General features: G+C 34.8%; 43 protein-coding genes (1 of these 43 running past the window's edge). 18 read left to right on the top strand and 25 right to left on the bottom strand.

Annotated features, from left to right (window positions below; genetic code table 11):
- The 3 genes from GN105_RS07955 to GN105_RS07945 all read right to left on the bottom strand — a co-directional run.
- Nucleotides 1-196, bottom strand: the 5' portion of a protein-coding gene (locus GN105_RS07955) for a DUF3098 domain-containing protein (RefSeq protein WP_155284884.1). 47 nt of this gene lie to the left of the window's left edge; the window shows 196 of its 243 coding nt (coding positions 1-196); it begins with the start codon at nt 194-196; its stop codon lies beyond the left edge, outside the window.
- 35 nt (nt 197-231) lie between these two features.
- Nucleotides 232-1,110 carry a cell division protein FtsX gene (locus GN105_RS07950; protein WP_155284883.1) on the bottom strand — a complete coding sequence of 293 codons (879 nt, stop codon included), beginning with the start codon at nt 1,108-1,110 and terminating at the stop codon, nt 232-234.
- 209 nt (nt 1,111-1,319) lie between these two features.
- Nucleotides 1,320-3,410, bottom strand: a complete 2,091-nt coding sequence (locus tag GN105_RS07945; protein ID WP_155284882.1) for a carboxy terminal-processing peptidase — start codon at nt 3,408-3,410, stop codon at nt 1,320-1,322.
- A gap of 378 nt (nt 3,411-3,788) precedes the next feature.
- Between GN105_RS07945 and gldA the strand changes: the two genes are divergently transcribed.
- On the top strand, nt 3,789-4,682 hold the full coding sequence (gene gldA / locus GN105_RS07940; RefSeq protein WP_155284881.1) for a gliding motility-associated ABC transporter ATP-binding subunit GldA: 894 nt from the start codon (nt 3,789-3,791) through the stop codon (nt 4,680-4,682).
- A gap of 5 nt (nt 4,683-4,687) precedes the next feature.
- Here gldA and GN105_RS07935 read toward each other — a convergent pair whose 3' ends face one another.
- The 4 genes from GN105_RS07935 to GN105_RS07920 all read right to left on the bottom strand — a co-directional run bounded on the left by GN105_RS07935 (nt 4,688) and on the right by GN105_RS07920 (nt 10,029).
- A complete protein-coding gene (locus GN105_RS07935; protein ID WP_155284880.1) occupies nt 4,688-5,200 on the bottom strand; it encodes a hypothetical protein in 513 nt (170 codons plus the stop codon).
- A 192-nt stretch (nt 5,201-5,392) separates the two neighbouring features.
- A complete protein-coding gene (locus GN105_RS07930; protein ID WP_155284879.1) occupies nt 5,393-6,604 on the bottom strand; it encodes a DUF4374 domain-containing protein in 1,212 nt (403 codons plus the stop codon).
- Between the two features lie 204 nt (nt 6,605-6,808).
- A complete protein-coding gene (locus GN105_RS07925; protein ID WP_155284878.1) occupies nt 6,809-7,639 on the bottom strand; it encodes a class I SAM-dependent methyltransferase in 831 nt (276 codons plus the stop codon).
- A gap of 56 nt (nt 7,640-7,695) precedes the next feature.
- Nucleotides 7,696-10,029: a TonB-dependent receptor gene (locus tag GN105_RS07920; RefSeq protein ID WP_155284877.1), complete on the bottom strand. Its 2,334-nt coding sequence runs from the start codon at nt 10,027-10,029 to the stop codon at nt 7,696-7,698.
- A 117-nt stretch (nt 10,030-10,146) separates the two neighbouring features.
- Here GN105_RS07920 and GN105_RS07915 point away from each other — a divergent pair, with 117 nt between their 5' ends.
- Nucleotides 10,147-11,127: a helix-turn-helix domain-containing protein gene (locus GN105_RS07915; RefSeq protein ID WP_155284876.1), complete on the top strand. Its 981-nt coding sequence runs from the start codon at nt 10,147-10,149 to the stop codon at nt 11,125-11,127.
- A gap of 57 nt (nt 11,128-11,184) precedes the next feature.
- Here GN105_RS07915 and pepT read toward each other — a convergent pair whose 3' ends face one another.
- Nucleotides 11,185-12,408, bottom strand: a complete 1,224-nt coding sequence (pepT, locus tag GN105_RS07910; RefSeq protein ID WP_155284875.1) for a peptidase T — start codon at nt 12,406-12,408, stop codon at nt 11,185-11,187.
- A 133-nt stretch (nt 12,409-12,541) separates the two neighbouring features.
- Between pepT and GN105_RS07905 the strand changes: the two genes are divergently transcribed.
- Nucleotides 12,542-14,017: a potassium/proton antiporter gene (locus GN105_RS07905; protein ID WP_155284874.1), complete on the top strand. Its 1,476-nt coding sequence runs from the start codon at nt 12,542-12,544 to the stop codon at nt 14,015-14,017.
- 19 nt (nt 14,018-14,036) lie between these two features.
- Here GN105_RS07905 and cls read toward each other — a convergent pair whose 3' ends face one another.
- Complete coding sequence (gene cls, locus GN105_RS07900) at nt 14,037-15,479, bottom strand: cardiolipin synthase (RefSeq protein ID WP_155284873.1); 1,443 nt, start codon at nt 15,477-15,479, stop codon at nt 14,037-14,039.
- A 229-nt stretch (nt 15,480-15,708) separates the two neighbouring features.
- Here cls and rpsO point away from each other — a divergent pair, with 229 nt between their 5' ends.
- Nucleotides 15,709-15,978, top strand: coding sequence for a 30S ribosomal protein S15 (gene rpsO, locus GN105_RS07895; protein ID WP_155284872.1), 270 nt, complete (start codon nt 15,709-15,711; stop codon nt 15,976-15,978).
- A gap of 159 nt (nt 15,979-16,137) precedes the next feature.
- Entirely contained in the window at nt 16,138-18,321 is a 2,184-nt protein-coding gene (locus GN105_RS07890; protein ID WP_155284871.1) for a polyribonucleotide nucleotidyltransferase, read from the top strand.
- A gap of 181 nt (nt 18,322-18,502) precedes the next feature.
- On the opposite strand, the gene GN105_RS07885 is transcribed toward GN105_RS07890, so the two are convergent.
- Both GN105_RS07885 and GN105_RS07880 read right to left on the bottom strand, forming a co-directional pair.
- Nucleotides 18,503-20,608 carry an elongation factor G gene (locus GN105_RS07885; RefSeq protein ID WP_155284870.1) on the bottom strand — a complete coding sequence of 702 codons (2,106 nt, stop codon included), beginning with the start codon at nt 20,606-20,608 and terminating at the stop codon, nt 18,503-18,505.
- Between the two features lie 220 nt (nt 20,609-20,828).
- Nucleotides 20,829-23,462 carry a sodium:solute symporter family protein gene (locus tag GN105_RS07880; RefSeq protein WP_155284869.1) on the bottom strand — a complete coding sequence of 878 codons (2,634 nt, stop codon included), beginning with the start codon at nt 23,460-23,462 and terminating at the stop codon, nt 20,829-20,831.
- A gap of 146 nt (nt 23,463-23,608) precedes the next feature.
- Between GN105_RS07880 and GN105_RS07875 the strand changes: the two genes are divergently transcribed.
- Nucleotides 23,609-24,202 carry a DUF3109 family protein gene (locus GN105_RS07875; protein WP_155284868.1) on the top strand — a complete coding sequence of 198 codons (594 nt, stop codon included), beginning with the start codon at nt 23,609-23,611 and terminating at the stop codon, nt 24,200-24,202.
- A 6-nt stretch (nt 24,203-24,208) separates the two neighbouring features.
- Here GN105_RS07875 and rimM read toward each other — a convergent pair whose 3' ends face one another.
- Both rimM and GN105_RS07865 read right to left on the bottom strand, forming a co-directional pair.
- Nucleotides 24,209-24,736, bottom strand: a complete 528-nt coding sequence (gene rimM / locus GN105_RS07870; RefSeq protein WP_155284867.1) for a ribosome maturation factor RimM — start codon at nt 24,734-24,736, stop codon at nt 24,209-24,211.
- 1 nt (nt 24,737) lies between these two features.
- Entirely contained in the window at nt 24,738-25,262 is a 525-nt protein-coding gene (locus GN105_RS07865) for a 30S ribosomal protein S16 (protein WP_155284866.1), read from the bottom strand.
- 344 nt (nt 25,263-25,606) lie between these two features.
- Here GN105_RS07865 and GN105_RS07860 point away from each other — a divergent pair, with 344 nt between their 5' ends.
- On the top strand, nt 25,607-26,947 hold the full coding sequence (locus GN105_RS07860; protein WP_155284865.1) for a cytochrome ubiquinol oxidase subunit I: 1,341 nt from the start codon (nt 25,607-25,609) through the stop codon (nt 26,945-26,947).
- A gap of 6 nt (nt 26,948-26,953) precedes the next feature.
- Nucleotides 26,954-28,030, top strand: coding sequence for a cytochrome d ubiquinol oxidase subunit II (gene cydB, locus GN105_RS07855; protein WP_155284864.1), 1,077 nt, complete (start codon nt 26,954-26,956; stop codon nt 28,028-28,030).
- An 81-nt stretch (nt 28,031-28,111) separates the two neighbouring features.
- On the opposite strand, the gene GN105_RS07850 is transcribed toward cydB, so the two are convergent.
- A complete protein-coding gene (locus GN105_RS07850) occupies nt 28,112-30,214 on the bottom strand; it encodes a M3 family metallopeptidase (protein WP_155284863.1) in 2,103 nt (700 codons plus the stop codon).
- Nucleotides 30,215-30,367: 153 nt separating this feature from the next.
- On the opposite strand from GN105_RS07850, the gene GN105_RS07845 reads away from it, so the two are divergent.
- Complete coding sequence (locus GN105_RS07845) at nt 30,368-31,648, top strand: replication-associated recombination protein A (protein WP_155284862.1); 1,281 nt, start codon at nt 30,368-30,370, stop codon at nt 31,646-31,648.
- Nucleotides 31,649-31,674: 26 nt separating this feature from the next.
- Here GN105_RS07845 and GN105_RS07840 read toward each other — a convergent pair whose 3' ends face one another.
- The 9 genes from GN105_RS07840 to GN105_RS07800 form a co-directional block, all read right to left on the bottom strand.
- On the bottom strand, nt 31,675-31,875 hold the full coding sequence (locus tag GN105_RS07840) for a hypothetical protein (protein ID WP_155284861.1): 201 nt from the start codon (nt 31,873-31,875) through the stop codon (nt 31,675-31,677).
- Between the two features lie 2 nt (nt 31,876-31,877).
- Nucleotides 31,878-32,654 (bottom strand): nucleoside triphosphate pyrophosphohydrolase, encoded by a 777-nt coding sequence (gene mazG, locus GN105_RS07835; protein ID WP_155284860.1) that lies wholly within the window; start codon nt 32,652-32,654, stop codon nt 31,878-31,880.
- Between the two features lie 147 nt (nt 32,655-32,801).
- Nucleotides 32,802-33,584, bottom strand: a complete 783-nt coding sequence (locus GN105_RS07830; protein WP_155284859.1) for a zinc ribbon domain-containing protein — start codon at nt 33,582-33,584, stop codon at nt 32,802-32,804.
- 2 nt (nt 33,585-33,586) lie between these two features.
- The gene (locus GN105_RS07825) at nt 33,587-34,684 is read right to left on the bottom strand and encodes a Nif3-like dinuclear metal center hexameric protein (protein WP_155284858.1); all 1,098 of its coding nucleotides are present in this window, start codon (nt 34,682-34,684) and stop codon (nt 33,587-33,589) included.
- A 170-nt stretch (nt 34,685-34,854) separates the two neighbouring features.
- Nucleotides 34,855-37,818, bottom strand: coding sequence for a protein translocase subunit SecDF (gene secDF / locus GN105_RS07820; protein WP_155284857.1), 2,964 nt, complete (start codon nt 37,816-37,818; stop codon nt 34,855-34,857).
- A 174-nt stretch (nt 37,819-37,992) separates the two neighbouring features.
- On the bottom strand, nt 37,993-39,675 hold the full coding sequence (gene gldG, locus GN105_RS07815) for a gliding motility-associated ABC transporter substrate-binding protein GldG (RefSeq protein WP_155284856.1): 1,683 nt from the start codon (nt 39,673-39,675) through the stop codon (nt 37,993-37,995).
- Nucleotides 39,672-40,391 carry a gliding motility-associated ABC transporter permease subunit GldF gene (gldF, locus tag GN105_RS07810; protein WP_155284855.1) on the bottom strand — a complete coding sequence of 240 codons (720 nt, stop codon included), beginning with the start codon at nt 40,389-40,391 and terminating at the stop codon, nt 39,672-39,674. Before gldF ends, gldG begins: the two co-directional genes overlap by 4 nt.
- Before the next feature lie 113 nt (nt 40,392-40,504).
- A complete protein-coding gene (gene bamH / locus GN105_RS07805) occupies nt 40,505-42,070 on the bottom strand; it encodes a BamH family beta-barrel-assembly machinery protein (RefSeq protein WP_155284854.1) in 1,566 nt (521 codons plus the stop codon).
- A 14-nt stretch (nt 42,071-42,084) separates the two neighbouring features.
- Entirely contained in the window at nt 42,085-42,894 is an 810-nt protein-coding gene (locus GN105_RS07800) for a glycogen/starch synthase (protein WP_155284853.1), read from the bottom strand.
- 104 nt (nt 42,895-42,998) lie between these two features.
- On the opposite strand from GN105_RS07800, the gene panC reads away from it, so the two are divergent.
- From panC to GN105_RS07755, 9 genes are all read left to right on the top strand, one after another.
- The gene (gene panC, locus GN105_RS07795; protein WP_155284852.1) at nt 42,999-43,844 is read left to right on the top strand and encodes a pantoate--beta-alanine ligase; all 846 of its coding nucleotides are present in this window, start codon (nt 42,999-43,001) and stop codon (nt 43,842-43,844) included.
- A 169-nt stretch (nt 43,845-44,013) separates the two neighbouring features.
- Nucleotides 44,014-45,012 (top strand): pyruvate dehydrogenase (acetyl-transferring) E1 component subunit alpha, encoded by a 999-nt coding sequence (gene pdhA / locus GN105_RS07790; protein ID WP_155284851.1) that lies wholly within the window; start codon nt 44,014-44,016, stop codon nt 45,010-45,012.
- 6 nt (nt 45,013-45,018) lie between these two features.
- Nucleotides 45,019-46,611 carry a pyruvate dehydrogenase complex dihydrolipoamide acetyltransferase gene (locus tag GN105_RS07785; protein WP_155284850.1) on the top strand — a complete coding sequence of 531 codons (1,593 nt, stop codon included), beginning with the start codon at nt 45,019-45,021 and terminating at the stop codon, nt 46,609-46,611.
- 141 nt (nt 46,612-46,752) lie between these two features.
- Nucleotides 46,753-47,439 carry a transporter gene (locus GN105_RS07780; protein WP_155284849.1) on the top strand — a complete coding sequence of 229 codons (687 nt, stop codon included), beginning with the start codon at nt 46,753-46,755 and terminating at the stop codon, nt 47,437-47,439.
- Nucleotides 47,440-47,505: 66 nt separating this feature from the next.
- Nucleotides 47,506-49,299: an AMP-dependent synthetase/ligase gene (locus GN105_RS07775; protein ID WP_155284848.1), complete on the top strand. Its 1,794-nt coding sequence runs from the start codon at nt 47,506-47,508 to the stop codon at nt 49,297-49,299.
- Between the two features lie 54 nt (nt 49,300-49,353).
- The gene (locus GN105_RS07770) at nt 49,354-50,034 is read left to right on the top strand and encodes a DNA alkylation repair protein (protein ID WP_227977350.1); all 681 of its coding nucleotides are present in this window, start codon (nt 49,354-49,356) and stop codon (nt 50,032-50,034) included.
- 105 nt (nt 50,035-50,139) lie between these two features.
- Nucleotides 50,140-51,918, top strand: coding sequence for an acyl-CoA dehydrogenase FadE (locus tag GN105_RS07765; RefSeq protein WP_155284846.1), 1,779 nt, complete (start codon nt 50,140-50,142; stop codon nt 51,916-51,918).
- 218 nt (nt 51,919-52,136) lie between these two features.
- Nucleotides 52,137-54,647, top strand: coding sequence for a type I DNA topoisomerase (gene topA, locus GN105_RS07760; protein WP_155284845.1), 2,511 nt, complete (start codon nt 52,137-52,139; stop codon nt 54,645-54,647).
- An 83-nt stretch (nt 54,648-54,730) separates the two neighbouring features.
- Nucleotides 54,731-55,351: a hypothetical protein gene (locus GN105_RS07755; protein WP_155284844.1), complete on the top strand. Its 621-nt coding sequence runs from the start codon at nt 54,731-54,733 to the stop codon at nt 55,349-55,351.
- 13 nt (nt 55,352-55,364) lie between these two features.
- On the opposite strand, the gene GN105_RS07750 is transcribed toward GN105_RS07755, so the two are convergent.
- Complete coding sequence (locus GN105_RS07750; RefSeq protein ID WP_155284843.1) at nt 55,365-56,066, bottom strand: class I SAM-dependent methyltransferase; 702 nt, start codon at nt 56,064-56,066, stop codon at nt 55,365-55,367.
- Nucleotides 56,067-56,620: 554 nt separating this feature from the next.
- Nucleotides 56,621-57,616, bottom strand: coding sequence for a TlpA disulfide reductase family protein (locus GN105_RS07745; RefSeq protein WP_155284842.1), 996 nt, complete (start codon nt 57,614-57,616; stop codon nt 56,621-56,623).
- Nucleotides 57,617-57,671: the final 55 nt, after the last annotated feature.

Here is a 57,671-nt window from a genome sequence, read left to right as displayed (position 1 = left end):
CGGCAAAACCCAACAGAACTAAAGTAGGAGCCAAATGAATGCGTCTGAAACTGAAGATAGAAGGGTCAAAAACATTCGGGTTGTCGCTTCCTCCTCCACTCATTAATATAAATCCTAATGTAATGATAGCTAATCCAATAAGCATAAAAATATAGTTCTTTCTTCCAAAAATTAATGTTGAATGATGTTTATTCATAATGTGAATATTGAAAAATTTAATATATTTTATTTTTAGTAATAAAGGTCGTTGGTATTTAAATTCAAGAATCGTTGGGCAGCAAAAAAAGTACTTATCCAAGTAATTAATATTCCTATGATGAAGATGACTGTGAAAACAATAATCATATCATCGGTGCTTGAAAAAATCTCAAATTCAGGAGATATTGAGCCAATATACGTCAAGCAACCATATAGAAGCGATACGGCGAGAACCGCACTTAAAATTCCTAAGCGAATATTTGTTAAAATGAACGGTCGGCGAATGAATCCACGAGTTGCACCGACAAGTTGCATTGTTTTGATAATGAATCGTTTAGAGTATATAGATAAACGAATAGAAGAATTTATCAACAGAATAGCTATAAAAGTAAATAAACCACTGAAAATAAGCAGTATAACTCCAATTCTGTTTACATTTTCGTGAATAAGCGTAATTAAAGACTTATCGTAAACTACTTCGGAAACGAAAGAATTTTGAGATAATTCTTTCTCAAGTTCCTTCATCTTTTCAGGTTCTGCAAACTCGGCTTTTAAACTCAAATCAATAGAATTTTGCAATGGATTATCACCGATGAAAGTAACAAAATCTTCTCCAACTTCTTCACTAAAAGTTTCTGCTGCAACCTCTTTTGGTATGAATTTCAGTGATTTAACATATTCTGCAATGGAAAGGGTTTTCTGTAATTGTTCAATATCGGCTTCTTTAGCATCATCTTTCAAAAAAATTGTCATTGAAACTTGCTCTTTGAAATAATTTGCTAATCGTTTTGAACTTAAAATCAAAAATCCTAAAATACCCAATAGAAATAATACCAAAGTGATACTTATTATCACTGAAAAATAAGAAGTTATTAATCTTCGTCTGTTGAATTTTTCAATTGATTGTGCCAATTTTTAATACTTTTCAAAATAATTCCGTAAAGGTATAAAAAAGTTAGGGAAATACAATAAAAAATTAAATAAATCAATAATTAAATATTATGAAATATTTAATTTTAAATTTCTTCACAACATAAATACTTAAAAAACAGACAATTTAGAAACGAAATCACAAGTTTCATTTCTAAATTGCCTGAAAAATTATAAATTTCTCTATTTAACTATTTCGCATTCAAATCTTTTAAAACATTTACAGCTTCATCAATGTAAACATCTTGTTGTAGCGTTTCGTGCCAACGATCACGACGTAATTTCAAATCTTCATTACCTTGTATTTTAGCTTCCTCAGAAGGAAGAGAAGCAAATTTCAACTTTGATTTGTAATCCGAAATGGCTTTAAATCGCTTGGCTTCTTCTTCATCTTTTTCAACAACTTTTTTGTATGCTTCGTGATTTAAAGGGAAAATATTTTTGTCCTGTTGTTGTTTTACCCATTTAGCATTTTCATCAATGAGCTTTAAATGTGTATTTTCACCAATTCTTTTATTGCTGTTTTCAATGGCTTTGTTAAAATTAGCTTGATTTTGCCAAGATTCAAACTGCACAGGATCAATTTTATCCCATTTCATTGCGTTTGTTAGGTCACGCTCTCCAATGTCGATATATTTATATTTATCCGGAACGATGATGTCACTTTTTACTCCTTCCAATTGAGTAGAGCCTCCATTAATACGATAGAATTTTTGGATAGTGTATTTCAAAGCACCCAAATCTCCGAATGAATTTTGACGAACATAATTGTTTAAATCCTCAAAACTTTGAACTGTTCCTTTTCCGAAAGTTTGTTTTCCTCCAATTACGATAGCTCTTTTATAATCTTGCATAGCGGCTGCCAAAATTTCAGAGGCAGAAGCTGATAATTCATTCACCAGAATAACCAACGAACCATCCCACTGTATGCGAGGGTCCGTATCTGACAAAACATCAATACGACCACGAGGCGATTTTACTTGAACAATAGGTCCTTTTTTGATAAACAAACCACCAAGTTCAACAACGGCTTTTAACGAACCACCACCATTATTTCGCAAATCAATGATTAAACCATCGATATTTTCTTTTTTAAGTTTTTCAATTTCTAAAGCAACATCTGATGCAGCATTTCTTTCTCTGTGATTTTTGAAATCGATGTAAAACTTAGGTAGATTGATGATACCGTATTTTTTGTCGCCATCTTCAATAATTGCGGCTTTGGCAAATGTTTCCTCCAATTCTACCATATCACGGATGATAGATACTACTTCAATAGTTCCGTCAACACGTTTTACGGTAAGTCGCACTTCGCTTCCTTTAGGCCCTTTTATGAGTTTAACGGCATTATCCAGACGCATACCCACCACATCTACAGGTTCTTCACTTCCCTGTGCTACTTTTAAGATGTAATCACCAACTTCCAAAAGTTTTCCTTTCCAAACCGGACCGCCGAGCATCACGCCCGTAATGCGGATACCATCTGCTTTTTTCTGTAATTGAGCACCAATTCCCTCAAATTTTCCTGACATATCTCGGTCAAAATTATCCTTGATGTCGGGAGCCATATAGTTGGTGTGAGGGTCGAAAGTTTCAGTCATTGAATTAACATAAATACTGAACCATTCTTCTTTTACCATATCATTGAAGAATGAAAACAGTTCGAGGAGTGTTTTTTCGGAAGTTTCGGTAGCTTCTTTTCGTAATTCTTCTTCTGATTTTACTTTATATTTGGCGTCTTTTTCCTTTTTGGTTTTTTCTTCTTTTTCTTTTGTTACATAGCTTGATAAAATTGAAAACGTAATGATTTTTTGCCAACGTTTTTGCAATTCGGCTTTGTTTTTTGCATACGGAATCTTTTCAAAATCAGTATTAATGGTTTCCTTTGATGAAAAATTAATAGGTTTTTTGAAAATATCTTTGGCAATTTCTTCCGCTTCTTTTATCCTTTGAATCAATCTGTTATAAGTAAGATTGAAGAATGTAAGGTCATCATTTTTCAAATCATCGTCCAAACGAGTTTCATATTTTTTGAATTCATTGATGTCAGATTGTAAAAAATAACGTTTTTGGCTGTCCAAATGCTCAATGTAGTTTTTATACATTTGTTTGGAAAAATCGTCATTGATTTCAATGGGACTGAAATGTTTGTTTGTAAGAATGTGTTGGATGATTTCCACCAAAAGTTTGTCTTTCTCCGGATCATCAAACTTTTTGCTCACAAAACTACACGAAGCAAAAGAGATAAATAATAGCGTAAGTGATATTGAAAGATTTCTCATTGTGTAAAAAATAGCTTAAAGATTGTACGTTAAAAATAACCCATATTTTTTGTAAAAATATACCAAACAGTAGAAGCAAAATGAGTGCCACACTTAATTAAAGAGGCAAACTTACATAAAAAAAATTAATTTCCTGCAGATATTAAGAAGGAAAATAGTATGAAATTAAGTTTTGATAACATTTAATAGTTTTTTAGCAAAATATATCAGAAGTGTAATTTTCAGGATATTCTTCCGAAGTATTTTGATAATTAAATGTTTATTGGTTTTTAAAATGAAATATTTTTCCTTTTTTGAAGAACAGAAGCAAGTTGTACTCTTTGCCAAAAGTTTGTTGTTTCATTCAAAATCTGTACTTTTGAACAAAAATTTTGAAATATGTCAGTTGAAGTAAGAGAATTAACACGACAGTACGGAAGTCAAATAGCTGTAAATCATATCAGTTTTAGCCTTAAAAAAGGTGAAATAACAGGTTTTTTAGGACCTAATGGAGCAGGGAAATCCACAACAATGAAGATGATTACAGGTTCGTTAATTCCTACCGAAGGAGAAATTCAAATCAATGGGATTAATATGCTGAAAAATCCCATTTTAGCTCAAAAAAAAATAGGATATCTGCCAGAACATAATCCATTGTACTTGGAGATGTATGTTCGTGAATATCTATCTTTTATGGCTGATTTATATGGGAAAATTCCTCGAAATAGAATAGAGGAAGTAATTGAAATTACCGGACTTACTCCTGAAAGCAATAAAAAAATAGAGCAACTTTCAAAAGGTTATCGCCAGCGTGTTGGGCTTGCTTCGGCATTAATTCACGACCCTGAAATTTTAATTTTAGATGAACCAACTACAGGACTTGACCCTAATCAACTTGTTGAAATTCGCAGTATTATAAAAGATTTGGGAAAAAATAAAATAGTCCTACTTTCATCTCACATTATGCAGGAAGTTCAAGCGATTTGCGATAGAGTTATCGTGTTGAACAAAGGAAGTATCGTTTTAGATAAAAGAATGTCAGAACTTCAAGGAAACGAACAAATTATTGAAGTTGCATTTGATTTCAGAGTGGAAGAACGCCTCTTAAAGCAAATCCCAAATGTAAAATCAGTTGTTAACGAATTTGAGTTTCTGTACAATATTTCATTTGATACGGAAAAAGATATGCGTCCTGCTGTTTTTGATTTTGCAAAAGAAAATGGACTTAAAATCCTGCAAATCAATCATAAGCATAAAACGTTAGAACAACTTTTCTCCGAATTGACAAAGTAGGAATTTTATTTTTTAGTTTGATATGTTCCGAAAATAAAGTTTGAATCCACTAACTTATTGCCTTCAGAATTCAATATTACTAAATCTGTGATGGTTATCAGATGGTCATAACGGAGCAATTCTTGTGTGGTTTCATTCAAAATAGGTTTGGTTATGATTGAAATTTTCCCTCCGGTTGCCTCAAACTGAGATGTAACGGAAGGCGATGAGGGAGGATAGCTTCCGCAAAAATAAGAAGTGTTCACTGCATCACTAAAAGTTCTATAATATAGCTTGTAATCGTTTGATATGATGCCAGATACTGTATTTTCGCTATTTTTTAAAACTCCTTTTGGTAATTCCAGAATTAAGGCTTGTTTTGAATTATATTTAAATAAGAATGTGGCAGTTGTATCACTTGTACAGGATAAGACGTCTGAATTCTCAAAAGAAATAGTTCCTACTTCTAAATCTCCGTCGTTACAGGCAATTAGGCACAATGCAAAAATAAAACTCAAAAATATTGCTTTTCCTTTCATTATTTTTATTTTTTTTGCAAAAGTAAAAAATAATCCGAACAGAGAAAGTTATTTTCTATTTTTCAGATTGAAAAAAAATAGATAATGAATTTTCTAACAAGTCTTTCTCTCAAGTAGATTCTGCTATTGATGTAATAAGAAAAGAGATTGTACTCAATTAGGCACAATCTCTTGATTTAAAATGATTAATACTTATTTTTCAAACCAGTAAAACATTTGCGGAAAACCTTCTACTTTTATGACAGGTTCACTACTTGTTTTTCCTGTTTTGGGGTCGTGTACATAAAAGCCTTTGGTAGTTTTGCCAGTACAGCCAAAAATTACTTTATCTTCATATTTACCTAAAGCTGTTGAATATCCGTTAGTTACAGGAAGTTCTTTAATTCGTTTAAACGTTTTGGCGTTCAAATCAATTTCTAACGGAATATAAGCAACATTCAATGGACTAACCACATTGGAAGAATATTCCTTAATATAAGCATATCCGTACGTTTTACCATTGAACTCAAAGTTTGCTGGGCGGAGATAACTAATTTTCCCAGACTCACCGGAAATTACTGTTTCATTAAACTTAATGATGTAATCGGGGTCAAAATCAGTTTCACCGGCTTTGATACGCAAAATCCCACCATCGAATCCTGGCACTTCCCCATAGGCTCCTATACAATGTATATAGATATTTTTATCGGCATCCATCAATATTTTATCTCCGGGATTGGTTGGAAATGAAAATTCGCTTTTAGTTTCTTTGATATGTTTTATTACCTCATCGGTCTGAATGTCAATAATTAACACCTCAACTACCTTTTCTTTCGGAAACCAAGTACCTGCCTTCCATTGCCCAAGTGTTACAAACAAGTGATTATCACGAACAATCATTCCCGAAGGCTCCGGATTGGGGTCGCCATACGTATTCAAATCAATTTCGCCTGTTTTTTCCATCGTGGTAGGATTGAAAATAAAAATTTTACCCAATCCTGTGAGTCCCACATACGCTTTTGTGTCATTGACAAAAGTAAGGTGTGTTGCTTGCGACATTCCAGGTACAGGTAACGCACCTACTTTTTTTAATTGTCCGTTTTCGCGAACCAATTTACCAATCTCTGACACGTCAGACCCAAAGAAATTGGGAAGCGTAAAAATCCAATTTTTATAAACAAACGGAGGAATGCTAACTCCGGCGGGGATTGCATTTTTGTTGTCAACAGTTCTGGGAGCAATCCCTTCAAGCAATTGTATGTAACCACTTCCCGATTGTCCATCTTGATTAACAATTGCCGTTTGAATCAAAACATCAGCAGCTTTCCCAACCGGAACAACCGGATTGTTATCATCTTTTTCTCCACAACTTACCATTAAAAGAGTAGCTGCAAAAGCCTTTAAAAACATTTTTGTATTCATCATATTTATGTATTTGTAATTAATATTCTTTTAAGATTCAAAAAATCAGTAGTTTATTTTGGAAGTGATGCAAAAGTATGATACCTTAAAAAAGAGGATATTTCTGTCAGGCTGAGCGAAGTCGAAGCCTTATTATTACATACAAGGCTTCGACTTCGCTCAGCCTGACAATCGAAACTATCATCATACTTTTCATAATACGACCGTTTATTTTATTTTTAAACGTACTACACGTTGATTCAAATTCTTATAGACGTAAGGTATTTTGTATAACAATCGCCAAAAGAAAGGAAGTCGTTTTCCGTAAAAATCACTCATATAGTATTCTTTTTCAATATGAATTTTCTTGTGCCATTTTTCCATATCGTGAGTATTGAGCAATGACCATTTGAATTCCGGAACGTTTTTCATTGTTTTGAGCGTCGCGTGTCTTTTTGCTCGACCGACACCTTTGTAAAACAACATATCAAAAACCACAGTAAGTTCCTGAAAATTAGTACAAAGATTTTCAAAAAACGAACGTATTTCTTTTTCTTCAAAATACATTAACACACCTTCCGCAATGACAAAAACTGGCTTATTGTGTGATTTTACTTTTTCAATCCATTGATTATCAAACAAAGACATTGATAAGAAAGTATTTTTTTCTGTTGGTTCAATGAATTTTTTTCGAACTGTGATAACTTCTTCTAAATCAAGGTCGTACCAATGAGTTATCGGAGGATTTCCAAGTCGTTGATAACGAGCATCTAAACCTGCTCCGAGTTGTATAATAACAGCGTCGGGAAATTTTTTGATAAATCTTTTTACTTCATTATCAATGAGTTTTGCTCTAACGCAAACCCCTAATTGCGATAAGTTTACCCGTTTGAATTTACTGAAATCATAATCAATTTTACCAACTATTTCTACCGCCTTTTCATCGTATAGAACAGGTTGAGAGTGTTTGGTCTCCGCTGCTTTTGCCCAAAGGGTAATGAGCATCGTTTCCGAAATATTGCCAAGTTGTACTACATTAATTTTTTGATAGTTAGACATTTTTTGTTCTTTTAATTATTCTATCTTTTTTTGATTTTTAGCTTTTTTTTGAGCTATCACATTCTATATCTGATTTTTACTCCAAAATTTCTGCCCGGAAGCGGACGGTTAAATTCTGAAATTACTTTTTGGTCGGTAAGATTATTTACCCTTGCCGAAAGCAAAATTTTTCCATTTTTAAAGCTCTGTTCCACACCAAAATGAAAAACCAAACTTCTCGGAATACGTCTTTCTTGATATTTACTTACCTCAAAATCATACCAATACTTTTCAATAAAAGAAGCATCAAGCATCAAACGCGTGTTTTGGTCTTTTCCTCCGAAAAGATTTTCTTTATGAAATTCCAATCCTGCATTGCTCAAAAAATATGGAATGTTTGGCATTCGTTTGTTTTTGGTTGCATTAGGAATTTGTGTATATGGCTCAAAATCACGTTTATCACGCAAATCCTGATAGGTTACATTGGCATATCCGTATAAGGAAGGAAAAATATCGGCTTTCACTTCGGCTTCTATTCCCAAAGACCGCATCTTTCCAAAATTCTCATAAAAGGATTGTAATACTCCTCCCGAAAAACGTATCATATCTGTTATGTAGGAATAAAATCCGTTGATTTCTACTTCTAATTTATTGTCGGAAAGCAAGTTTTTTTGATACAAAAAACCTAAATTCACGCTTGTGTTTCGCTCAGGTTTGAGGTTTGCCGCAGGAGCGATAAGAAAACCATCGCCAAGAAGTTCACTATCAATAGGTAAACGCACATCATACGCTAAGGAAGTCCTTGCCAATAGATTTTCTGTAAAATGATAACGTATGGCATCACTAATTCCGAAATTCCCTTTGGAAAACCCAATGTCTTTTATCCCACCAATACCCACAATTTTTACGGTTTGACCCTGAGTTTTGTAATAACAATATTTGGTAGTGAAGGAATTAAGCCATTTTTTATTTTTGCTACTCAAATCGTATGATAATCCTGCTATCCAGCTGAACATTCGGTTGTCAAAATTTACTTTATAACCAGAAATCTTTTCTTTAATCGGGTCAGAGGTGTGATTGCTGAACGTAGTAAACTGTGAATTGAAATTAACACTCTGATTTTCATTGATTATATATTCCAAATTCAATCTGTTAAGAAAAGAAGTACTTTTCGTTTTGGTATCAGAAGCGTGCAATCCGATTTCTCCCCCATAAGAAGAAACAGGCGGATAAGTGTTTCCTTCCCAATCATATCGTAGCGGAGAGGTGTCATTAAGATGAAGCCCAACGCCAACAAGCACCGTGTTCATATCAAAATCCAATCCGGAGATGAGAAAATCTTTCTTTTCCAATTTGTTGGTAACTCCGTTGACCTGAGTTTCACTAAAAGCCTTTTGTATATTGGTTTCAATGCCTTGTATTTGTTGGTCTGTCAGGATAGAAAACGCCTCAAAACCAACCTCATCGAACCACCATTTGGTGGCTTTTAGCCCTACTCCGTAGAGCAATTTGCGATGACGATCGTGATTGCGTTTCACACGGATACCTCTGTGGTGAGGCAAGTCCATTTCATAATCATTATCGGAATAAGTGTAATTGACCGAAGCACCAATTTCAATGCCCGATTTTTTAAAATTTAGCTTGCCCAACGATTGAATTTTATGGGTGTTGAATGAAGCCAATTCATAGCTAACATCATAAAAGACAGGAGGATATTCTTTCAAAATCAGGTTTACTGCTCCTCCCATCGCCGACCCTCCGAGTTTGGCAGGCACAATGCCTTTATAAATTTCAATACGTTCAATCATATCAATAGGTACATCGTGAAGCGACACATAATCAGAGGTTTGGTTCATAGGCATATTGTCTAAAAATATCCCAATTCGTTTACCTTCCAGCCCGCGTACGGAAATTCGTGAACCGCTTCCAACTCCACCCTGACTGCGAATGGTAATCCCTACCGTTTTCTTCAAAACATCGTCTAAACTGCTTGTAGTTCCTTGAAAATGAGATGAACTCAGTACTGAAACCGTCATCGCTCCATTTCTCAATTCACGCTCTTCCTTTTTCGAGGATTTTACAACAACCTCTTGCAGATTTTCGGTTTCAACATTTAAATATATTTTTATCTCTTTGTTATTTTTCGTGTTTATTTTTTTAGTAACAGATTGATATCCAACATATGAAATAGTGATTGTGTACTCTCCGTTTGGGATTTTTTTAAATATAAAATTTCCTTGCCCGTCCGAAACCGTACCTTTTTGAATTTCTTTAAGAAAAATATCGGCTAAGGCAAGCGGTTTTTGAGTAGTTGCATCAAATATTTTTCCTTGTAAATCAAAATATTGTGATTGAGCCTGTAATGCTATTGAAAATAAAACTGTTATAAAAATATAAAATATTTTTTGCATTGAACTAAATTTTTATTTGATTTTATTCTAAATAATTTAACTTTGCAAAGTTATGTTAAAGGACAAAAGCATTTGTTTAATATAACGGACTATTTTTTTAATATTAAGGGAATATTTATGAGGTTAAGCAACGATAATATACAGGAAATGCTCTTTGATAATGCAATTTCTCGGCAATTGGACAGTGAAGAAATTATTTTTTCAAATCAATTGCCCTTTGGCGAAATCTTTATACAATCAAAAAAGGTAGGAAATCACCAACTTATAAATTGGAAATCAAAATTTTCAGAAGAAATCAAAATTTCGGGAGAAATGGTTACTTCTTCCTTACGGATTTATTTTCTGAATCGAATCACAAAAGGAATGAATGTTGGATTTGAAAAAGGCTTCCGACAAAACGTAAAACAAGGTTCTGCTAATGTTTTGTTTTGTAATGAAAATCATCAAGGATTTACGCTTTTTGATAGAAACGGTGAAACTGAAATAGACACATTAGTTATTAGTAATGAGCATTTTAAACAATTGTCATTACAATACCCCGAAGTGTTTGAAAGTTTGTATGAGCGTTATCAACGGGAAAAAATATTTATGCTTTTCCCCGATTTTTCTCCTATTTCTTTTGAGGTAAATACTATTTTTCAGCAGATAGCAAACAGTTACTTAATGGGAACATCTGCAATGGCTTATACCGACCTTAAAGTACTGGAATTATTAGTGTTACTGCTAAAAATATCAGAACAAACAAAAAATGAAATCGGCAAATATTGTAAAACACTTTCGGATATTGATAAAATCCGAGAAGCTGCCAACATACTCATTTCCAATATAAATGAAACGCCTTCTCTTATTGAATTGGCTCATCAAGTGGGGCTGAATGAAAAGAAACTTAAATACGGTTTTAAGGAAGTGTTTGGCACTACCGTTTTTGGGTATTTGTATGATTATAAAATGCAGTTAGCCAAACAATTACTTTTAGATACAAACAAAACCATATCCGAAATTGCTCTCTTGTGCGGATATGACTATGTTTCACACTTTTCAACAGCCTTCAAACGCAAATGGGGAGTTAGTCCTATTTCTTGTAAACAAAGAAAATAAAATCTCTCTTAAAGAATTGTTTTACAAAATTTTAAGAGAGATTTAACTTCTAGAAAATTATTTTTTAGCTACAAGCTCTGCAATTTTTACGATGACTTGAGTGGCTTTTTCCAAACTTTGCACAGGAACGTACTCGAATTTTCCGTGGAAATTGTGTCCGCCGGCAAAAATATTCGGGCAAGGAAGCCCCATATAACTCAATTGTGAACCATCTGTTCCGCCACGTATTGGCTTGATAATCGGAGTGATACCCAATTCTTTCATTGCCTTTTCTGCTACTTCTACAATGTGGAAAACAGGCTCTATTTTTTCCCGCATATTAAAATACTGATCCTTAATTTCTGCTGAAACTGCATTTGGATATTCTTTATTTAATTCATTTACAATTTGTTGTACAGATTCTTTACGTTTTTCAAATAATTTTCGGTCGTGGTCACGGATAATTAACTGAACTACAGTATTTTCAATATCTCCTGAAACGTCAGTAATGTGGTAGAATCCTTCACGTCCGCTTGTACGTTGTGGAATTTCATTTTCTGGTAAGGAGCTAATAAACTGATTTGCAATCAACAATGAATTTATCATTTTATTTTTGGCATAACCAGGATGAACGCTTTTTCCTTTAAAATGTACTTTGGCACCCGCAGCATTGAAGCTTTCATATTCTAATTCACCAATTTGGCTTCCATCCATTGTATAAGCCCAATCTGCACCAAATTTTTTTACATCAAATTTATGTGCTCCACGACCTATTTCTTCATCAGGAGTAAAACCTACTCTGATTTTACCGTGCTTAATTTCAGGATGTTGTATCAAATACTCCATTGCTGTAACAATTTCAGCAATGCCGGCTTTGTCGTCAGCTCCCAAAAGTGTTGTTCCATCGGTTGTGATAATGGTTTGCCCTTTGTACAGAAGCAAATCTTCAAAATAAGAAGGAGAAAGTACTATATTTTTTTCTTTATTTAGAACAATGTCTCCTCCGTCGTAGTTTTCAACAAATTGCGGATTTACATTTTCTCCTGAAAAATCAGGTGATGTATCAAAATGAGCGATGAATCCGATGGTAGGTACTTCATAATCAACATTGGAAGGAAGCGTAGCCATTACATACGAATTTTCATCAATTGTAACATCTTCCAAACCAATGGATTTTAATTCTTCTACAAGAAAACGAGCCAAATTCCATTGTTTTTCGGTACTTGGAGTGGTTTGACTTTCGGGGTCAGACTGAGTATCTGTTTTTATGTACGTTATGAAACGTTCTACTAACTTTTGCATAATATTTTGAGTATTTTGATAATAAAATTAACGCCCAAAGATATAAAAAATATCAAATTTGGCATTCAAAAAATCAAAAAACAATTGAAGTTTCGTCGTTTTTTTCTATATTCGCACCAAATTGATACTTACAATGAATTTAACTTCAGAAAATATACTATTAATCGGGTCTCTGTTATTATTAGTCAGTTTAATTGCAGGTAAAACATCTTACAAATTTGGCGTTCCAACCCTGATTTTGTTCTTGGGAGTGGGAATGCTTGCCGGTTCTGACGGAATTTTGAAAATTCAGTTTAATGACCCCAAATTAGCTCAATTTATAGGTATTATTTCGTTGAACTTCATTTTGTTTTCCGGAGGTTTGGAAACTCGATGGAAATCAGTAAAACCTATTCTTTTTCAAGGAATTATGCTTTCAACTTTAGGTGTTTTGCTAACTGCCGTTAGTTTGGGGCTTTTTGTTTGGTATATTACTGATTTTACGCTATTTGAAAGTCTTTTATTGGGTTCGATTGTATCCTCAACTGATGCGGCTGCTGTGTTTTCCATATTGCGTTCCAAAAATTTGGATTTGAAGCACAATCTTCGTCCTACGTTGGAATTTGAAAGTGGAAGCAACGACCCAATGGCTTACGTGCTGACAACCACATTTTTAGGTTTAGTTCAAATTCCTGAACAATCTGTTTGGATGGTCATTCTCATATTTTTACGTCAGATTATTTTAGGTGGCGTTCTTGGTTTTGTTTTTGGTAAACTTAGTAAGTTGATTTTTAACGGAATACAATTAGGTTTTGAAGGTTTGTATCCGGTATTGGCAATTGCTTTGATGTTTATCACATTTTCAGGAACCGAAGCACTTGGTGGGAATGGATTTTTAGCAATTTATATATGTTCGGTTTTTCTTGGAAATCAGAATTTTATACACAAAGGAAGTGTTTTAAAAGTTTTTGACGGATTGGCTTGGCTAATGCAAATTGTTCTGTTCTTAACATTGGGACTTTTGGTTGTTCCAACGGAAATAATTCCTCTGGCAGGTTTGGGGCTTTTGATATCGGTATTTTTGATTTTGGTGGCTCGCCCGTTGAGCGTGTTTTTAAGCACTCTTCCTTTCAGGATGTGTTTTGCTCGACGTTCGTATATTTCTTGGGTAGGATTGCGAGGAGCCGTACCAATTGTATTTGCGACATATCCGCTTTTGGCAGAAATAGATAAAGCTCATATTATTTTTAACATCGTATTTTTCATTTCTGTAACTTCAGTTTTGATTCAAGGAACAACGCTTTCAGTGGTGGCGAAGTGGCTGAATATCGCTTCTGTTCAGCAAGACGTTGAAAATGATGAAAATCCTGCCGATGCAATTATTCGCGAGCATCCGAAAGCCGTAATGCAAGAAATTTTGATTCCTGCAGATAATCACGTTATTGGGAAGAAAATAGTAGATCTCGAATTTCCGAAAAATTCAATTATTGCAATGATAAAACGAGATGAAAAATACATAACGCCCAATGGTTCAACCAAAATAAATCCTAACGATATGCTTATTGTTATTTCTGATAATCAATTGGCTATGACCGAAGTATATGATATGTTAGAAATTGTGAGTGAATAAAATCCTACTGTGGCAATTACTACATAAAGGGGGAAGTTAGTCGTAATACTTTTTCAGCTAATTGCTTGTATTTTGGTCTTCTTTCCCATTTTTCTAATGTAAGTTTTTCAGCATCAACAAGGTCTTTGTAAAAAGTTTCACGTAATCGTAAAGCGGTTTCTTTGTGATAAATAAGTGCCGAAACTTCAAAATTAAGGTCAAAGCTGCGTGCATCTAAGTTGGCAGTTCCCACAGAAGCCCATTTGCCGTCAATCACAAAAGTTTTTGAATGTACAAAACCTTTTTTGTAGAGATAAATTTTAACGCCTGCTCTAAGTAATTCTTCAAGAAATGATTGAGAAGTGATGTTTACTAAAAACGAATCACCTTCTTTAGGAAGCAATAATTTAACTGATATTCCACTGAGCGAAGCAATGATAAGGGCTTCTTGCAGAGAAGTGTCAGGAACGTAATAAGGTGTAGTTAAAATAATTTCTTCCTTAGCCGAATATATAGCTTGAATGGTGGTGTAAAGAATAGTAGGTAAGTCAGAATCAGGACCGCTATAAGCGATTTGAGCATAGTAATCACTTGGTAAATCCAGAAAATCTGTTGGGAAATAAGCGGGTTGTATCGTTATATTTTCGTTGCTACAGAAATTCCAATCCGACAGGAAAACCATTTGCAATGAAAGGGACGTAATTCCTTTTATCATTAGGTGAGTATCACGCCAATACAATTCGTTATTTCCTGAATTGATGTACTTATCACTTACATTAATTCCTCCCACAAAAGAAGTTTTTCCGTCAATGACCACAATTTTTCGGTGATTACGATAGTTTATTCGGTTAGCAAAATAAATGAAATTGATTTTATGAAAAGGAAATACTTGTACTCCGTTTTCTTTCAGTTCTTTAACAATATTCTTGCGAATTCCCCGACTTCCAAAATCATCATAAATGAAACGAACCTCAACTCCTTCTCGAGCTTTTTCAATCAGCACTTCTTTTACTTGATTTCCGATGATGTCATTTTCATAGATATAATATTCAATATGTATGTGCGATTTTGCATTCCGCATTTCACGAAGTAATATAGGAAAAAGATTTTCTCCGTTATCTAAAACTTCTATTGAGCTGTTCGGAGCCACGAAAGTTTGCTCTGTTTGCGAAAGAAATCGGATAATTTCTGTATTTTCATTTAAAGAAGGGTGTTCTAAGTGAGTTTTTTTCAATATTTCGATTTTTGTTTCCAATTCATTGCGGAAAAATTGGTCTATTTCCAGCTTTTTGTTGTATATTTTATGTCTTCTGTAGTTAATTCCGAAAGAAAAATAGAAAATTATACCCAAAATAGGAATGAAAATAACCAAAAGTAGATACGCTAAAGTTTTACTTACGGAACGTGTGTCCCAAATAATGCGAAGACAAACAGCAATCAACAGAAGAATATATATGATTTGAACTACAACTAATGAATCCATTATTTTATATTTTTTTGAGATTTTTAAACTGGAAAAGACCGAGCTACAAAGTTACGAAATAAAACATATTTACCCAAAATGAATTTTAATTTTCTTATAATCAGTTTTTTAATTTAATTGAGAAAGAAAAATCAATCAAAAAAACTAAAATAAATTTGCAGATTAAATATTTTTCTATACATTTGCATCTTCAAAAACTAGTACATAATAATCATTAAATAATATTAAAATGTATTTAACAAAAGAAGTAAAAGCAGAAATTTTTAAAAAACACGGTGGTTCAGAAACTAACACCGGATCAGCTGAAGGACAAATAGCTTTATTTACTTTCAGAATCAACCACTTAACAGAACACTTAAAAAGAAACAGAAAAGATTTCAATACTGAGCGTTCGTTAGTAAAATTGGTAGGTAAACGCAGAAGTTTACTTGACTATTTAAAAACGAATGATATTGAAAGATATCGTGCAATTATCAAAGAATTGAATATCAGAAAATAATCAAAAAGGGGCTTTTTGCCTCTTTTTTTAGTTATTGTCAAAAATAAAAGTATTTCTTCTTAGGAAAATCAAAAACTAAAATAAGCCGTTGGTGTGAACCAACCATTGGAAAACCCAAACAACAACACAACGCCTAATGTTTAATTAAAAAATAACAAAATGATTCCAGAAGTTAAAAAAGAAATTATCAATTTAGGCGACGGAAGAACCATTTCCATTGAAACAGGAAAATTGGCTAAACAAGCTGATGGTTCAGTTGTTGTACGTATGGGAAATGCAATGTTGTTAGCGACAGTGGTTTCCGCAAGAGAAATTAACCCTGAAACAGATTTTTTGCCTTTAACGGTAGATTATCGTGAAAAATTTGCCGCCGCAGGGCGTTTTCCGGGCGGATTTTTTAAACGAGAAGCACGCCCCAGTGACCAAGAGGTATTGACGATGCGTTTGGTAGATCGCGTGTTACGTCCGCTTTTTCCGAAAGATTATCACGCTGAAACTCAGGTAATGATTCAATTAATGTCGCACGACGAAAACGTAATGCCCGACGCTTTAGCTGGGTTAGCGGCTTCGGCTTGTATCGCTGTGTCTGACATTCCGTTTGACGGACCTATTTCAGAGGTTCGTGTGGCACGCATTGACGGAAAATTCGTTATAAATCCTAATAAAGAGCAACTTGCACAATCCGATATGGATATTATGGTGGGAGCTTCAAAGGATTTCGTAGCAATGGTGGAAGGTGAAATGGATGAAGTTTCTGAAAAAGATATGGCGGAAGCTATCAAATTTGCACACGAAGCGATTAAAGTTCAAATTGATGCTCAAATCCGTTTGGCAGAAAAAGTAGGCAAAACCGAAAAACGCACCTACGAACCAGAACTTGAAAATGAAGAAGTTGAGCAAAAAGTGTATGGTCTGGCATACCCCAAATGCTATGCGATTGCCAAAGAAAATACGGCTAAACAAGAACGTGGCGAAAAATTTGCTGCCGTAAAAGAAGAGTGCTTGGCTCTATTTACCGAAGAAGCACAAGAAGAGTTTGCAATACTTATCGATAAATACTTCGGGAAAGCTCAAAAAGAGGCAGTTAGAAATCTTATTTTAGATGAAAATATCCGCTTGGACGGACGAAATACAACGCAAATTCGCCCAATTTGGTGCGAGATTGATTACTTGCCTTCGGCTCATGGTTCTTCAATATTTACACGAGGTGAAACTCAATCACTTACAACCGTAACTTTGGGAACTTCTCGTGAGGCAAACGTGATTGATTTGCCCACAGAACAAGGCGAGGAACGTTTCTATTTGCATTATAATTTTCCTCCGTTTTCAACCGGTGAGGCTCGTCCCCTTAGAGGAACTTCCCGAAGAGAAATCGGACACGGAAATTTGGCACAACGTGCTTTAAAGCGAATGATTCCAGCCGATTGCCCTTACACGGTTCGTGTAGTTTCTGAAATTTTAGAATCAAACGGTTCATCATCAATGGCAACGGTTTGTGCTGGTACACTGGCACTTATGGATGCGGGTGTACAGATGATTAAACCTGTTTCGGGAATTGCGATGGGGCTTATAACTGATGGCGAAAAATATGCTGTACTTTCCGACATCTTGGGAGACGAAGATCATTTGGGGGATATGGATTTCAAGGTAACAGGAACCAAAGATGGAATCACGGCTTGCCAAATGGATATCAAAATCAAAGGATTAACTTATGAAATTTTAGAAAAAGCCTTGGAGCAAGCTCGCGAAGGACGCCTGCATATCTTAGGAAAAATCACTGATACAATTGCCGAGCCGAAAGCCGAAGTGAAACCACACGCTCCGAAAATTATTACAATGGAAATTCCGAAAGATTACATTGGTGCGGTTATCGGTTCTGGTGGAAAAAATATCCAAGGTATTCAGCAAGAAACAGGAACAACCATTGTTATTGAGGAAGAAGGCGATTTGGGTATTATCGAGGTATTAGGAACAGACCCAGACGGAATGCAACGTGCTGTTGATGCTATCAGAGCTTGTATTTTTGAACCTGTTGAAGGTGAGATTTATAAAGTGAAAGTAACCAAACTATTGGATTTCGGTGCCGTAGTTGAGTTTGTACCTGGTAAGGATTCTTTATTACACATCTCTGAAATGGCTTGGGAGCGTACCGAAAAACCATCGGATTTAGTGAAAGAAGGCGATATTATCGAAGTGAAATACATCGGAATAGACCCTAAAACCCGTAAACAGAAGGTTTCACGCAAGGCTTTATTGGAGCGTCCGCCAAGAAGTGAAAAACCTAAACACGATAACAACAAACCGAGACATCAAAAATCGAATAAGAAAGAGAATAATCAATAAATAGGAAAGAGGCTAGTAGAGCCTCTTTTTTTTAATAAAAAAAAATTTTCGCAAAGGTATAAAAATGTGTAGAGAAGTTAAAAGATAAAAACTGAAATTTGATGTGAAAATATAAAAAACAAAGGCGAAACGCAATTATTCATTGAAAAACGTTTCGCCTTAAGTAAGATGTATAACTTTTTTATCCTTTCAGTAATTTTTCTTGTACTTCGTGGTTCATTACCTGATAGCCCCACAAATGTCTGCTAAATTTTGATTTTCCTTGTGTGATGGAACGTAATGAAGTTGAATATCCGTACATTTCGGCAATCGGGACTAAAGCTTTGATTTGTTGATATTGACGGATGTTGTCAATACCTGTGATAACTGCTCTTCGGCTTTGTAAATCGGTCATTACATCACCCATTGCACTGACATCACAAAGGACTTCTAACTCATAGATAGGTTCCATAATTTTTGGAGATGCGTTTTTGAAGGCTTCAGCAAAACCTGCGGAAGCTGCTAATTGAAACGCAATATCGTTGGAATCAACAGGGTGCATTTTTCCGTCGAAAATACTCACGCGTATGTTTTGGCAATATGAACCTGTGAGAGGTCCTTCTTCCATTTTGGTCATAATTCCTTTTTTTATGGCACTAATAAAACGCGTGTCAATGCTTCCACCAACAATGCACCACAAGAAATGCAGATGTCCGCCCCAAGGCAGTTCGATAAGTTCTTCTTTGCGGATGTTCAAATCAGTAGGCAAAGGAGCGTTTTCATCATAAGGTTCAATGCGTAAATGTACCTCGGCAAACTGTCCTGCTCCGCCCGATTGTTTTTTATGGCGATACTGAGCTTCAGCAGCTTTTGAAATGGTTTCACGATACGGAATTTTCGGACGAATAAGTTCCATATCAATATTATATAACGATTTGATGCGTTGTTTTACCACATCGAAGTGCATTTGACCTTGTCCGTGAATGATAGTTTGTTTCAGTTCGGGCGAATATTGCAAAGTGAAAGTTGGGTCTTCTTCCTGAATGATATGTAAGGCGTTAGTAAGTTTCTCAAAATCAGATTTTGAAGGAGGCACGACTGCCATACGGATTTTCATTTGAGGAAATTTAATTTTTTTGATTTGAATTTCGTGATGTCCTTCGCTATTCAAAGTGTTATTTGTATGTGAATTTTTGAGTTTTATGGTAACTCCCAAATCACCAGCGACTAACGCCTCTACAGATTCTCTGTTTTTTCCGTTTACAGTAAAAATTTTATTAATACGTTCATCTTCACCATTCATTTGATTTTTAAGAGTTTCACCACTTTTGAGCGTTCCGCTATATACTTTGAAATAACTGAGTTCTCCAATTTGTGGTTCGTTCAGTGTTTTGTAGATAAAAATACTCGTTGGAAGAGAGGTATCGGGAGCGATTGTTTGACCGTTTTGAAGTTCTTTATCAGGTTGTTGCAAAGGTGAAGGGCAAATATCACGAATGAAACCCATAATGCGTCCGGTTCCTTTATTCTCTTTTGCTGAAGCACAGAAAACGGGGAAGAAATTTTGTTTTCCCATTGCCAATTGCAAGCCTTTGGTAAGTTCTTCTTCGGTTAGTGTCCCTTGCTCAAAATAGCGTTCCATTAGTCCTTCTTCTTCCTCAGCGGCTATTTCAACAAGTTGATTGTGAATTTGTTTTGTCCGTTCGAGTACTTCTGCGGGAATAGGCTCTTTTTTAGGTTTTCCTCCGTTGGAATCAAAAGTGTACATTACCATACGCAATGCATCAACGATGTGATTAAAGCCATTTTCCAGTTTGTATGGGAACTGAATTTCAACCACTTTATTACCGAAAGTGTTCTTGATTTCTTGAAGTGATTTTTCGAAGTCTGCTTTTTCGTGGTCTAATTGATTGATAACGAAAAGAGTAGGGGTTTTGAATTCTTCAATATAATCTTTATGAAGTTCATTTTCAACCTCAATTCCTTCTTTGGCATTGATTACCATTACTGCGGTGTCGGCGACTTTTAATCCTGAGATAGCTTCTCCAATAAAATCATCAAAACCGGGAGTGTCAATGAAATTAATTTTTGTATTTCCCCAAAAAACGTGCATTAATGAACTGAAAATACTGTATTTCTTTTCTTTTTCCATTTCGTGAAAGTCAGAAATTGTATTTCCTTCTTCAATGCTTCCGATACGTGTGGTAGCTCCGGCTTCAAACAACATTGTTTCTACCAAAGATGTTTTTCCACTTCCTGCGTGCCCTAACAGGACAACATTCCGAATATTATTTGTGCTATAATCCATAATGAATAAATTTTTTTCATTGTGTTAAAAATACCCTATAAAGGTATAAAAAAGTAAAACATAAAGCAAAATAATTTTTATTTTTTTATTTTTTTGAAAAGATAGGAGAACTTTATTTTTATTGAAATAATTTTTTATGTGTTTTATTATTAGTCTGTTATAAAAAATAAATCAGACTGCCTGAAGAGATAGTCTGATTTTGTTTTGTTTCGATTTTTTACTATTTCTTTCTTGTTTTCCAAGTGATAGATTCAATTCCTTTTTGATTTGGGATAAATAAACTAAAGATAAACGCAATAATGATATTAGAAATCATTCCAATAAGTCCGTAAAGTAGAAACGAAAGTTCCGTGTGAGATTTTACCAAATAGAGGATAATCACGCCAGTAATCAGCCCAATGAAAGCTGCAATAGAACCTACACGAGGGAAAAATATTCCCAAAATGAACAAAGCTCCCAATCCGCTGGTTAATAATCCTAAAAAGGTATTGAATTGGTCCCAAAGTGAAGCTATGTTCCAAGTAGCCAGCACTATAGCCATTCCTGTTCCTAATAATCCAATGATAACTCCTGACCATCGGGCTACGGTCATTTGCTTTTTGAATGAAGTATTTTTGAATAGAGTTTTATAAAAATCGGAAGTAATTACTGCTGAAACCGAATTGATATTTGATGACAAAGTACTCATCGCTGCTGCAAAAATTGAAGCTATCAGCAGTCCTGATAATCCTGTAGGCATTTGTGAAACAATAAATTGAGGGAAAATAGAATCAATATTGGGATCGGTAATTGACATTTGTTCAGGATTTGATTTGTAAAACGCAAATAACCCGGTTCCAAGAAGGAAAAATAAAATACTTACGGGTACGCTCACTATTCCGTTTAGCCAGATGCTTTTAGCTGTTGCCTTTTCATTCACGGTGGACATATATCGTTGTACTACCGATTGGTCGCTGGTATATGAAATCAAAGTGTTTGCAAGTCCGCCGAAAACTACGACCCAAAAAACGGGTTGCGAAAAATCAAATCGAAAATCGAAAGTATTTAATTTGTTGAAAGTCATTGTTGTATTCCAAAATTCACTGATGCCTCCTTTAATTCCCGTAATCATTACTACCAAAGCGGCAATGGCTCCGCCAACCAAAATGAATCCTTGAATTACATCACCCCAAACCACAGCTTCCATTCCGCCACTTATTGAGTATATGATAGTTACAAAGCTCATTATCAAAATGGCGTAATAAATATTAAACCCAGTAACGATATTTAAAGCCAATGAAGGTAGAAAAAGTACGATTGCGATTCGGCTTATCATAAAGAAGGTAAAGAAAGTTGATGCAATCCAACGAATTGGGCGATTAAATCGAATTTCTAAATATTGGTAAGCTGTATCAAGTTTGAAGCGTAAGAAAAAAGGCAGAAAAAAGCGAATAATTATTGGAACAGCCAAAATGATAGTCATATTAAACATTAGCATACGCCAATCAGTAGCGTAAGTTTTAGCCGGAATGGAAATGAATGTAATGGCACTGAGCATTGTAGCAAAAATACTCACGCCCACCGCCCACCAAGGGATACGTCCGCCTCCTTTGAAATAGTCTTCGGTGTTTTTATTGTTTTTCATAAAGAAAAAACCAAGCCATAACATTCCTATAAAGTAAAGTCCTAATACAGCGTAATTTAGCCAACCAAACCCTTCTCCTTTTGAAATAGATAATTTAGTAATTAAAGATGAACGAATTCCTGGCTTTTGTTCTCCTCCTGCGATATAAATATCCTGATTTTGAGTGTTATAAAAAATGGAAGCCACAGCTATTGTATTGTCAGCTTTTCCTAAAGTGAACCATTCATCAGTGATTGTATTATAAACCAAGATTTCTTTTTCAAAACCTTGATGATTTTTCCAAAGTTCGTTACGAAGTTCCGTATCACCATCATTGATAGCTTTTTCTACTTTATTGAAAATAAGACCGGTATCTCCTCCGAAAAGCAAAATACTTGAAGCTCCTATTTTTGTAGCTGTTGAAACTGCCAGAGGTAAATTTCCTTTTGAATTTTGAATGTCTCTTTTAGCAATCCATTGATTTTTAGAAGGTTTGAATTGATAAACATTGCTATAAAAAGTAGTGATATCAGCATTGTTGCGACTTCTTCCTCCGAAAACAAAAACTGAAATCTCCTCTCCGTCTTGTTGTGCAACAGCGGTCGCTCCCGAAACGTTTTTTGGGTAATTGGGTAATTTTTGCCAACCTTTTTCAGGGTTGTTTACATCTAATTTAATAAATTGCTGAGAAGAATTTCCGTCAAAGGTTTGTCCTCCAGTAACATATACCTCGCTTTCTATAGAGGTTGCCGCTGCACTTTTTACGGCTATTGGTAATTCCGGAAAATTTGTAATTTTTATTTTTTTATTGTCGTAAGAAATTAAAAAAGTTTTCGATGAAACTCCGTTAGGAGTTTGCCCTCCAATACAAAGTAATCCTTCAGGAAGCGAAACATAAGTTCCTTCGGCTATGGCTTCAGGTAAGTCTTCGCCTTGGTAAACGACTGAAAACTTTCCGTCAGCTGATGTTTCAAATACAAAAACAGTTTTGGAAAATTCTTTTTTCCCTCCCTGCCAAGGTTTTTCTTCAGGAAAATATGAACCTCCTGCCAATATGAAAAACTGTTTGTGTTTTCCGAAGTAAGTTCCTGCCAGCCCTTCGTGAAATTGCTTTTCTTTCAAGGAATTACTATTCCAAACAACGGATTGTTGAAGTTGATTGATGCTTTTTTCTTGCTGTGCTTTTAAGGAAAAGATTACACTAAAGAAAAGAAGAATAAAAAAAACGGTTGGGTAATAATTTTTTCTCATAACAAAAATTTTGGTCTCACAAAGGTATATTTTTTTAATTCTAAAGGCAAGAAAAAGAGGTTATATTTGAGTAAAGAGCTGAAAATTTCATAGTAATGGAACTTTTTTATACTTTTGCACTCCAAATTATTTTTGTAAATTAGAAAATGATACAAATCGGTGAAACCATAATCTCTGAAGATATTATTGAGAATGATTTTGTTTGTAATCTAAATGCTTGTGCAGGAGCTTGTTGTATAGAAGGCGATGCAGGGGCACCTGTGGAGGAAGGTGAACTCAAAATATTGGAAAAAGTTTACGATAAAGTAGCTCCATATCTCACTAAAAAGGGAGTGCAATCAATTGAAAAACAAGGAGTTTATATAAAAGGTGAAGATGGAGAATGGGAAACGCCTCTCATTGATGGAGGAGAATGTGCTTACGTAATCCGAAATGAGAAGGGATGGGCTTTATGTGCCATAGAACAGGCTTATAATGATGGTAAAATTGACTGGAAGAAGCCAATTTCTTGCCATTTGTATCCGATTCGTTTACAGGAATATACCTCTTTTACGGCGGTAAATTACAACCGTTGGCAAATTTGTGATGATGCTTGCAGTTTGGGAAAAGAACTTCAAATTCCTGTGTATAAGTTTGTAAAAGAGGCTCTTATCCGAAAATTTGGGGAGGAATGGTACAAAGAACTGGAACTAATTGCAGAGCATTTAAAAGCAGAAACTAAAAAGACAAAAAGAAAATAAAAACCATTAATTAAGGTACAAATCAATTAAGCCTTCAGGAGTTTTTACAATTATTTTTTTGTTTTCTCTGTCTACTTTCTCAATAAATTCATCATTCATTGGAATGAGAATTTCTTTATCATTGTTTTCTACTTCAAACAAAGCCTGTGAGGTACTGTCATTTACACCAATAATTTTCCCGACATAACCGTATTCAATATCCTCCATCGTAAATCCGATAATTTCGTGATAATAGAATTTATTTCCGGTTAGTTTTGGAAGAAAGGAGAGCGGTAAGTAAAGTTTGTTTTTTAATAAAGCATCAGCATCTGATTCATTTTCAACGTCTTCAAACTTAATCCGCAATAGGTCAGATTTGTGTAAGGAACATTTTTCAACAAAAAAAGGAACCAGATTATTACCTAAGGCAATAAATACTGATTCCAAATTTTCGTACAATTCGGGGTCGTCAGAGTCTAATTTTACCAAAACTTCCCCTTTAAAACTGAATTTTGATACAATTGTTCCTACATAAAAACAATCTTTCAAAGTCATATTAAGCTTCAGTTTCGTTGTTTTCTTCGTTTGCTGCTACCTCTGCATCAGCAACTTCTTCTGTTGCCTCAACAGCTTTTGCTGCAGCTGCATTTTTGCGTTTTTCATTGACTTCTTTTTCAGCCGCCAATGCATTTGCTTTTGCAGAAGCTTTGTCTTTTGCTAATTTTTCCTCTTTTGAAGAAATTTTTCCAGCTTTTTCTTCTAACCAAGCATTGAATTTAGCTTCAGCTTGCTCCATAGTTAAAGCTCCTTTAGCAACACCACCCAAAAGGTGATATTTTAACAAAACACCTTTGTAAGAAAGAATTCTGCGAGCTGTTTCCGTAGGTTGAGCTCCGTTTTTTAACCATTTCACTGCTGCGTCAACGTTTAATTCAATTTGAGCAGGATTTGAAACAGGGTTGTAAGTTCCTATTTTTTCAAGGAATTTACCATCTCTTTTTGCACGAGAATCAGCTGCAACCACCCAGTAGAATGGTTTACCTTTTTTTCCGTGTCTTTGTAATCTGATTTTTACTGGCATAAGTATTTAATTTGTGAGGTTCACGACCTCGATTATTAATTCAGGGTGCAAATATATATCTATTTTTTGAAATAGAAGCAGAATTGAATGAAAATATTTCTATAAAGTATAGTTATTTGAAAATCAAAGTAAAAATACTTCCTTATTTCGTTGAATAGTAATATATTTGTATGAAGAGTATTTGTTTCATTTTGAATGTTATTAGCCATAGAATAAAAAATTTCAGAAAAATAGTATCTTCTAAGGTTCTGTATTAAAAGTTTATTTTTAGAAGAATATTATTTAGAATTATTAAATTTTAATTGTAACTTTGCACACATTTTAAAATTTAAATTTTCGTTTTTATGGAAGATATGATTTTGTACAATCGATTGCAGTTTGCTTTCACAATCACCTTTCATTATTTGTTTCCGCAATTAACAATGGGACTTTCATTGATGATTGTTTATTTCAAATGGAAGTTTCTCAAAACCAATGATGTATCTTATAATGATGCAGCGAAATTTTGGATGAAAATATTTGCGTTGAACTTTGCAATGGGAGTGGTTACAGGTATTCCGATGGAGTTTCAGTTTGGAACGAATTGGGCAAAATTCTCTGAGCTTACAGGTGGAATTATCGGGCAAACGCTGGCAATGGAAGGAATGTTTTCTTTCTTTTTGGAATCTTCTTTTTTAGGAATGTTCCTCTTTGGTGAGAAGTTGCTTGGGCATAGGCTTCATTTTCTCGCCGGATTTTTGGTCTTTTTAGGGTCTTGGGCAAGCGGATTTCTCATAATAGCAACACATTCGTGGATGCAACATCCGGTAGGCTACGAAATTCTTGCTAACGGAAAATTTGTATTGAACAATTTTTCTGCATTGTTTGACAATCCTTGGCTGTGGCCTTCATATTTGCACAATCAAGCAGGGTCGCTCGTTACCAGTTCTTTTTTCGTGACGGCAGTTGGGGCTTTTTATCTGCTGAATAACAAACATAGCGAATATGGAAAATTATTTGTTAAAAATGGAGTTATTTTCGGGGTTATTTCGGCTGTTTTGGTTGCTTTCCCTACAGGAGATTTAGCAGCTAAAAATGTTGCAAAATATCAACCGGTTACCTTTGCAGGGATGGAAGGTATTTTTGAAACCGAGAAAGCGGGTGCAGAAATTATCCTCATCGGGCAACCTGATATGCAAAACAAGAAAATTGATAATAAAATAGCTGTTCCTAATGTACTTAGCTTTTTAACGCATCATCGTTGGGATGCCGAAATAAAAGGTTTGAATGATTTTGACCCATCACTTCACCCAACAAATGTTCCCGGTTTATATTATGCTTATCACATTATGGTTGGATTGGGAACTATTTTTATTGGGATAATGGCTTTTGCTGCTTTTTTACTTTGGAAGAAACGACTTTTTCATACAAGGTGGTTGCTTTGGGCTTTGATGATGTTACTTCCATTTCCGTATATAGCCAACACGGCTGGTTGGTACACTGCTGAACTTGGCAGACAGCCTTGGCTTGTTTATAATTTAATGAGAACTACGGAAGGAGTTTCGCCTACGGTTTCCTCTGGAAATACCTTGTTTACATTCCTCGGATTTGTAGGACTTTACCTGCTTTTGGGCTTACTTTTTCTCCTTTTAGTGTTCAAGATTGTTAACAAAGGACCTGAAACAAAAATTCAGCTAAATAACTAAAAAAATATGGAATTATTCTGGTATATTGTTTTGATGTTTATGTTAGGAATGTATGTCATTCTTGACGGATATGATTTTGGAGCAGGAATTGTGCATTTATTCTTTGCTAAAACAGAGGAAGAAAAGACGGCAGTAACCAAATCAATCGGACCTTTTTGGGACGCTAATGAAGTTTGGCTGATAGCTGGCGGAGGAGTGTTGTTTTTTGCTTTTCCAACTTTATATGCCTCTTCGTTTAGTGGATTTTACTTGCCTTTGATGATGGTTTTATGGTTGCTGATTTTCAGGGCTGTGGGCTTAGAATTACGAGGGCAGTTTCATAATTCATTATGGGAAGGATTTTGGGATAAAGCCTTCGGGATTGCGAGCTTGTTGTTGGCACTTTTCTTTGGGGCGGCATTAGGAAACGTTGTTCGAGGAGTAAATTTGGGAATGGTTGAAAATGGAGTTTCTACTCAGGAGTCACATTATTTTTTCCTTGCTTTGTGGAACCCAACTTTTGATCCTCTTGCTCACCAACAAGGTGTAATTGATTGGTTTACATTGCTTATGGGGATTTTGGCTGTGGTAACTTTAACGATTCACGGAGCAAACTGGGTGATTTTAAAAACATCTTCATCGCTTAATGAACGCTTGAGAATTATCATTTTCCGGCTGAATTTTGTTTTGTTATTTTTGGTGATTATTTCAATAATGTCGTGGCAATATGTGCGTCCTGTACCTTTTCATAATTTTAAGGAACATTTGTGGTTATGGATTTTTCCGATAATAGCTGCAGTAGGATTATTAGGTCAGTTTCGCATTCGGATGTTTAAAAAAGATAGCACTGGTTTTATGTTTTCAACCTTGTTCATTTTTGGAAGTTTTGCAACTAGCGTAGCATCATTATTCCCGAATTTATTGCCTTCCACTAATGAAGTAAATCCTTCACTAACAATTTATAACACAGCGGCTAATGATTATGGATTGAGCGTGGGGCTGAATTGGTTTATTATTGCAGCCATATTGGTAGTTGCTTATTTTGTTATTCAATTCAGAGTTTTTAAAGGGAAACTAGACAACATAGATTACGGAGGACATTGATAATAAGTATTTTAAAAAGAAAACAGCCGATGAGTTTTAATGACCTATCGGCTGTTTTTCTGTAAAAAAAAATATTAATTTTTATTTTAATCCTCTGGCTTTGAGTAATGATTCAATAGAAGGTTCTTTTCCACGGAAGTCCAAATACATTTTTTCGTAATCCAATGTATTCCCACGAGAAAGAATCATATCTCTGAAACGTTGTCCGTTAGTGCGTGTCAAACCTCCATTTTCATTAAACCAAGCATACGCATCGTGACTAAGCATTTCTGTCCATTGATATGAATAGTATCCAGCCCCGTATCCTCCTCCAAAAATATGAGCAAAATATGAAGAACGATAACGTGGAGGAACTTCATCTAACAACAATCCTGTTTTTTTCAAAGCTTCTTTTTCGAAAGCGGTTACATCATCAATTTTAGTATCTGCTGAGATAGTATGCCATTGTAAATCTAAGTTTGCAGCAGCTAAAACTTCTGTAAATGAATATCCTTGGTTAAAAGTACTTGCATTTTTGATTTTTTGAACTAAAGATTGCGGAATGGCTTCTTTTGTTTGATAATGAAAAGCATAATTACTTAAAATATCAGGATGTAAAGCCCAATTTTCGTGGAATTGTGAAGGTAATTCAACAAAATCGCGAGCTACGGAGGTTCCTGAGAGCGAAGCATACTGCTGATTTGCAAAAAATCCGTGCAAAGCGTGACCGAATTCGTGATAAAGTGTCGTTAATTCATCAAATGAGAGTAGGGCAGGAGCTCCATTAGCAGGCTTTGGATAATTGCAAACGTTGTAAATTACAGGTTTTTTGCCTAATAGTTTGGATTGTTCAACAAAATTTCCCATCCAAGCTCCACCGCGTTTGCTTTCGCGAGCAAAGAAATCACCATAGAATAGCCCTAATTTAGTTCCATCTTCTTCAAATAGTTCATATACAACAACATCAGGATGATAAACAGGAATATCTTTTCGTTCTTTGAAAGTAATTCCGTATAGCTTTGTTGCAGCATAAAAAACTCCATTTTCTAAAGCGTTTTTCAACTCAAAATAAGGTTTAATTTCATTTTCATCTAAGTCATATTTTGCTTTACGAACTTGCTCTGCGTAAAAATTCCAGTCGTATGGGGCAAGTTTGAAATCACTACCCGTAGCTTTAATTTGAGCTTGAATTTCCTTAGTTTCGTTTTTTGCTCTCCCAACAGAAGCAGGAACTAAGTCCTTGAAAAACTGATAGATATTTTCAGGAGTTTTAACCATTGTTTGTTGCAGAGCCCATTCAGCATAATTTTTAAATCCTAACAAAGCGGCTTTTTTAGCACGAAGTAAAGCAATTTTTTTAATCACTTCATTGGTGTTGTGTTTTCCGCCGTCAGTTCTGTTCCACGCAGATTCAAAAATTTGTTTGCGAGTTTCTCTATTTTTCAAATCTACAAGTAAAGGTTGTTGTGTGGTGTTGAACGTAGGAACTTTCCATTTTCCTTCTGTTTCAAGTCCTTTCAAGGTTTCTTCACTTAATCCTTCAAGGACTTTTTTGTCCGTAAATACTTGGGAAGCAGCTAAATTTCCTTCCAATAATGTTTGGTTGAACTCAGTTTGTAAAGACGCTAATTCCGAGTTGTATTCTTTTAAAGTTTCTTTATCTGCCGAAGATAGATTTGCACCTGAAATTATGAAATTTTCATAATAATGTTCCAATAATTTTTTAGATTCGGCATCTAAACTTAAATTTTCACGTTTTTCGTAGAGATTTTTCACTCTCTCAAAAAGTTTGTCATTCAGATATATAGCATCAGAATGAGCGGCAAATTTAGGCGATAATTCCTTTTGAATATTTTTAATAGTGTCATTGGTTTGTGCAGAAGCCAAAGCTCCAAAAACTCGACTGGCTCGGCTAAATTCTTCTCCACTTTTTTCCAAAGCTACTATCGTATTTTCAAAGGTTGGTGCTTCTGTATTTTCAGCAATGGCTTTAATGCGTTCTGCTTGTAATTCCATTCCTTTTAACAATGCAGGGCGAAAATGTTCGTCTTTAATTTTTGAAAAATCGGGAGCAAAATACTCTAACTTGCTTTCAATTAATAATGGGTTTTCTTCCATAGTTTCATTTTTAACTGACTGATTTTGATTACAACTAACTAAGGAAAATACCAAAGCCGTTGAGGTTAAAAAATTAGAATGTTTCATAGATATAATCATTTATGATAAATTAGTTGCGAAAGATAGGAGTTTATTTTTGAAAAAACAAAAAGTGAAGCATCATAAAATTATCGCCTTCCGATGAGGTTGAAACATAATTGATGAAAAGTTTCATATCTTTGCGAAAATATATTTTTGAAAATGAACACACCTTTGGCAGAGCGTATGCGTCCGCAGAATTTAGCATCGTATGTGGGACAAGAACATTTGGTAGGTAAAAATGGCTCTTTACGGAAGCAAATTGAAAGTGGTTTGCTTCCTTCGCTTATATTTTGGGGACCTCCCGGCACTGGAAAAACAACCCTTGCTAATATTATAGCTCAGCAAAGTAATCGTTCTTTTTTTACGTTAAGTGCCATTAGTTCAGGTATTAAGGAAGTTCGTGAAGTTATAGAGCAATCAAAGCAAACTGGAGGTTTGTTTTCTGCTAAAAATCCGATTGTGTTTATTGATGAAATTCATCGATTTAATAAAACTCAGCAAGATTCGCTACTGCAAGCTGTTGAAAAAGGGTGGATTACACTCATTGGTGCGACTACCGAAAATCCAAGTTTTGAAGTAATTCCGGCTTTGCTTTCGCGTTGTCAAGTGTATGTTTTGAATGCTTTTGACCGAAATGATTTGGAAAAACTATTGAAAAACGCCATTGAGAAAGATTCTATTTTGAAATCCAAAAATATAAAACTTACTGAAACAGAAGCTCTTTTGCAACTTTCTGGAGGTGATGGAAGAAAATTACTCAACACATTTGAATTAATTGTAAATTCCTCTTCTGAAGATGAAATTATTGAAATAACAAATGCAAAAGTATTTCAGATTGTTCAAAAAAATACGGTTCTTTATGACAAAACTGGCGAACAACATTATGATATTGTTTCGGCGTTTATTAAATCCATTCGAGGAAGTGACCCCAACGGAGCGGTTTATTGGCTTGCCCGAATGATTGAAGGCGGTGAAGATGTGAAGTTTATCGCCAGACGTATGCTCATTTTAGCTTCAGAAGATATCGGAAATGCAAACCCTACGGCACTCATTTTGGCGAATAATACTTTTCAGGCTGTAACAACGATTGGCTATCCTGAGGCAAGGATAATTCTCAGTCAATGTGCTACTTACTTAGCTTCTTCGCCTAAAAGTAATGCGTCTTATATGGCAATAAATAAGGCACAACAAACAGTGAAACAGACAGGGGATTTATCCGTTCCGATTCATTTGCGTAATGCTCCCACCAAACTTATGAAAGAGCTGAATTATGGGAAGGATTACAAATATTCACACGATTACGAAAATAATTTCGCTTTTCAGGATTTTTTGCCGGAAGAATTGCAAGGAGAAAAATTCTATGAACCGGGGAATAATCAGCGAGAAAACGCAATGCGTGCTTACTTAAAAAATTTGTGGAAGGAAAGGTATGATTACTGATTTTCAGTATTTTACTTCTTGTCTATTTATTTTGAAATATCTGTAAGAGAAGCTAAAATTTCTCTGTACTCTTCAAAACGATGTTCGCGAACAGGACGGACGTAAGGCTCTGTATGAAAATAGAGTAACAGACACGGGCTTATGTCTTTGTATTTTTCAACAAATTCATATTTTACCAATTCACCATTTTTGATACGTTGTTTTATTTTATTGTGATATGGATACATTTTTAATCTTCTTTTTTGGCTTCTTGCCAGAAATTTTCCATTTCTTCTAAGGTCATATTTTTTAATGATTTGCCTTGCTCCTCTGCTTTTTTTTCTAAATACTGGAATCGTTTGATGAATTTTTTATTTGTTTTTTCCAAAGCGTCTTCAGGATTAATTTTCAGAAATCTCGCATAATTTATCAAACTAAAAAGCACATCACCGAATTCTTTTTCAATGTTTTCCTTGTTTTTGGAGGTTATTTCGTGGTGAAGTTCATCAATTTCTTCTTTTATTTTTTCAAAAACACCTTCTTTTGAATCCCAATCAAAGCCTACTCCGGCAGCTTTATCTTGTATGCGTGAGGCTTTTACCAACGCTGGCAAACTCTTGGGAACTCCTTCCAAAACGCTTTTTTTCCCTTCTTTGAGTTTGATTTTTTCCCAATTTCGTTTTACATCTTCCTCATTTTCAACTTTTACGTTTCCGTAAATATGTGGATGCCGTTCGATGAGTTTATCACAAACCGAATTAGATACATCAGCAATATCAAAATCATTCGTTTCGCTACCAATTTTTGCATAAAATACAATGTGAAGCAATAAATCGCCTAATTCTTTTTTAATTTCTTGTAAGTTATTATCTAAAATGGCATCGCCTAATTCGTAAGTTTCTTCAATGGTTAGATGGCGAAGTGACTGCAAGGTTTGCTTTTTGTCCCACGGACATTTTTCTCGTAAATCATCCATTATATTAAGCAGACGCTCAAAGGCTTGTAGTTGTTGTTCTCGGGAATTCATCAGAAATTTACAAGTTTTAAGATTTTTAAAATAAGTAGTCAGAAATTGTATTGTTCTTCAAAATTTGTTATATGAAAAATGGAAATTTGAAAATGCGAATTAGTGCTTAATTTTCAAATTTCCAAATCCAAATTATTTTGTTTTCTTTTATTTTATGCTGTTGAAAAGAGCTTCCATTTTTTCTCTTTCTTCCTCAGCAAGAGCCGAATCTACCAGAATGCGTCCGCTGTGTTCATCGGTAATGATTTTTTTACGAGCAGCTATTTCCATTTGCACTTGTGGCGGAATGGTAAAAAACGAACCTCCTGAAGCTCCACGCTCCACAGGAACAACTGCCAAGCGGTTTACCACACTTCCACGAATTCTGCGGTAGGCATTCAACAAACGCTCTTCAATTTGCTCGGCGTATTCCTCTGCCTTTTCTCTAAGGAAAGTTTCTTCTTTTTCAGTTTCTGCCAAGATAGAATCTAATTCTTCTTTTTTGTGTTTGAGGTGAGCCTCACGTTGCGTTTTTTTCTCTTCAACTTGTTTGATGGCTTCCTTTTTTTGTTCAACTTGAGCTTTTCCTTCTTTGATTCGTTTTTCAGCTAACTGAATTTCAAGTTCTTGGAACTCAATTTCTTTTGTAATGGAGTTATATTCTCGATTATTGCGTACATTTTTCTGTTGTGTGTTGTACTTTTTAATCAAGATTTTGGCTTCTTCTATAATATTTTTCTTTTCGGCAATTCCGGACTGTAAATGTTCCAATTCTTCTTTGAATTTGGATAAGCGGTTTTTAAGTCCTTCAACTTCATCTTCAAGGTCAGAAACCTCTAACGGAAGTTCGCCTCGCACGTTTTGCAATTCGTCAATTTGTGAGTCAATAAGTTGTAAATCATACAACATTCTCAACTTTTCTTCTACTGTAAATTCAGCTTTCTTTGTCATATCTACTGGTAATACTTGATAGGATTTGTGTTTATGTCCGATAAAACGACGGCAAAGTTAGGAAATTTTTTTGTAAGATAATCATATAAAAGCATTTTTGTGAATTGCTCGCTTTCAAAATGACCAATATCGGCAAGTAAAATCTGATTTTCGGCTTTAAAAAAATCGTGATATTTGAAATCTGCACTTACAAATGCATCGGCTTTAGCTGCTTTGGCAACGTCAATGGCAAAAGCTCCACTTCCTCCCAATACAGCAATTTTTTTGATTTCTTTCCCTATAAAAGCAGAATGTCGGATGCAATCGGTTTGCATTTTTGTTTTCAAATAGTTCAAGAAATCGTCTTCACTTATCGCATTTTCAAGTTCGCCAATCATTCCCATTCCTATATGTTGATGAGTATTTTCCAAAACATAAACTTCATAGGCGACCTCTTCATAAGGATGATTTTCTTTCAAGGCTTTTAATACTTTACTTTCAAGATGTTTAGGGAAAATAACATTAATTTGTGTTTCATTTTCAGTGTGTAACAGATTTTTCTCACCAATAGTTGGGTTGGAATTATCGTTGCCTTTAAATGTTCCGTATCCTTCCAAATTGAAGCTACAATCGCTATAATTGCCAATTTCTCCGGCTCCCGATTCAAACAAAACTTTTCGTAAGGATTCGGCATCTTTGTGAGGAACGTATGTTACAAGTTTGCGAATCGTGTGTTTTTGAGGAATTAAAATGGTTCTGTTTTTAAGTTCCAAAGTATCACATATTGCTGAATTGACTCCTAAAAACATATTATCTAAGGCTGTATGCATACTGTAAATAGCAATATCATTTTTGATAGCTTTCATAACAACACGTTCTACATAGTTTTTGCCTGTGAAGCTTTTCATTCCGCCGAAAATAATAGGGTGGAAGCTAACAATGAGATTACATTGTTTTTCAATAGCTTCATCAACAACTTGTTCAAGAGTGTCAAGTGTTACTAAAACTTTACTTACCTCCATTTCAGGATTACCAACAAGCAAACCTACATTATCAAAATCTTCCGCGTATGATAATGGACTTAATTGCTCTATCTTTTGTGTAATGTCTTTTACTTTCATAAAATAGAAATGAATTATTGGTGATTGGATTTTCTTTTAGACGTATTTGTATTTCCTTTTCTTTAATATAGAAGAAAAATTCATTTATTTCATTATGGATTGGGGTATGTTTTTGTAAAAAAAGCTACTCAAATTAACGAGTAGCTTTTTCCCTTTAAAAACAATTATTACTATGAGTGTGATTCTTCCTCTTTTTGAGATTTTCTGTCTAAAGTATCATAAAGCATTGGAGCGGCGATAAATATAGATGAGTATGTACCAACAACCACACCTACAATCATAGCGAACATAAAGCCTCTTAGCGTTTCTCCACCAAAAATAAAGATGGTTACCAGTACCGCCAATGTAGTAAGTGAAGTATTCAAAGTACGGCTTAAGGTATTGTTCAATGCTGTATTTATTTTTTCTTTAGTCCAGTTTGGTTCGTGCATATACTCACGAATTCGGTCATAAATAATTACAGTATCGTTCAAAGAATATCCTACAACTGTTAAAATCGCAGCGATGAATGCTTGGTCAATTTCCATATTGAAAGGCATAAAGCTGTAAGTCAAGGAGAAAATTCCCAATACTAAAATAACATCGTGAACTGAAGGTATCACAGTTCCCAAAGAGAATTGCCATCTTCTGAATCGAATTAAAATGTAGAAAGCAATCACTACCAAAGCTCCAAGTACAGACCAAACAGCATTACTTTTGATGTCTTCTGCAATTGTAGGACCTACTTTCATTGATTGGACAATTCCTAAGGTATCTTCTGCTGAAGCTCCTACAAAATCTTCATAAGAATATCCTTCTGGTAAGAATTTTTGTAATCCTTTGTAAAGTAATTCTTGGATTTCGTTATCTACAGCAGTGCTTTCTTCTTCCACTTTGTATTTAGTAGCAACTTTAATTTGGTTTGAAGCTCCAAAGGTTTTTACTTCAGCATTTCCGATGAGCGGCTGCAATTCTTTAGAAATTTCCGCAGGAACTACGGGATGCTCAAAACGAATCTGATATGTCCTACCTCCCACAAAATCAATGCCTTGGTTTAATCCTTTGGTGGCTAAAGAAACAATACTTATCAAAATAGCTACTGCAGAAATAATATAACCTACTTTGCGTTTTCCGATGAAATCAATATTAACGTTTTTCAGTATGTTTTTAGTAAGATTGGTTGAGAAAGTTAAATTGTGTTTCTTTTCAACGCTGTAATCTACCAATAAACGTGTTATGAAAATTGCTGTAAACAAGGTAGTTGCGATACCAATAAGCAAAGTAGTTGCGAATCCTTGAATAGGTCCACTACCAAAAGCCAATAAGATAAGTGCTGTTAATCCAGTTGTAATGTTGGCATCTAAGATTGATGAAAGGGCATTGCCAAAACCGTCGGAAACGGCTTGTGAAACACCTTTACCTCTGTCTAATTCCTCTTTAACACGCTCAAATATAAGTACATTAGCATCAATTGCCATACCAATAGTAAGCACAATCCCCGCAATACCCGGTAAGGTTAGTACCGCATTGATACTTGCCAACACACCAAATACAAGTAAAATGTTGAACAACAATGCAATATCAGCATAGATACCAGCTCTTCCATAATAGAAAATCATCCAAGCAAAAATGATAATTGCTGCAATCAAGAATGAATTCATACCACTGTCAATAGCTTCTTGCCCGAGTGATGGTCCAACTACTTCTGACTGAACAATATCAGCTCCTGCTGGTAATTTACCTGCTCTAAGCACGTTAGCTAAGTCAATGGCTTCATTTAAGGTAAAGGTTCCTGTAATTTCTGAACGTCCGCCAGAGATAGCTCCATTAGTTACGCCCGGTGCAGAGTACACGATATCGTCCAAAACAATAGCAATATTTCCTTGCTCTTTAAATGCTTTATCTGTAAGGCTTTCCCAAATTCTGGCTCCTTTTCCGTCCATTTGCATTGAAACGGCAGGCTGATTTCTTACGTCAAAAGATTGAGCCGCATCTGTAATTACGTTTCCAGTTAAGGCAGCTACATTATCACGATTACCTTTTAAAGCATACATTTCTACTAAATCTGAATCTTTTGAAGGTTTACCCCAAACGAATTTAGCAAATTGAAGATTAGCAGGTAATAGCCTTTTTGCATCTGCAGATTTTAAGTAATCATTAACCTTAGCTGTATCTTTCAAACTTACAGCGAAAAGCACAGGTGAGCCTTCGTAAGTAGGTACAGGTTTTAATAAATCAAACAAAGGATTAACCTGTTTGGCTTGCTCTGTTGAATCTTTTTTTATGTCTGTAAGAAGCGAATCAATTGTACTTGTAGTAGATTCATTAACAGCTTCTTGTGGTTTTATTGTTGATTTGAAGTGTTCGTTTACAGCACTTATGTAAGGAAGAACATCTGTATTTTTGAAAGTTTCCCAAAACTCTAACTGAGCTGTACTTTGCAAAAGCGATTTGATACGTGTAACATCCTTAGCCCCAGGTAATTCGATTAAGATACGACCTGAAGAACCTAAACGCTGAATGTTTGGTTGTGAAACACCGAATTTATCAATACGTTTACGTAACACTTCAAAAGCTGATGTTACAGACTCATCAACTTTTCTTTTGATGATAGGACGAACTTCACTATCAGACATTTGGAAGTTGATTTCTTCACTTAACGTTTTGTTAGCAAAAACGTCAGGTGAAGCTAATTTACCTCCATTTTTTTCGTACGATTCAAAGAACAAATCCAAGTATGTACGGTCTGTTTTTCGTAATAATTCATCGGCTTCTGCTAATGATTTGTTAAAAATGGGGTCTTTTGTATTATTAGCAAGACCTTTTAATATGTCTTTTACAGAGATTTGTAGTATTACGTTAATCCCCCCTTTCAAGTCCAAACCTCTGTTTAACTCTTTGTCTTTTACCTTTGCATAGGTGTATTTGGTAACTCCGATGTTATATACATCTTGCCCCAACATAGAGTCTAAGTACTGAGATTCAACTCTTTCTCGTTTCGAAACGTAATTACTCTCTGTGTTTGACACTTTCGCCTCGGCAAATGCCTTGGCTTTGTTCTCCACCCTATTTGCCACATACGTAAATGAAAGCTGAAAGATGCTTACAAGTCCGAATAAAAGTGCAAATAGTTTAATAAGTCCCTTGTTTTGCATTTTTTAAAATTAATTACTTATTCTTTTTTTCTTCAATCGGCAAATATATACAATTTAAGTAATATATAACACTTTATGTTTGTTAAATTTTTAAGTTTTTTTATACAGAAGATTTTTTGGAAATATTTTAAAAAATTAACACTCTAAATTTACCGATGATTTCAACTAAAAGAACTATTTCTTTAAGATGTTTACTTTTTTGTAGTAAATTCGAACGATTATAGTTACCAAAAGAAACAACAAAAGTGGATAAACAATATTTTTAATTTTCCAAGATTTCTGATTTTCAGCAACTTTTTCTCTATCCAAAAAGGCTAATTGCACCTTTTTATTTCTCAAAATTAGGAAATTTGTATCATCTAACAAGTAGTTAAGTGCATTTTGCAAGAATGCTTTGTTGTCATAAAATTGATTTGTCCACTTATCAAATCCTAATTCTAAAGGAATATTGTCGCCAATATCATTTTTAATAATATCACCATCGGAAACGACAATCATTTTAGTTGGTTTGCTTAGTTCTGTGTTGGTTTTCAGATCGATAGGACGAATTCTGTTTTTATAAACTGAAATAAATTCTCCTTCCAAAAGTACAGCCGCAGGAATATTGCCGGTTTTATAAGCATTTTTATCTAATTTGTTCACATCAATTTTGAGGCTGACTTCTCTTGGTGTGCCATCGGCTTTTGAAAAAGGAGAACTTGACAGCAGAACGGTTTTTTTAATTCCGTTTTTGAGCGTATCAATACTATTGGCAAATTGCAATCTTGTTGCGTCTAAGTGGCTGTTAATTAAGTGATTATTTTTTGATAAAACCATAGGGTTATATACCCACGGAATAGGCATATAACGGGTTTGGCTACCTTCTCCGGTTGCAATTACAATTTGTGATGAATACAAATCGTTGATAATCGTGTAATTAATCCGAAAGCCATATTGAAAAAACAAGTCTGTAAGGTTCAGATTTACAGGCATTGCCATTGTTGTTCCTGAGGGATTGTACAAATCGCTAATGTCAATTTTTACATTATCGATGAGCCACAGTACACGTCCGCCTTTCATTACAAATTGGTCAATAACTTGCTTTTGGGGGTCAGAAAAAGGTTCGGTAGGTTTGGCAACTATCAGTAAATCAAACTCATTGAGGTCTTTTAATGTTTTTTCTGCATTTGTACTTACAGAATCCAGAGTAAAAGGAGCAATGCGATAATATCCTTGAACAGATTTCAGAAAATCAGCCATATAGATATCCTCCAAAGTGCCATTGCTTTTTAACATTGCAATTTTTTTCTTCTTTTTTAAAGTTAGTTTGTGGAGGGCATCTGTTAAGCCATATTCTAATCGTTGTACCGAATTTTGAACACGTTCTTGGTCGTTTGCACCCAATTTGTTTACAAAAAGAGCTACTTTTTCCGATTTTTGTCCGTTATTTACAATTGCCCAAGGGAAAATGTATTCAACTGAGGATTTTCCTGCTTCGTTTTGAGATATTTGTAACGGATTTAACCCAAAATTAATTAATTCTTGCAGAGCTTTCTCCGTATTTTCTTCGCCTTCTAACGGATTTACGAAATTGAATTGAATATTATTGTTAAAAGCTGAATATTCTTCCAAAAGTTGCAAAGTTTCGGTTTGCAATTTTTTAAATTCTGTCGGGATATTTCCTTTTAAAAGAACGTCAATCACTACGGGTTCGTGGATTTTTAACAATATTTTTTGTGTTGTCTCAGAAAGTGTATAGCGTTTATCTTTTGTTAAATCCCAACGGGTATGCCATTTTCCGGCAAGAAAATTAACGAAAAGTAATACTAAAAAAGCAATAACAGCCCTCAATCCAATTTTATTTAAAAGAACTTTCATAATTTGTAACTTTTTAAAGATAAGGTTGTTATGTATAAGAAGAATGCGATGACGGAAAGAAAATAAATTATATTTCTGCTGTCAATCACGCCACGGCTGATAGTATCAAAATGCGACTGAAATCCAATTTTTGAAAGATTTTCAGGAAAAATTAATTCTACGATTTGGTCTAATCCAAAAAAGAAAAAAAAGCATAGGAAAGCCGCCAACACAAACGAAATAATTTGGTTGTTACTTACCGATGAAGCCCATAATCCTACTGAGGCAAAGGAAGCAATGAGCAGAAAAAGAGCGATATATGACCCAATTGTACCTGCAATATCTAAATTTCCGACAGGGTTGCCTAAAATCCACACCATATATATATATATCACAGAGGGAATAAGTATGATAAAAAGCAGAAATAGAATTCCGAAATATTTTCCAAGCACAATTTGCAAGGTACTCACGGGCTTTGTGAATAGAAGTGTAAGCATTCCGCTACGTTTTTCTTCAGAGATGGAACGCATTGTAAGGGCTGGAACTAAAAATACAAAAATCCACGATGAAATCTTAAAAAATGGAAGCAAATCAGCAAAATTACTGTTGAAAATGTTGTATTCCGTTTTCAGAATCCATAAAAATAATCCGTTTAGTATAATAAATAACCCAATGACGGTAAAACCGATAGGGGAAGTAAAAAAGTAACGTATCTCTTTTTTGAATAATGCGTACATTTTAAATCAATTTTTAAAAATGAAGGCTTTATATTGTGAATGAGGTTTGAAATTTAAAATTCTGTTTACAAAATCTCAAACTTCAAACCTCAAATTCAAATTTCTAAAATAAATTATTTCAATTTAGTATAGTTTATTTTTAGCTGTAATCGTTTATCCTTATCAATATTTGGACTGTTTCCGTAAATAACTGTACTCAAGGGAGTTGAGAGTGAATTCATAGGGATGAATTTCTTTTCGTTTGATGAGTTCAGATATTTTGCAGACGAATTATTTTTAACATTTGAAGCAATCGCAACGCCCAAAGGAACATTTTCAGCATTGTTTTTTACAACATTTAAAATATGGTTAGTAATGCGAAGCTGATAATAAACCCCTTTACCATCCTTCTTTTGTAGTTTTCCTAAATGAACTATTTGAGCATTATCAGGTAAAGGAGAACTTGTTGTCGGGTCGTGCATATAATCAACCAAAACAGCTCCTGTTTTCGCATTATAAATGAAGATTCGTTCCGGTTCTTTACTATAGCCAACTGACTGATCTACATATAGAAATAAACTTGCATCTGTAATCAGAACATCTTTTTTACGAATTTCTGCCAGTTGGGCATCTGTAAATAATTTAAACTCAGCTGTTCGTCCTTGTGAACCACTCAAAAATATTCGTGATACATCATTCGGATTTGAATCTGCATTGATATTTTCTTCTGAATTATTTAAAAGATTCACCGTAATTCCGTTCAGATTCATTTCATAACGGCTTGTGATTTTTTTATCTTTTTCGGAAGATGACTTGTAAGTGTAAACCAATTCTATCTTTGCTTTTGCTATATTTAAAAGCATCATTAAATCAGCTGAAAGATTATCGGCTGAAATCGCAATGCCTCTAAAATAACTTTTGAAAACATTCTGGTTGGCAAGTTCATCGCTTCCTTCTTTGTCTATTATTTTTTGTTGAAAGAAATCTGTTTTTAGGGCAATTCGTATTCCCGGTGCTAAAATTTCTTCATTGTTAGTAGCATCTTTATCATTAGTTGAGCCATCTAATTTGTTTCTCGTAATAGGTTTTCCACTGATGGTATAACTTTTATTTTCTTTTATTAAAGAAGTCCCTAAGTGATTATTAACATTCAAGTCCGAAAAATAAACTTGGTTATTCAAATTTTCGTCAATATCTCTTAAAAAGTAGTTTAGTTCTTTTACATCCATTTGAAAAGAAGCTTTTGAATCTCCGTAAATAGAGTCCAATACGTACTCGGCATCTTTGATATATGAAGTTTTATCTGAAAAGCTATTAGGATTAAAAAATGGAATGTACAAGTAGGCTTCAGTAACGGTTTCTTCTTCCTGTTGTTTATTTGTAACTTCAGTAAGTTGTGAATTAGCTCCGAAAGTAGGATTCTCTGAAGGTAAAATTACCTGAGCAATGATGCTTGCTTTTTTTGTTCCGAAAGGTTCTTGTGTGTAGCTTCCTAAAAGATAACCTCCTAATCTGCTAGCCTGAACAGCCTTTTCTTTTACATTATTTACAGAAACAGCAGCTGTGTAAACACCTGTATCGTAGTTTGGATTTCCTAATAAATCACTTTCTATTTCCTTAAATGAATCATCAGAACAAGCACAGAAAATCGTTGATAATCCTGCAATTGCTAATGTTTTAAAACATATTGTTTTATTCATATTTTATTTTCGTCTTATTTTTTTAAAATTTGCAAATAAAAATCTTTGTAAGATTCTTGAAAAGTTTCTTGGTCGGTATTGTAAAGTATTGGTTTTTTTAATCCTTTGAGGAAAGAACTGAAATCTTCAGACATTTCATCGCCCACAATAATTACTCCATCAGAATTTTTCGCAGCCACTTTCATTAAGTTGAAATAATTAGGCTCTTTCAAGGCATCTGAAGCTCTTGAACTGATACCGTCAAAGCTTACTTTATTAACTAAGGTGGCATCCAAATTACCATCAAAATCTTTATTAAACACAGAGGTAATAATTTTACTTTCGTGGAAAATGGGTTCATCTTTGTAATAAGTTCTTAAATACAAAGGCAATAAGGAAGCTAACCAACCGTGAATGTGAATAATATCAGGTAGCCAATTTAGTTTTTTAACCGTTTCTACTACACCTTTTGCGAAAAAAATACAACGTTCGTCATTATCAGAGAATAATTCCCCATTTTCGTCCGAAAAAGTGGCTTTCCTTTTGAAATATTCATCATTATCAATAAAATAAACTTGAATACGTTCTTTTGGTATGGAGGCAACCTTGATAATCAGAGGCACATCAATATCATTGATAACAATGTTCATCCCTGAGAGCCGAATTACTTCGTGAAGTTGGTGCCTTCTCTCATTGATATTTCCGAAGCGAGGCATAAAAATTCGTATCTGCCCACCATTGCTATTAACCATCCTTGGAGCTTCAAAAGACATTTTTGATATCTCATTTTCAGGGGAATAAGGCATTACTTCAGAAGATACAAAAAGCACTTTCTTATCTTTCATAAAGAGTAAATAGTTTTTTGTTAGCTTTGAAAGCTACAAAAGTACAAAAAAATATGCAGAAATCCATAAAAAATATATAAGTTTGCACGATAATTATTTAAAAGATGAAAATTTATACGCAGCAAAATGAGCTAAAAAACACAATTTCAACATATAAAAAAGCAGGTAAAAGTATTGGTTTTGTTCCTACAATGGGAGCATTACACGAAGGACATTTATCTCTGATTTCCAAATCTTTATCGGAGAATGATGTAACTGTGATGAGCATTTTTGTAAACCCAACACAATTTAACAATGCAGAGGATTTGAAGAAATATCCACGAACGCTTGAAGCAGATGTTGAGAAAATAAAAAAAATTAGTGAAAAAGTAATTGTTTACGCTCCTAATACGGAAGATATTTACGGCGAAAATGTAGTTTCTGAAAAATTTAATTTTGAAGGACTTGATAAGGTGATGGAAGGTGAATTTCGTCCGGGGCATTTTGATGGAGTGGGTACGGTTGTGAAGAAACTTTTTGAAATTGTAACTCCTGATAAAGCTTATTTTGGAGAAAAAGATTATCAGCAACTACTCATTATCAATAAGATGGTTACTCAAACACAGTTGCCCGTTCAGGTAATTGGTTGTCCGATTATTCGAGATGAAAAAGGTTTAGCCTTAAGTTCTAGAAATCAAAGGCTTAGTAAAGAAAAACAAACTGAAGCTGCTTACATCTATCAAGTGTTGCAAGAGGTTAAAAATCAGTTTAATACAAAAAATCCTACTGAAATTGGAAATTGGGTTAAAAAGCAATTTGAAACTAAGGAAGGTTTTGAATTAGAGTATTTTATAATAGCTGAAGCGGATACATTAATTGAAATTACAAAAAAAGAATCGGGCAAAAAATATAGGGCATTCATAGTTGTGTACGTAGATGGAGTTCGTTTGATAGATAATTTGGAAATTTAAACAAAGAGTCAAACAAGCTAAAAAAATATTTTTTTGTTATTTTATTTTGAAAAAAAGCAGATTTTTTGCACCTTTGCAAATATTTCTGATAATTCAATAGTTTTTTATGTAAATATTTGAATATTAAATATTTAAAAATAGATTATATCATACTAAAATATAAAGGCAAATGAAAAAAATTGATAAAGATGTGTACCTGAAGTGGTATGAGGATATGCTTTTTTGGAGAAAGTTTGAAGATAAACTTGCAGCAGTTTATATTCAACAAAAAGTGAGAGGATTTCTGCATTTGTACAATGGTCAGGAAGCCATCGTTGCAGGTTGTATGCACGCCATTGATCCTAAAAAAGATAAGATGATTACCTCTTACCGTAATCACGTTCACCCAATTGCTTTAGGTGTTGATCCTAAAAGAGTTATGGCTGAGTTATACGGAAAAGCTACGGGGACTTCACAAGGGTTGGGAGGGTCAATGCACATCTTCTCAAAAGAACATAATTTTTACGGCGGACACGGTATCGTTGGAGGGCAAATCCCGTTAGGAGCCGGTTTGGCTTTCGCTGATAAGTACTTTGACAGAAAGGCAGTTACATTAACTTTTATGGGAGATGGTGCTGTTCGTCAAGGGGCTTTCCACGAAACGCTCAACTTGGCAATGCTTTGGAAATTACCTGTGGTATTTATTATTGAAAATAACCATTATGCAATGGGAACTTCAGTGGAAAGAACTGCAAATCACGTAGATATCTGGAAACTTGGTTTAGGATACGAAATGCCTTGCGGACCTGTTGACGGAATGAATCCTGTAAAAGTTGCCGAAGCAGTTTATGAAGCAGCCGAAAGAGCAAGACGCGGTGATGGACCTACACTTTTGGACATCAGAACGTATCGTTATCGTGGGCACTCAATGTCTGACGCTCAGCACTATCGTACTAAAGAAGAAGTAGAAGAATACAAGAAAATTGACCCAATTACGCAGGTTCTTGACGTAATTAAGGCTAAGAAATACGCTACTGAAGCTGAAATTGAGGCTATTGACCAGCGAGTTAAAAAACTTGTTGCTGAGTGCGAAAAGTTTGCAGAGGAGTCTCCATTCCCAGCCAAAAACGTAATGTACGATACTGTTTACGAACAAGAAAATTATCCTTTTTTATCTCATAAATTATAATAAAAAATGGCAGAAATAATCAATATGCCACGATTGAGCGACACAATGGAAGAAGGAGTTGTTGCAAAGTGGCTAAAAAAAGTAGGTGATAAAGTAAGTGAAGGTGATATTTTAGCAGAAATCGAAACCGATAAAGCTACAATGGAATTTGAATCATTCTATTCAGGAACATTGTTGTATATCGGGCTTCAGGAAGGGGAAACAGCTCCTGTAGATTCTCTTTTGGCAATCGTTGGAAAAGAAGGAGAAGATATTTCAGCATTGATAAACGGAGGTTCCACTCCTCAGCCTGCCTCACAACCTGAGGAAACACCAAAAACTGAAACGCCTGCAGCAGAAGTAAGTATTCCATCAGGAGTAGAAGTGGTAACTATGCCACGTTTGAGCGATACAATGACTGAAGGAACAGTGGCTACTTGGCTGAAAAAAGTAGGTGATAAAGTAAGTGAAGGAGATATCTTGGCAGAGATTGAAACTGACAAAGCAACAATGGAGTTTGAGTCATTCTACTCAGGTACATTATTATATATAGGTATCAAAGAAGGTGAGTCGGCAGCAGTAGATTCTCTTTTGGCTATTGTAGGTCCTGCTGGAACTGATGTGAGTGCTATTGTTGCTTCCGGAGGAAAAGTTTCTGCTCCCGCACCTAAATCAGAAGAAAAACCAGAAGAGAAAAAAGCAGAAGTTTCCACTCCTGTATCTGCTTCTAATACAGTTAATAACGAACGTATTTTTGCTTCTCCGTTAGCCAAAAAAATCGCACAAGAAAAAGGTATTAATCTTGCACAAGTAAAAGGTTCTGGTGAAAACGGACGTATTACTAAAAAAGATGTGGAAGGATTTACGCCATCTGCGGTAACGCCATCAGTACAAAGTAGTACTTCTGCATCGGTGGATATGTTCGTTCCTGTAGGACAAGAAGCTGTGGAGGAAGTGAAAAATTCACAAATGCGTAAAACGATTGCCAAACGCCTTTCAGAATCGAAATTTACAGCTCCGCACTATTATTTGACCATTGAAATTGATATGGAGAATGCAATGGCTTCACGCGTGCAAATCAACAACATACCTGATACAAAAGTGTCTTTCAATGATATGGTTGTGAAAGCGTGTGCGATGGCACTTAAAAAACATCCACAAGTAAATACTTCTTGGAAAGGTGATGTTACGGTTTATAACAAACACGTACATATTGGTGTTGCAGTTGCTGTGGAAGATGGATTGGTAGTGCCAGTACTTAAGTTTGCTGACCAATTGAGTTTGACACAAATTGGCGGACAAGTAAAAGATTTAGCTGGAAAAGCAAGAAATAAGAAATTGACTCCGGCAGAAATGGAAGGAAGTACATTCACAGTTTCTAACTTAGGAATGTTTGGTATTGAATCATTTACGTCAATTATCAATCAACCTAATTCAGCCATTTTGTCAGTGGGTGCTATTGTAGAGAAACCTGTTGTTAAGGACGGACAAATTGTGGTAGGACATACAATGAAAGTTACTTTGGCGTGTGACCATCGTACAGTTGATGGAGCTACGGGAGCTCAGTTCCTGCAAACGCTTAAAACATACATTGAAAATCCTGTAACAATGTTAGCATAGAAATTTTAAAAGATTATTATAATTATTGAAAAATGCAAGTCTAAGAATTTAGATTTGCATTTTTTATTTGCTGATTATTAGGAAAAATGAATAAAAAAACATTCTTTTGCATAAGTTTTGGTGATAAATTAAATTCAAATTATGCAAAAAATATACTTATTATTTCTATTATTACTGACATCAACATTGTATTCTCAGCAAATTGACAATATAAACACAGATCGTCCAGACCAAAGTGAAGGGGTTTATACTCTCCCGAAAAATAAATTTCAGTTGGAAGATGGATTTACCTTTTCCAATGAAAATATTTCTAATAATTTGATGTTGCGTTATGGAATTTTCAACGGAACGGAAGTTCGATTGTCTTCTGATTTCGAGAAAAGTAAATCGGAAAATATTGAGGCAGATAATTTGGTTTTGAGTTTTAAACAACGTATTTTGGAGGAGAAGGATTATCTTCCTGCAATTACTTTGGTGGGCTATTTAACTTATAAAAATCCCATAAAAGGATGGCAAACAGATGTTTATTTGGCTTTTGAAAATAATATTTCCGATGAGTTTGTTCTTTGTTACAATGTAGGAACATCAAATTTTTTCAGAGAATTGAACGTTACAACTCAATTTGGATATTCGATTACAAAAGATGTGTACACTTTTTTAGAGTATTTTGCCATTTTTGGAAATCAACTTCCGTTGCATAATTTTGATACTGGTTTATTATATAGTATAACTTCTGATTTTCAGGTCGATATGGCTTTTGGTCGTTCTATTTTCAATGAAAATTCAAACTGGTTTGTAAGTATAGGGTTTGCATATCGATTTTTTTAATGCAAGCTATTCGTCATACGTAATTATTTTTTTCTTATCTTTGCTCCCTCAAATAGATTATTTGTAATGAACTTATTATCATATCATTATACTTCTGTTTTTCACAAAAACGTGGAAAAATTCGGGCATAAAAAAGCTTTGATGAGCAAAGTTGGGCAAAATTGGGAAGGAATCACTTGGAATGAGTTAGGTAAGGTTGCCGATTTGCTCTCAAAGTCATTATTGCATTTTGGCGTTCAAGCTCAGGAAACTATTGGGATTTTTTCTCAAAATATGCCTCAGTGGACGATTACGGATTTTGGTAGTTTGCAAGTTAGAGCGATACCTGTTCCTATTTATGCTACAAATACTTCAGAACAAGCTCTTTACGTGTTGAATCACGCAGAAGTAAAAATATTATTTGTAGGTGATACTGAGCAATATGAAAAAGCCTTACAGATAGCTGATAAATGTCCTTCTTTACAGAAGATAGTTGTGTTTAAGGAAGATGTTGAACTCAAAGAAGACAAATATTCAATTCGATGGGACGATTTTTTGGAGTTCGGAAAAACAGATATTTACAATGAAGAACTTCAGAAAAGAATTGAAGAAAAGAGATTAGATGACTTATTTACAATAATATACACTTCAGGCACCACAGGTGAGCCTAAGGGAGTAATGTTGGATTACGAGAATTTGGCTTATCAATTAATTGGACACGATATAAGACTTGAAATATCAGACAAGGATGAATCGCTGGCATTTTTGCCTTTGTCGCACGTTTTTGAAAGAGCCTGGACGTATTACTCATTGTATAAAGGTGCAACGGTTTATTATTTGGAAAATCCGAATAATATCAAAGGTGCATTGGAGGAAGTAAAACCAACTGTAATGTGTGCTGTTCCAAGGTTTTACGAAAAAATATTTGCAACAGTTCACGACCGAGTAGATAGCTCTTCTTTTGTGAAGAAAATGATATTTGCCTTTGCTGTAAGAACTGGAAGAAAAATCCTGAAAGTCAATCAAGAAGGTAAGAAAGTTTCGTGGTGGTTGAAAAAAGCACACAATATATCCGATAAGTTAGTATATTCAAAATTAAAACAATCATTGGGTGGACGTATTCGTTTTATGCCTTGTGGCGGAGCGAATTTAGAGCCAAGCATCGGGCGTTTTTTCCATTCGATAGGAGTGAATGTAAAATTAGGGTATGGAATGACTGAAACTCTTGCCACAGTATCTTGCTGGGATAACGTAGATTTTGAAATTCAGTCAGTTGGTTCAATAATGCCAAATGCAGAAGTTAAAATTGGTGCAGATAACGAGATTTTAGTTAAAGGAGGGATGGTAATGAAAGGATATTACAAAAATCCTGAAGAAACTAAAAAAGTATTCACAGAAGATGGCTTTTTGAAAACGGGTGATGCAGGGAATTTGGACTCACAAAATAACATATATATCACCGACAGAATCAAGGAGTTAATGAAAACTTCTAACGGAAAATATATCGCTCCGCAACACATCGAAGGAAAGGTAGGAAAATACAATCTGATAAATCAAATTGCAGTAATTGCAGATGGCAAAAAATTTGTTTCTGCTTTGATTGTACCTAATTTTGAGATGCTTACGCAGGCTCTTCAGGAGTTGAACATTAAGTGCAAATCAACAACAGAACTTTTGAAAAACAGCCAAGTAATCGATTACATTACAAAGCAATTACAGAAATTTCAAAACGATTTACCTGATTATGAGAAAATTAAAAAATTCACGTTGCTTCCCGATGCCTTTTCAATTGAAAGGAACGAAATCACGCCTACGCTAAAACTCAAACGTAAAGTGATTTACGCAAATTACAGTAAAGAAATCGAAGCAATGTACAAGTAAAAAATAAGGACGGAATTAATTCTGTCCTTTTTCTTTTTTATTGATATGGAAACAATTGAAAAACAAATCAGAAAAAAGCTATTCACGCTGAAAGATGAGGATTATAAAAAATTCACTTCTAAATTAATTCCTACAATTTCGCCAGATAAAATTATTGGAATTAGAATTCCGGCATTGAGAAAGTTTGCTAAAGATTTTTCTAAACAGAACGACAGCTTTTTGTATCTCAATTTACCTTCTCATTTTTATTTTGAAGAAAACAATCTACACGCTTTTCTTATAGAAAATCTGAGAGATTACAACCTTGCGATGGAATATACCGAGAAATTTCTTCCAAATATAGATAATTGGGCTACTTGTGACACATTTTCTCCGAAAATTTTCAAGAAATATCCACATCAAGTGTATGAAAAAATAAAAGAATGGCTGAAAAGTAATGAAGTTTATACGATTAGGTATGCAATCGGACTCCTTTTGTCCAATTTTCTTGATGAAAATTTTAAAAAAGAAATGCTTCGTTTGGTTGCAGATGTAAAAAGTGATGAATATTACGTGAATATGATGATAGCTTGGTATTTTGCTACGGCTATGGCAAAACAACCTGAAACAACACTTTTTATCATTGAGGAAAAATCGTTGAGCAAATTTGTACAAAACAAAGCTATTCAAAAAGCTAAAGAAAGTCGCAGAATAAGCGATGAAGTAAAAAAATACTTAGAAACGCTAAAAATCTGATTTGATATGTTAGCTGAATTGTAAAAAAACAGATGAAAAATTCCGATTTTCATATTTTATTATTATATTTGTGGCAATAGAGTCTAATTTTTAACTTAAAAATATATGGAAACAACTAGAGGAGGAGAGTTCTTAGTAAAAGAAACCCTATGTGAAAACATTTTTACTCCCGAAGATTTTTCAGAAGAACAAATCTTGATGAGAGATACAGTTAAAGAATTCATAGATAAAGAAATTTATCCGAATAAGCCTCGTTTTGAGCAGAAGGATTATGGTTATACCATAGAAATGATGCAGAAAATTGGCGAGATGGGTTTGTTAGGAATGGCTGTGCCTGAGGAATATGGCGGACTCGGTATGGGATTTGTTACCTCATCAATAGTTTGTGATTACATTTCGGGAGCGACAGGTTCATTTGCGACAGCTTTTGGGGCTCATACGGGTATCGGAACAATGCCGATTCTTCTTTACGGAACGGAACAGCAGAAGCAAAAATATCTTCCGAAATTGGCAACAGGTAAAGCCTTTGGGGCTTACTGCTTGACGGAGCCTGAAGCCGGTTCTGATGCTAATGCAGGGAAAACAAAAGCAGAGCTTTCTCCCGACGGAAAATATTATGTTCTCAATGGTCAAAAAATGTGGATTTCAAATGCCGGATTTGCTACAATATTTACAGTATTTGCACGTATAAATGACGATAAAAATATAACAGCATTTGTTGTAGAATATGACCCGTCCAACCCCAATGGAATAACTTTAGGAGAGGAAGAACATAAGTTAGGAATACACGCTTCATCTACCCGACAGATATTTTTTAATAACACGAAAGTACCGATTGAAAATATGCTTTCGGAGAGAAATAACGGATTCAAAATAGCATTGAATGTGTTAAATATCGGACGTGTGAAATTGTCTGTTGCTACTTTAGATGCTCAACGTCGCATACTTGAAAATTCATTAAATTACGCTAAAGAACGCATTCAGTTTGGAACAAAAATTATTGAATTTGGTGCCATTAAAGGGAAAATTGCAGAAATGGCAACCAATCTGTATGCGGGAGAGGCGGCTGTGTACAGAACTCTGAAAGAGATTGAAAACAGAATAGAAATCCGAAAATCACAAGGCAATCCTGAAAATGAAGCCGAACTTAAAAGTATTGAAGAATACGCCATTGAATGTTCCATTCTGAAAGTAATGCTTTCAGAATATGTTCAACAAAGTAGCGATGAGGGAATTCAAATTTTTGGAGGAATGGGATATTCTGCTGATTTGCCTATGGAAAGTGCTTGGCGAGATGCTCGTATTACACGTATTTATGAAGGAACAAACGAAATTAATCGAATGCTTTCAGTGGGAATGCTTATCAAAAAAGCAATGAAAGGACACGTGGATTTGCTCACTCCTGCAATGGCAGTTAAAGATGAGTTGATGGGAATTCCTTCCTTTGAAATTCCTGATTTTTCGGAAGTAATGTCAGAAGAAAAAGAATTAATTTCTCGTTTGAAAAAAGTTTTTCTGATGGTTTCAGGATTTGCCATTCAAAAGTACGGAACCGATTTGGAAAAACACCAACTGCTATTAATGGCAGCTTCTGATATTATGATGGAAATCTATATATCTGAATCGGCAATATTGCGAACAGAGAAAAACGTGAAGCGATTTGGTAAAGAAAATCAGAAGGTACAAATAGCGATGACCAAGCTTCGTTTATATCAATCCGTTGAAAAAATAATTACCCGAGCTAAGGATGGCATAATTTCTTTCAGCGATGGCGATGAACAAAGAATGTTACTGATGGGTTTGAAACGATTTACGAAATATCATAATTATCCGAAAGTCATCGATTTAAAAGAGTTTATTGCGGAAGAAATTAGCAAAAAATAAAAAATTGTTCTTGAAACATTGATGTTGAAAACTCTATTGAAGCTTATTTTTACGAGGCTTTGGTAGAGTTTTTCTTTTTGTTTTTTTAAAAAGACTTCTTCTTTTTTGATGATTATTGTGTTTTTATGACTTCTTTGAGCCAAAATTCTGATTTTAAGAATAATTTAATTTTCAAATATCAATTAAATTACTATTTTTGCCGACCAAAAGTTAGTAATATGGCTAAAAACGTAGTAATTGTAGAGTCGCCTGCGAAGGCAAAAACCATTGAAAAATTTTTAGGGAAAGATTTTAAAGTAGTATCAAGCTACGGGCATATCGTTGATTTACCTTCCAAAGAATTGGGTGTAGATATTGAAAATGATTTCAAGCCTAAGTATTTGGTGTCCAGTGATAAAAAAGCAGTTGTTAAAGAGCTGAAAACACTTACTCAAAAAGCCGAAACGGTTTGGTTAGCAAGTGATGAGGACCGCGAGGGAGAGGCTATTTCTTGGCACCTGTCCGAGACTTTAAAATTAAAACCTGAAAATACAAAACGGATTGTTTTTAACTCTATTACAAAATCTGCGATTGAAAAAGCCATTCAAAATCCGAGAGGAATTGATTACAATTTGGTAAATGCACAACAAGCACGCCGTGTGTTGGATAGGCTTGTGGGATATGAACTTTCACCGGTGCTTTGGAAAAAAGTTAAAAGCGGGCTTTCGGCAGGAAGAGTTCAATCGGTTTCTGTAAGGCTAATTGTTGAACGAGAACGCGAAATTCAAGATTTTAAAACTAATTTCTCCTACAAAATAACGGCAGAATTTGCTAATCCTGAAGGAAAAACATTTAAAGCAACCCTTCCGAAATCATTTGATACATTGGAAGAAGCCAAACAATTCTTGGAAAAAAATGTAGGAGCAAATTTCAAGATAGCTTCTTTGGAAACTAAACCTGCGAAGAAGTCGCCTGCACCTCCTTTTACCACTTCAACGTTGCAACAAGAGGCTTCTCGAAAACTCTACTTCTCGGTAAGTAAAACAATGATGATTGCACAGCGTTTGTACGAGTCAGGTTTTATAACATATATGCGTACCGACAGCACCAACCTTTCACAAGAGGCGATAAATACTGCAAAAAATGCCATCGTTAACATATACGGAAATCAATACAGTCAGGTTCGCAATTTTGCCACAAAAACTAAAGGAGCTCAGGAAGCACACGAAGCTATTCGTCCTACAGATATGATGCGTGCTACCATTTCCGGAGAAAGTGACCAAGTTCGTTTGTATGAGCTTATTTGGAAACGCACGATTGCCTCACAAATGGCTGACGCTCAGTTGGAACGAACTAACGTTAAAATTCAAGCTGATAAACATAATGAGCTTTTTACAGCCAGCGGAGAAATGATTCGCTTTGACGGATTTTTAAAAGTATATCTCGAAGGAAGTGACGATGAAGAGGAAGAACAAGAAGGAATGTTACCAACTCTGAAAAAGGGAGAATCTGTTAGCAATAACAACATTATTGCCACACAGAGGTTTACGCGTCCGCCGGCTCGCTACACTGAGGCTTCTTTAGTGAAGAAGTTGGAAGAATTAGGCATCGGGCGACCTTCAACGTATGCACCCACAATTTCAACAATCCAAAACAGAGGTTATGTAGAGCGTAGCTCATTTGAGGGAGAGGAACGAAAATACGGGCAACTCATACTTTCAGGAGAAACCATCAAACAAAAAACGCTTACGGAAAGAGTGGGGGCGGACAAAGGCAAATTAATCCCTACCGACATCGGAATTGTTGTAAATGATTTCTTGGTAGCTAATTTTGAGAGTATTATGGACTATAACTTTACTGCCAAAGTAGAGGGAAGTTTCGATAACATTGCAGAAGGCACCGAAAATTGGACAGAGATGTTACAACATTTCTATACTCATTTTCATCCTGTTGTGGAGAATGTAGAAAAAAATGCAGGAAGGGAAACAGGTGAGCGTGTGTTGGGAATCGACCCGAAATCAGGACGACCACTCAGCGTTCGCTTAGGACGCTTCGGAGCAATGGCTCAAATAGGAACAAATGAAGATGATGAAAAGCCACTCTTCGCAAGCCTTCACTCGGGAATGTCTATCGAAACGATTACTTTCGAGGAAGCTCTGAAACTCTTTGAACTCCCCAGAAAACTCGGTATCGTTGACGGAAAAGAGGTTGATGTAAATGTAGGAAGGTTCGGACCGTATGTGCGTTACGGAGATACTTTTATTTCTTTGGAAAAAGGAGAAGATGTCTTCAGCGTAACTATCGAACGAGCCAAAGAACTTATTTCACAAAAGAAAAAAGCCGATGCTCCTATCGCATTTTATCAGGATATGGAAGTTACCAAAGGAACGGGCAGATTCGGACCCTTTATAAAATGGAATAACATTTTCATCAACGTAAACAAAAAATATGACTTCGATAACCTTTCGCAACAAGATGTAGAAGAACTCATCGAGAATAAATTGCAAAAAGAATCGGAGAAAGTAGTAAAAGAATGGGAAGATGGCACCATCCGATTGGAAAAAGCACGTTGGGGACGCTATAATTTAATAAAAGGCAAAACCAAAATAGAATTGCCAAAGGAAACCGACGTTGAGGCATTCACTTTAGAACAAGCTACGGCCTTGATTGCCGAAAAAACTCCGAAAACAAAAACGGCTTCAAAAGGAACAAAAACCAAAAAGACAGCCACAAAAACAAAGAAAAAATAACAATTTTAAAACTTTGACAGGAATTAATTTTGTCAAAGTTTTTTTTATAAAATTACTTTAATAACTTTATCCTGACAAAAAATATGGAAAAGAAAGACGAAATTACATACACGGAGGCATTTTTTAGAAAAAACAGACATATAAAATGCCGTTTGATAGCGAAACTTACTCATTTCTGTTACCTTAACATTTGGAGAGACTTGGAGTATGAATTTCTTAACCTGAATTTTTCTTCGTATGAAGAAGCGGAGGAGTACGCCGATGACGTGAGTTTTTTCGTGGGAAAAGAACTTTCCGTCAGTCATATTCTTTCTTCGGCAGATGAAATCTCAAACAGAATTATCGATTACACACAACGGGCTAATGAAATTAAAAAAGAAATAGTCGCAAATTTTGATGTGCCTGAATTTACGGTGGAAGATTTTCACTTTCTGCTAACTTTTGAGCCGAGTTTGTACAGATTTTTACGAGTTTGGGGAATGAACATCGTGCAAATATATGAAGCTGTAGCTCAATACACTTTGGGCAACCTATCCAAACAAGAATGCGAGGATAAAATAAAAGAATTGCGTCAAAATGAGATGCGAGAAATGCCCAAACAATCGTTGAAAAACGCAATCGGATTACTGACGCAATTATTTTGGATGGTTTACGAGAGATACCTCAGGAAAAGAGAAATGGCAAAAGAAATGGACTGGGATTAAAAATAAACCAGCCTCAAAACATTCTTGCCAAGTAGTCGTAATGTTCTCCTTCGGCAACTAATTCGCATTCTAATCCTACCGAGTGTGCAACGTTCTGCAAAGTATTGTAATCCACGTAAAGCCACGCAAAAGGGGCTTCTTTTTCTTTTTTGTACTTAACTAAATAATCAACCTCGCCGTAATAATCAAAATGAAGCGGTACGTCGTACGTTCCATCTTCATTTTCATCGAACATATAAATAATGTCGGACGAATCGGTTAAAATTTGTCCGTTTGGGGCTAACAAACTTTTAATTTTAGTTAAAAAAGTTCCCATTTGCTTTAATCGTCCGCACATTCCCGCTCCATTCATTAGTAGCAAGATGGTATCAAATTTCCCCTCGAAGTCCATAACATTGGCAACCGAGACGTTCTTTAAACCTCTGAGTTTACAAGCCTCGACAGCCTTTGGCGAAATGTCAATGGAATGAACTTCCAAATTTCGTTCGTTTTGCAGATACAATCCGTGGCTACCGGCTCCGCAACCCACTTCCAAAACTTTTCCTCTGGCTAAACGCAATGCTTTCTGCTCTAATTTTGGCATATCTTTGAATGAACGAAATAAATAGGGCAGGGGCAAAATATCTTCTTCCGAAATAGTGGTTTCTGTTTTAATATCCTCAGTGTAATTGCCTTGCTGATAATCTAAGATGGCTTGTCCGAATAAATCTTTCATTTATAAATTATTTTTTAACGACTTTAAAATTAAAACGATGTATTTTAAAAATGTATGATTAGTTTTATATTGAATTTATTTTCAAAAATTTTTTATTTGACAGAATTATGCACGATATAGTTCTGAAAACTTTTTTTGAAGCTGGATTGTTTGTAATCTTGTCTGAAAAACTTTTTTTGAAACTGGATTGTCTGCAATCTTTCCTGAAAAACTTTTTTTGAAGCTGGATTGTTTGTAATCTTATCTGAAAAACTTTTTTTGAAGCTGGATTGTTTGTAATCTTGCCTGAAAAACTTTTTTTGAAGCTGGATTGTTTACAATCTTGTTTAAAAAACTTTTTTTGACGCCGGATTGTTTGCAATCTTGTCTGAAAAACTTTTTTTGATGCCGGATTGTTTGCAATCTTCTTCTAAAAAAGAATTGTGATTATTTATTTTTATTAATATTATGGAATATTTGCAAGAATATATTGAATACTTCCTTATTATTTCTCAAAAAAATGTTTTTAAAGGAATGTCGTACAAATTATTTCTTCAAAAAGAAAGAAAACGGATTTAATTGACCAGCTTTTCGATGTGTTCAATCATTTTTTGACTGTCGATGGTACGTGCAATGATGATTCCGTTTGTATCAATCAAGATGTAGGTAGGCAACCAACGCAATGTATATATTTGGGCTGCATCTGATTTCCAAGCGTTTTCAACAAAACCGTGTTCCCACGAAAGCCCGTCGGCGATGGCTTTTTTCCAGTTGTTTTTGTTGCGGTCGAGCGAGATACTAAGTACTGTAAAGTTTTTTGGCTTGTATGTTTTGTAAATGTCTTTCAATGAAGGAATTTCTTTGAGGCAGTCGGGGCACCAAGTTGCCCAAAAGTCGATGAGTATATTTTTTCCTTTTAAATCGGTTAGTTTAAAAGTTTTTCCGTCCGGATTTTCCATAATAATATCAGGAGCGGGTTGTCCCGGCTGAAGTTTTTCGAGCTTACTGATGGCTTTGTCAAGTTCTTCGATATATGTATTTTTAAACAATTCCGGAGCGATTTGTTTTCTGAGCGAAACGAGTTCGGGATAGTCGTACATATAAGCATTTCTCCCCAGAAAGTAGGCAATCACAGGTGAATTATTGTCTGTTTTGAGAATACTGTCCAAGTTTAAGGCTCTTTTTTCGTTTATGTCGTCGTATGTTTTAAAAAGTTGAGTGTTTTTGCTTCCTTTTATGCTTTCTATTGTCCAATCTTTATTCAAGTGTAGTGTTACGGAGGTGTTTTCCAGAAAGAAATTGGCTCTTTTTCCTTTGTTGTTCAGTCGTAAAGAGTGTAAAAGGGGTTGAGAAGTTTTTCCTTCAAATTTAAAATTTCCATTGTGTATATCAACGGAATCTATGGCTGTGTACTCTCTGTTTTTGAATTCCAACAGATAAACTTTTCCTTTTGTGCCTTTGGGAACGCTTCCTTTAACGGTGTAAGAATGTTCTTTTTTGGTTTTTTGCTCCTGACAAGAGTTTAGCGTAAGTAATAGCCCTAATGCGGATAAAAAATATATTTGTTTCATAAACAATGTTAGAATTTAGTTTCCAAAGGTAAGAATTTTTCTTTTGTTTTTCTTA

The organism is Capnocytophaga felis (genome assembly GCF_009684755.1).
GTDB lineage: Bacteria > Bacteroidota > Bacteroidia > Flavobacteriales > Flavobacteriaceae > Capnocytophaga > Capnocytophaga felis.
Note: the sequence above shows the minus strand (reverse complement) of the source record. Positions and strands in the feature narration are given on the sequence as shown.

Bases quoted from the DNA above. Each gene is read 5' to 3' on its own strand.
- GN105_RS07945 (WP_155284882.1), bottom strand. From the start codon at position 3,410: ATGAGAAATCTTTCAATATCACTTACGCTATTATTTATCTCTTTTGCT.
- GN105_RS07840 (WP_155284861.1), bottom strand. From the start codon at position 31,875: ATGTATCCATATCACAATAAAATAAAACAACGTATCAAAAATGGTGAA.
- GN105_RS07875 (WP_155284868.1), top strand. From the start codon at position 23,609: ATGATACAAATCGGTGAAACCATAATCTCTGAAGATATTATTGAGAAT.
- rimM (WP_155284867.1), bottom strand. From the start codon at position 24,736: ATGACTTTGAAAGATTGTTTTTATGTAGGAACAATTGTATCAAAATTC.
- GN105_RS07775 (WP_155284848.1), top strand. From the start codon at position 47,506: ATGAACTTATTATCATATCATTATACTTCTGTTTTTCACAAAAACGTG.
- cydB (WP_155284864.1), top strand. From the start codon at position 26,954: ATGGAATTATTCTGGTATATTGTTTTGATGTTTATGTTAGGAATGTAT.
- GN105_RS07905 (WP_155284874.1), top strand. From the start codon at position 12,542: ATGAATTTAACTTCAGAAAATATACTATTAATCGGGTCTCTGTTATTA.
- GN105_RS07890 (WP_155284871.1), top strand. From the start codon at position 16,138: ATGATTCCAGAAGTTAAAAAAGAAATTATCAATTTAGGCGACGGAAGA.
- GN105_RS07925 (WP_155284878.1), bottom strand. From the start codon at position 7,639: ATGTCTAACTATCAAAAAATTAATGTAGTACAACTTGGCAATATTTCG.
- GN105_RS07780 (WP_155284849.1), top strand. From the start codon at position 46,753: ATGCAAAAAATATACTTATTATTTCTATTATTACTGACATCAACATTG.
- GN105_RS07920 (WP_155284877.1), bottom strand. From the start codon at position 10,029: ATGCAAAAAATATTTTATATTTTTATAACAGTTTTATTTTCAATAGCA.
- GN105_RS07930 (WP_155284879.1), bottom strand. From the start codon at position 6,604: ATGATGAATACAAAAATGTTTTTAAAGGCTTTTGCAGCTACTCTTTTA.
- GN105_RS07750 (WP_155284843.1), bottom strand. From the start codon at position 56,066: ATGAAAGATTTATTCGGACAAGCCATCTTAGATTATCAGCAAGGCAAT.
- pepT (WP_155284875.1), bottom strand. From the start codon at position 12,408: ATGCAAAAGTTAGTAGAACGTTTCATAACGTACATAAAAACAGATACT.
- GN105_RS07935 (WP_155284880.1), bottom strand. From the start codon at position 5,200: ATGAAAGGAAAAGCAATATTTTTGAGTTTTATTTTTGCATTGTGCCTA.
- panC (WP_155284852.1), top strand. From the start codon at position 42,999: ATGAAAATTTATACGCAGCAAAATGAGCTAAAAAACACAATTTCAACA.
- cls (WP_155284873.1), bottom strand. From the start codon at position 15,479: ATGGATTCATTAGTTGTAGTTCAAATCATATATATTCTTCTGTTGATT.
- GN105_RS07830 (WP_155284859.1), bottom strand. From the start codon at position 33,584: ATGACAAAGAAAGCTGAATTTACAGTAGAAGAAAAGTTGAGAATGTTG.
- GN105_RS07865 (WP_155284866.1), bottom strand. From the start codon at position 25,262: ATGCCAGTAAAAATCAGATTACAAAGACACGGAAAAAAAGGTAAACCA.
- pdhA (WP_155284851.1), top strand. From the start codon at position 44,014: ATGAAAAAAATTGATAAAGATGTGTACCTGAAGTGGTATGAGGATATG.
- GN105_RS07825 (WP_155284858.1), bottom strand. From the start codon at position 34,684: ATGAAAGTAAAAGACATTACACAAAAGATAGAGCAATTAAGTCCATTA.
- topA (WP_155284845.1), top strand. From the start codon at position 52,137: ATGGCTAAAAACGTAGTAATTGTAGAGTCGCCTGCGAAGGCAAAAACC.
- GN105_RS07880 (WP_155284869.1), bottom strand. From the start codon at position 23,462: ATGAGAAAAAATTATTACCCAACCGTTTTTTTTATTCTTCTTTTCTTT.
- gldG (WP_155284856.1), bottom strand. From the start codon at position 39,675: ATGAAAGTTCTTTTAAATAAAATTGGATTGAGGGCTGTTATTGCTTTT.
- GN105_RS07915 (WP_155284876.1), top strand. From the start codon at position 10,147: ATGAGGTTAAGCAACGATAATATACAGGAAATGCTCTTTGATAATGCA.
- GN105_RS07845 (WP_155284862.1), top strand. From the start codon at position 30,368: ATGAACACACCTTTGGCAGAGCGTATGCGTCCGCAGAATTTAGCATCG.
- secDF (WP_155284857.1), bottom strand. From the start codon at position 37,818: ATGCAAAACAAGGGACTTATTAAACTATTTGCACTTTTATTCGGACTT.
- gldF (WP_155284855.1), bottom strand. From the start codon at position 40,391: ATGTACGCATTATTCAAAAAAGAGATACGTTACTTTTTTACTTCCCCT.
- GN105_RS07765 (WP_155284846.1), top strand. From the start codon at position 50,140: ATGGAAACAACTAGAGGAGGAGAGTTCTTAGTAAAAGAAACCCTATGT.
- GN105_RS07885 (WP_155284870.1), bottom strand. From the start codon at position 20,608: ATGGATTATAGCACAAATAATATTCGGAATGTTGTCCTGTTAGGGCAC.
- rpsO (WP_155284872.1), top strand. From the start codon at position 15,709: ATGTATTTAACAAAAGAAGTAAAAGCAGAAATTTTTAAAAAACACGGT.
- GN105_RS07745 (WP_155284842.1), bottom strand. From the start codon at position 57,616: ATGAAACAAATATATTTTTTATCCGCATTAGGGCTATTACTTACGCTA.
- GN105_RS07785 (WP_155284850.1), top strand. From the start codon at position 45,019: ATGGCAGAAATAATCAATATGCCACGATTGAGCGACACAATGGAAGAA.
- mazG (WP_155284860.1), bottom strand. From the start codon at position 32,654: ATGAATTCCCGAGAACAACAACTACAAGCCTTTGAGCGTCTGCTTAAT.
- GN105_RS07850 (WP_155284863.1), bottom strand. From the start codon at position 30,214: ATGAAACATTCTAATTTTTTAACCTCAACGGCTTTGGTATTTTCCTTA.
- gldA (WP_155284881.1), top strand. From the start codon at position 3,789: ATGTCAGTTGAAGTAAGAGAATTAACACGACAGTACGGAAGTCAAATA.
- bamH (WP_155284854.1), bottom strand. From the start codon at position 42,070: ATGAATAAAACAATATGTTTTAAAACATTAGCAATTGCAGGATTATCA.
- GN105_RS07800 (WP_155284853.1), bottom strand. From the start codon at position 42,894: ATGAAAGATAAGAAAGTGCTTTTTGTATCTTCTGAAGTAATGCCTTAT.
- GN105_RS07755 (WP_155284844.1), top strand. From the start codon at position 54,731: ATGGAAAAGAAAGACGAAATTACATACACGGAGGCATTTTTTAGAAAA.
- GN105_RS07860 (WP_155284865.1), top strand. From the start codon at position 25,607: ATGGAAGATATGATTTTGTACAATCGATTGCAGTTTGCTTTCACAATC.